General features: G+C 60.0%; 50 protein-coding genes (2 of these 50 cut by a window edge). 17 read left to right on the top strand and 33 right to left on the bottom strand.

From position 1 onward, the window contains the following. Both cmoA and cmoB read left to right on the top strand, forming a co-directional pair. Positions 1–136: the final stretch of a carboxy-S-adenosyl-L-methionine synthase CmoA gene (cmoA, locus tag ABTV22_RS05205; protein ID WP_433738869.1), read on the top strand. The gene continues 608 nt to the left of window position 1, outside the view; only the last 136 of its 744 coding nucleotides appear in the window; the start codon falls outside the window, past its left edge; it ends in the stop codon at positions 134–136. Then, a complete protein-coding gene (gene cmoB / locus ABTV22_RS05200; protein ID WP_433738868.1) occupies positions 133–1089 on the top strand; it encodes a tRNA 5-methoxyuridine(34)/uridine 5-oxyacetic acid(34) synthase CmoB in 957 nt (318 codons plus the stop codon). Before cmoA ends, cmoB begins: the two co-directional genes overlap by 4 nt. Positions 1090–1199: 110 nt before the next feature. Here cmoB and tadA read toward each other — a convergent pair whose 3' ends face one another. Next, entirely contained in the window at positions 1200–1697 is a 498-nt protein-coding gene (gene tadA, locus ABTV22_RS05195; protein WP_433738867.1) for a tRNA adenosine(34) deaminase TadA, read from the bottom strand. Continuing rightward, positions 1697–3073: a multicopper oxidase family protein gene (locus tag ABTV22_RS05190; RefSeq protein WP_433738866.1), complete on the bottom strand. Its 1377-nt coding sequence runs from the start codon at positions 3071–3073 to the stop codon at positions 1697–1699. Before ABTV22_RS05190 ends, tadA begins: the two co-directional genes overlap by 1 nt. A 218-nt stretch (positions 3074–3291) precedes the next feature. Between ABTV22_RS05190 and ABTV22_RS05185 the strand changes: the two genes are divergently transcribed. Then, positions 3292–6375, top strand: a complete 3084-nt coding sequence (locus ABTV22_RS05185) for a membrane-targeted effector domain-containing toxin (protein WP_433738865.1) — start codon at positions 3292–3294, stop codon at positions 6373–6375. A 100-nt stretch (positions 6376–6475) separates the two neighbouring features. Here the strand turns inward: ABTV22_RS05185 and guaA are convergent, their stop codons facing one another. From guaA to ABTV22_RS05145, 8 genes are all read right to left on the bottom strand, one after another. After that, positions 6476–8053: a glutamine-hydrolyzing GMP synthase gene (gene guaA / locus ABTV22_RS05180; RefSeq protein WP_433738864.1), complete on the bottom strand. Its 1578-nt coding sequence runs from the start codon at positions 8051–8053 to the stop codon at positions 6476–6478. 98 nt (positions 8054–8151) lie between these two features. After that, positions 8152–9621 (bottom strand): IMP dehydrogenase, encoded by a 1470-nt coding sequence (gene guaB, locus ABTV22_RS05175; protein WP_433738863.1) that lies wholly within the window; start codon positions 9619–9621, stop codon positions 8152–8154. Between the two features lie 169 nt (positions 9622–9790). Next, positions 9791–10339 (bottom strand): sugar ABC transporter ATPase, encoded by a 549-nt coding sequence (locus ABTV22_RS05170; protein ID WP_433738862.1) that lies wholly within the window; start codon positions 10337–10339, stop codon positions 9791–9793. 201 nt (positions 10340–10540) lie between these two features. Continuing rightward, entirely contained in the window at positions 10541–11722 is a 1182-nt protein-coding gene (gene purT, locus ABTV22_RS05165) for a formate-dependent phosphoribosylglycinamide formyltransferase (protein ID WP_433738861.1), read from the bottom strand. A gap of 100 nt (positions 11723–11822) precedes the next feature. Beyond that, a complete protein-coding gene (locus ABTV22_RS05160; RefSeq protein ID WP_433738860.1) occupies positions 11823–12290 on the bottom strand; it encodes a preQ0 transporter in 468 nt (155 codons plus the stop codon). A gap of 129 nt (positions 12291–12419) precedes the next feature. Next, positions 12420–12635, bottom strand: coding sequence for a DUF1289 domain-containing protein (locus ABTV22_RS05155; RefSeq protein ID WP_433738859.1), 216 nt, complete (start codon positions 12633–12635; stop codon positions 12420–12422). Next, the gene (locus ABTV22_RS05150; protein ID WP_323626767.1) at positions 12632–13156 is read right to left on the bottom strand and encodes a gamma carbonic anhydrase family protein; all 525 of its coding nucleotides are present in this window, start codon (positions 13154–13156) and stop codon (positions 12632–12634) included. The genes ABTV22_RS05155 and ABTV22_RS05150 overlap by 4 nt, the downstream gene beginning before the upstream one ends. Positions 13157–13203: 47 nt before the next feature. Continuing rightward, positions 13204–13803, bottom strand: coding sequence for a CoA pyrophosphatase (locus ABTV22_RS05145; RefSeq protein ID WP_433738858.1), 600 nt, complete (start codon positions 13801–13803; stop codon positions 13204–13206). A 147-nt stretch (positions 13804–13950) separates the two neighbouring features. On the opposite strand from ABTV22_RS05145, the gene ABTV22_RS05140 reads away from it, so the two are divergent. From ABTV22_RS05140 to nagE, 7 genes are all read left to right on the top strand, one after another. Beyond that, positions 13951–14502 (top strand): NUDIX hydrolase, encoded by a 552-nt coding sequence (locus tag ABTV22_RS05140; RefSeq protein ID WP_433738857.1) that lies wholly within the window; start codon positions 13951–13953, stop codon positions 14500–14502. Positions 14503–14608: 106 nt separating this feature from the next. Next, positions 14609–15112, top strand: a complete 504-nt coding sequence (locus tag ABTV22_RS05135) for a L,D-transpeptidase family protein (protein ID WP_433738856.1) — start codon at positions 14609–14611, stop codon at positions 15110–15112. Positions 15113–15597: 485 nt separating this feature from the next. Continuing rightward, positions 15598–16329 carry a GntR family transcriptional regulator gene (locus ABTV22_RS05130; protein ID WP_433738855.1) on the top strand — a complete coding sequence of 244 codons (732 nt, stop codon included), beginning with the start codon at positions 15598–15600 and terminating at the stop codon, positions 16327–16329. 47 nt (positions 16330–16376) lie between these two features. Beyond that, positions 16377–17483: an N-acetylglucosamine-6-phosphate deacetylase gene (nagA, locus tag ABTV22_RS05125; RefSeq protein WP_433738854.1), complete on the top strand. Its 1107-nt coding sequence runs from the start codon at positions 16377–16379 to the stop codon at positions 17481–17483. Further along, positions 17464–18486: an SIS domain-containing protein gene (locus tag ABTV22_RS05120; RefSeq protein ID WP_433738853.1), complete on the top strand. Its 1023-nt coding sequence runs from the start codon at positions 17464–17466 to the stop codon at positions 18484–18486. Before nagA ends, ABTV22_RS05120 begins: the two co-directional genes overlap by 20 nt. Before the next feature lie 143 nt (positions 18487–18629). Then, positions 18630–21146, top strand: a complete 2517-nt coding sequence (gene ptsP, locus ABTV22_RS05115) for a phosphoenolpyruvate--protein phosphotransferase (RefSeq protein WP_433738852.1) — start codon at positions 18630–18632, stop codon at positions 21144–21146. A 30-nt stretch (positions 21147–21176) separates the two neighbouring features. Next, positions 21177–22892, top strand: coding sequence for an N-acetylglucosamine-specific PTS transporter subunit IIBC (gene nagE / locus ABTV22_RS05110; RefSeq protein ID WP_433738851.1), 1716 nt, complete (start codon positions 21177–21179; stop codon positions 22890–22892). A gap of 176 nt (positions 22893–23068) precedes the next feature. Here nagE and ABTV22_RS05105 read toward each other — a convergent pair whose 3' ends face one another. After that, entirely contained in the window at positions 23069–23380 is a 312-nt protein-coding gene (locus ABTV22_RS05105) for an NGG1p interacting factor NIF3 (protein ID WP_433738850.1), read from the bottom strand. Between the two features lie 6 nt (positions 23381–23386). Beyond that, positions 23387–27283, bottom strand: a complete 3897-nt coding sequence (purL, locus tag ABTV22_RS05100) for a phosphoribosylformylglycinamidine synthase (RefSeq protein WP_433738849.1) — start codon at positions 27281–27283, stop codon at positions 23387–23389. A gap of 285 nt (positions 27284–27568) precedes the next feature. On the opposite strand from purL, the gene mltF reads away from it, so the two are divergent. Beyond that, positions 27569–29029 (top strand): membrane-bound lytic murein transglycosylase MltF, encoded by a 1461-nt coding sequence (mltF, locus tag ABTV22_RS05095; protein WP_433738848.1) that lies wholly within the window; start codon positions 27569–27571, stop codon positions 29027–29029. A gap of 70 nt (positions 29030–29099) precedes the next feature. Here mltF and pdxJ read toward each other — a convergent pair whose 3' ends face one another. The 8 genes from pdxJ to lptF all read right to left on the bottom strand — a co-directional run bounded on the left by pdxJ (position 29100) and on the right by lptF (position 37472). Then, a complete protein-coding gene (gene pdxJ / locus ABTV22_RS05090) occupies positions 29100–29846 on the bottom strand; it encodes a pyridoxine 5'-phosphate synthase (RefSeq protein WP_433738847.1) in 747 nt (248 codons plus the stop codon). Between the two features lie 49 nt (positions 29847–29895). Further along, positions 29896–30585, bottom strand: coding sequence for a DNA repair protein RecO (gene recO, locus ABTV22_RS05085; protein WP_433738846.1), 690 nt, complete (start codon positions 30583–30585; stop codon positions 29896–29898). A 116-nt stretch (positions 30586–30701) separates the two neighbouring features. Then, positions 30702–31604, bottom strand: a complete 903-nt coding sequence (gene era, locus ABTV22_RS05080) for a GTPase Era (protein WP_007973959.1) — start codon at positions 31602–31604, stop codon at positions 30702–30704. Further along, positions 31597–32286 (bottom strand): ribonuclease III, encoded by a 690-nt coding sequence (gene rnc / locus ABTV22_RS05075; RefSeq protein ID WP_095193756.1) that lies wholly within the window; start codon positions 32284–32286, stop codon positions 31597–31599. The genes era and rnc overlap by 8 nt, the downstream gene beginning before the upstream one ends. A 184-nt stretch (positions 32287–32470) precedes the next feature. Continuing rightward, the gene (gene lepB, locus ABTV22_RS05070) at positions 32471–33325 is read right to left on the bottom strand and encodes a signal peptidase I (RefSeq protein WP_433738845.1); all 855 of its coding nucleotides are present in this window, start codon (positions 33323–33325) and stop codon (positions 32471–32473) included. A 5-nt stretch (positions 33326–33330) separates the two neighbouring features. Then, on the bottom strand, positions 33331–35130 hold the full coding sequence (gene lepA / locus ABTV22_RS05065; protein WP_433738844.1) for a translation elongation factor 4: 1800 nt from the start codon (positions 35128–35130) through the stop codon (positions 33331–33333). A 169-nt stretch (positions 35131–35299) separates the two neighbouring features. Further along, complete coding sequence (gene lptG / locus ABTV22_RS05060; RefSeq protein ID WP_433738843.1) at positions 35300–36361, bottom strand: LPS export ABC transporter permease LptG; 1062 nt, start codon at positions 36359–36361, stop codon at positions 35300–35302. Further along, a complete protein-coding gene (gene lptF / locus ABTV22_RS05055) occupies positions 36354–37472 on the bottom strand; it encodes an LPS export ABC transporter permease LptF (RefSeq protein ID WP_433738842.1) in 1119 nt (372 codons plus the stop codon). The genes lptG and lptF overlap by 8 nt, the downstream gene beginning before the upstream one ends. A gap of 394 nt (positions 37473–37866) precedes the next feature. Between lptF and ABTV22_RS05050 the strand changes: the two genes are divergently transcribed. From ABTV22_RS05050 to ABTV22_RS05040, 3 genes are read left to right on the top strand one after another with little or no spacing between them, the layout of a single operon-like run. Further along, positions 37867–39357, top strand: a complete 1491-nt coding sequence (locus ABTV22_RS05050; protein ID WP_433738841.1) for a leucyl aminopeptidase — start codon at positions 37867–37869, stop codon at positions 39355–39357. Positions 39358–39417: 60 nt separating this feature from the next. Then, a complete protein-coding gene (locus ABTV22_RS05045) occupies positions 39418–39846 on the top strand; it encodes a DNA polymerase III subunit chi (protein WP_433738840.1) in 429 nt (142 codons plus the stop codon). Positions 39847–39854: 8 nt separating this feature from the next. After that, complete coding sequence (locus ABTV22_RS05040) at positions 39855–40244, top strand: DNA polymerase III subunit chi (RefSeq protein ID WP_433738839.1); 390 nt, start codon at positions 39855–39857, stop codon at positions 40242–40244. Positions 40245–40369: 125 nt separating this feature from the next. Here ABTV22_RS05040 and ABTV22_RS05035 read toward each other — a convergent pair whose 3' ends face one another. Further along, positions 40370–41137, bottom strand: a complete 768-nt coding sequence (locus ABTV22_RS05035) for a sulfite exporter TauE/SafE family protein (RefSeq protein ID WP_433738838.1) — start codon at positions 41135–41137, stop codon at positions 40370–40372. 154 nt (positions 41138–41291) lie between these two features. Between ABTV22_RS05035 and xseA the strand changes: the two genes are divergently transcribed. Both xseA and ABTV22_RS05025 read left to right on the top strand, forming a co-directional pair. Beyond that, positions 41292–42671: an exodeoxyribonuclease VII large subunit gene (xseA, locus tag ABTV22_RS05030; protein WP_433741302.1), complete on the top strand. Its 1380-nt coding sequence runs from the start codon at positions 41292–41294 to the stop codon at positions 42669–42671. A 3-nt stretch (positions 42672–42674) separates the two neighbouring features. After that, positions 42675–43496, top strand: coding sequence for a peptidoglycan DD-metalloendopeptidase family protein (locus ABTV22_RS05025; protein ID WP_433738837.1), 822 nt, complete (start codon positions 42675–42677; stop codon positions 43494–43496). Positions 43497–43596: 100 nt separating this feature from the next. Here the strand turns inward: ABTV22_RS05025 and ABTV22_RS05020 are convergent, their stop codons facing one another. Then, entirely contained in the window at positions 43597–43953 is a 357-nt protein-coding gene (locus ABTV22_RS05020) for a hypothetical protein (protein ID WP_433738836.1), read from the bottom strand. Between the two features lie 392 nt (positions 43954–44345). Between ABTV22_RS05020 and leuA the strand changes: the two genes are divergently transcribed. Further along, on the top strand, positions 44346–46025 hold the full coding sequence (gene leuA, locus ABTV22_RS05015; RefSeq protein ID WP_433738835.1) for a 2-isopropylmalate synthase: 1680 nt from the start codon (positions 44346–44348) through the stop codon (positions 46023–46025). A gap of 158 nt (positions 46026–46183) precedes the next feature. Here leuA and ABTV22_RS05010 read toward each other — a convergent pair whose 3' ends face one another. From ABTV22_RS05010 to ndk, 11 genes are all read right to left on the bottom strand, one after another. Continuing rightward, positions 46184–46975, bottom strand: a complete 792-nt coding sequence (locus ABTV22_RS05010; protein WP_433738834.1) for an amidohydrolase — start codon at positions 46973–46975, stop codon at positions 46184–46186. Continuing rightward, positions 46963–48111 (bottom strand): pyridoxal phosphate-dependent aminotransferase, encoded by a 1149-nt coding sequence (locus ABTV22_RS05005; RefSeq protein ID WP_433738833.1) that lies wholly within the window; start codon positions 48109–48111, stop codon positions 46963–46965. Before ABTV22_RS05005 ends, ABTV22_RS05010 begins: the two co-directional genes overlap by 13 nt. A 225-nt stretch (positions 48112–48336) precedes the next feature. Continuing rightward, positions 48337–49809: a ribosome biogenesis GTPase Der gene (gene der, locus ABTV22_RS05000; protein ID WP_433738832.1), complete on the bottom strand. Its 1473-nt coding sequence runs from the start codon at positions 49807–49809 to the stop codon at positions 48337–48339. A 217-nt stretch (positions 49810–50026) separates the two neighbouring features. Further along, positions 50027–51178 (bottom strand): outer membrane protein assembly factor BamB, encoded by a 1152-nt coding sequence (gene bamB, locus ABTV22_RS04995; RefSeq protein ID WP_433738831.1) that lies wholly within the window; start codon positions 51176–51178, stop codon positions 50027–50029. Beyond that, entirely contained in the window at positions 51171–51812 is a 642-nt protein-coding gene (locus ABTV22_RS04990) for a YfgM family protein (RefSeq protein WP_433738830.1), read from the bottom strand. The genes bamB and ABTV22_RS04990 overlap by 8 nt, the downstream gene beginning before the upstream one ends. A 42-nt stretch (positions 51813–51854) precedes the next feature. Next, positions 51855–53144, bottom strand: a complete 1290-nt coding sequence (gene hisS, locus ABTV22_RS04985; protein ID WP_433738829.1) for a histidine--tRNA ligase — start codon at positions 53142–53144, stop codon at positions 51855–51857. Between the two features lie 22 nt (positions 53145–53166). Next, the gene (gene ispG / locus ABTV22_RS04980) at positions 53167–54276 is read right to left on the bottom strand and encodes a flavodoxin-dependent (E)-4-hydroxy-3-methylbut-2-enyl-diphosphate synthase (protein ID WP_020795607.1); all 1110 of its coding nucleotides are present in this window, start codon (positions 54274–54276) and stop codon (positions 53167–53169) included. Between the two features lie 3 nt (positions 54277–54279). Next, on the bottom strand, positions 54280–55329 hold the full coding sequence (locus ABTV22_RS04975; RefSeq protein WP_433738828.1) for a RodZ domain-containing protein: 1050 nt from the start codon (positions 55327–55329) through the stop codon (positions 54280–54282). Beyond that, positions 55329–56087, bottom strand: a complete 759-nt coding sequence (gene pilW, locus ABTV22_RS04970) for a type IV pilus biogenesis/stability protein PilW (protein WP_433738827.1) — start codon at positions 56085–56087, stop codon at positions 55329–55331. Before pilW ends, ABTV22_RS04975 begins: the two co-directional genes overlap by 1 nt. Positions 56088–56103: 16 nt before the next feature. Then, the gene (gene rlmN, locus ABTV22_RS04965) at positions 56104–57249 is read right to left on the bottom strand and encodes a 23S rRNA (adenine(2503)-C(2))-methyltransferase RlmN (RefSeq protein ID WP_433738826.1); all 1146 of its coding nucleotides are present in this window, start codon (positions 57247–57249) and stop codon (positions 56104–56106) included. Between the two features lie 29 nt (positions 57250–57278). After that, positions 57279–57671, bottom strand: partial view of a nucleoside-diphosphate kinase gene (ndk, locus tag ABTV22_RS04960; protein ID WP_217833938.1) — the 3' portion only. It continues 33 nt past the right edge of the window; only the last 393 of its 426 coding nucleotides appear in the window; its start codon lies beyond the right edge, outside the window; it ends in the stop codon at positions 57279–57281.

The following is a 57671-nucleotide window of genomic DNA, read 5'->3' as shown; positions in this document are numbered from 1 at the left end:
GCGCAGTGCCATCGAAAACGTCATGAAGCCCGACAGCCTCGAAGAACACCGCGAACGCCTGCTGGCCGCCGGGTTCTCGAAAGTCGTGCCATGGTTCCAGTGTCTTAACTTTGCCTCGTTGATTGCCTTGCCATGATTGATCTGTCCCCCCTCGCCCGCCGTCTGGCCGGCACACCGCTGGCCGATTGGGCCAACACCCTGCAAGCGCAACTCGACAAGAAAATGGAAAAGGGTCACGGCGACCTGGAGCGCTGGCAAAGCGCGCTGGATGCCTTGCCGAAGATCCAGCCGAGCGAAGTCGATCTGCTCAACGGACTGAAACTGGACACCGATTGCGACGATGAAACCCGCGCGCAAATGCGCACGGCGTTGATGGGCTTGTCGCCATGGCGCAAGGGTCCGTTCGACCTGTTCGGCGTGCACGTCGATACCGAATGGCGTTCGGACTGGAAGTGGTCGCGGGTCGCGCCGCATCTGGATTTGAAGGGCAAGCGCATCCTCGATGTCGGCTGCGGCAACGGCTACTACATGTGGCGCATGCTCGGTGCCGGTGCCGACAGCGTGATCGGTGTCGATCCGAACTGGCTGTTTTTCTGTCAATTCCAGGCCGTACAGCGCTACCTGTCAGAGCCTAATGCCTGGCACTTGCCGTTTCCGTTCGAAGACCTGCCGCCGAACCTCGAAGGCTTCGACACTGTGTTTTCCATGGGTGTTTTCTATCACCGTCGCTCACCGATCGAGCACTTGCTGGCGCTGAAGGATTGCCTGGTCAAGGGCGGTGAACTGGTGCTCGAAACCCTGGTGGTCGAAGGTGACAAACATCAGGTGCTGGTGCCGGAAGACCGTTATGCACAGATGCGCAACGTGTGGTTCCTGCCTTCGGTGCCGGCGCTGGAATTGTGGCTGCGCCGTGCCGGGTTTACTGACGTGAAATGCGTGGATGTGAGCGTGACCACGGTCGAAGAACAGCGCGGGACGGAGTGGATGAAGTATCAGTCGCTCAGCGACTTCCTCGATCCAGAAGATCACAGCAAGACCATCGAAGGCCTGCCAGCGCCGATGCGCGCTGTCATCGTCGCCCGCAAATAACCACAAAACTGTAGGAGCTGAGCTTGCTCGCGATAGCGGTCTGACATTCAACATCGTCGTTGACTGAAAGGCCGTCATCGCCAGCAAGCCGGCTCCTACAGGGGTGGTGTTCAGTCGGTGGGCTTGGCGCGGCGGGCCTTGAAGAACTCGCTTAAAACAGCCCCGCATTCCTCCGCCAACACCCCACCCTCATACAACACCCGGTGATTCAAAAAGCCCTGGGTAAAAAACTGTCCCTGGCTCTGCACAATCCCGGCCTTGGGCTCCAGCGCGCCGTACACCACCCGTGCAATCCGCGAGTGCACAATCAGCCCGGCGCACATGCTGCACGGCTCCAGCGTCACATACAGCGTGCTACCCGGCAGACGATAGTTGCTCACGGCCTGGGCCGCGGCGCGGATCGCAACCATCTCGGCATGGGCGCTGGGGTCGCTGCCACTGATCGGGCAATTGAATCCTCGGCCGATGATCTCACCGCCCTGCACCAGCACCGCGCCCACGGGCACTTCGCCAAGCGCGGCACCTTGGGCAGCCAGGGCCAGGGCTTCGCGCATGAAGTCACGGTCGCGGCTGCGGTCGATGATGGCAGCGGGTCGAATCTGACGCATCACGCCACCTCGATGGCGGCCATCAGGCCGGTTTCCATATGGTCAATCACGTGGCAATGGAACATCCACACCCCAGGGTTATCCGCCACCAACGCCACTTGCGCGCGCTCGTTCTTGCCCAGCAGATAGGTGTCGGTGAAATACGGAATGACCTTGTGCCGGTTGGAGGCGATGACCTTGAAAGTCATACCGTGCAGGTGGACAGGATGCTGGTACTGGGTCATGTTTTTCAATTCGAAAATGTAGCTCTTGCCCTTTTCGAGCTTGGCAATCGGTCGGTCGGCGCAGGTCTTGTCGGTGATGTCCCAGGCCTTGCCGTTGATCTGCCACAGGCTGGGTGGCTTACCGTTGTCGACGTTGACCGACACCGAACCGACCCATTCGAAATTGAAGTTGAGTTTCTCGGCATTGGCCAGGTCCGGCTCAGCCACCGGGTTAGCGGGCAGCGCCGGTGGCCACTCGGTCGGCGCGTCATTGTTGGCCACCGAACGAAAGGTGCCCAGGCGCACCGGGCCGTTGCGCAGGGATAACTCTTCACCGGCCGGCGGTGCCTTGATCGCCAGGCAAATACGCATGCCGGGCCCGAGCCAGTACTCCTTGCCGAGCGGGCGCGGCTCGATGGGGTTGCCGTCCAGTGCATAGATTTGCGCTTCGACGCCGGGAATGTTCAGGCGATAGGTCAAGGTGTTATCGAGGTTGAGCAGACGTACTCGAGTGATCTGCCCAGCGGGCAAGTCGATGACCGCTTGCGACACGCCGTTGATCGTCGCCAGGCGCCCTGCCGTACCGCCACGGGCCGCTTCCCGGGGAATGCTGAACTCGACGAAATTGCCCACTTCATCGACATGCCAACTCTTGAGGCTCAAGGTCTTTTCATACTTGAAACCGGTCGGCTCGCGCTCTTCGACAATCAACGGTCCCACCAAGCCACGGCCAAGCTCTTCGCTGCTGTTCACGTGCGGGTGATACCAGTAACTGCCGGCATCGGGCACGCGGAACTTGTAGTCGAAGTATTCACCCGGAAGCACCGGCAATTGCGAAACGTAAGGCACACCGTCCATTTCCAGCGGCAGGCGAATACCGTGCCAGTGAATGGTCGTCGCCACTGGCAAGTGGTTGATGAAACGCACCCGCAGCCATTCACCCTGACGCACGCGCAACTCGGTACCCGGCGCCGACGGGCCGAACGCCCAGGCCTGGGTCTTGTGCCCTGCCACCAGTTCGACGTCCAGCGGCGCGGCAATCAACTCGTAATCGTGCCCCGCCTCGGCGTCGGCTCTCTTGCCCAGCCAGTAACGCGACGCGCCGCCCGCTCCCACGCCAACGACAACAAGACCGGCCAGGCCACCGAGGATTTGGCGACGGGTAAAGGACATGAACTCAACTACCTCACGTATCAGCGACAGGCATCGCGCCTGCAAAAGGCGAATACGATACACCTGCGGTTGCGAAACAGTAAGAGTAGCGCGGCGGATGGTCACAGTCTGGGCCGGCATTACACCGCAACGGATGGTGCCTGGCGGTACATGGACAGCGCACCTTGCCCGAGTGAATGGGTCATTTTCATTGCCCATTTCTCAAGGATAGAGCGCCCATGAAACTGACCGATATTCACCCACTGCCCAACGCTGCGGACAAAGCGGCCCTCAAAGTGATCGCCGCCCATGTCGTCAAAGCCTGCCCGAGCTTGCACGATACGGCCCACGAGGTAGCCTGCGACCTGCTCGTCAAACACGGTGTCATTGATCTTGACCCCGATCAGATCTGGTTCCACCGGTTCAAATCAGCACAAAGTCAGGCGGCATCGTTCACGGGTTGGCAGCACTACAACGAAAAACCTTATGAGTCCCTGACCCTGACCCAACTGGTCATCCATCGTTTCCGCGCCACCGATCAGGACAATGCCGATCTGCTCGACTTGTACGGCGGTTTCTACAGCGCAGGACCGGACGAAAAGAACTTCGATGCCAGCAACGAGGTGCGATTGCATGGCAACGAGGTCTTGAAAGATTTCTGGAGCATCAATTTCAGCGAGCGTTACCGCACCAAACTACAGAAGTTCTGGGAGGATTATTCCGACGAATTCCGCACGCTGGCCAAGTGCAACTTTTTCAGTAAAGCGGTTAAAGCGCGCGACAGCGGTCAACTGACTGACAGGGATTTTCAGACCGTGGTGAGCGCAGTCATCGGCCCGTTGACGTGGCCGATCAGCCTGAAGAGCCTGCAAAGTGAAACACCTGTTGGCGCCGGACTGCGGGTGTGCGCGCTGGATATTGCCGGGTACGTGACCACCGACATCCTGCGCATCATTGACATGCAGGGTCGACAGATCCTTTACGTGCCGGGTGAGGCAGAGTCGTTTCATGTGCTCGAAACACCCTTGGACATGCATTGGTGGGCGTTGACCAAAATGAACCATGAAGCGCCCCATGGTGCATTCATGAACCATTTTCCGCTGGCCGAGCGCCAGGCCATCACCGAGAACATCACCGATCTGATGAATCACCTGGTGGGTAGTTGGGGACGCGCCGACCATCACCTGATCAACCAGAAAGACCTGCCCGTGACCGGGGATGCCTTCAGTTGGTTGCGCGACTCGACCCGCTCGGCCATGTTCGCCGAAGCGGGCCTGTCACTGACCTCCAATGGCGATCTGCGGAAAAAACTGTGGATCGGCTACCTGAGCGCAGGCCTGAAGATGTTCGGCCCCATGGCGGCCGTTGGCTGGCCAGTGGCGTTGCCGGTGATCGGTGCCAGCCTGGCCAACATGGGGCTCAACATCGATCAGGCCGTCAATGCAAAGACCGCGAGCGAGCGCAAGGAAGGCGTGATCGGGGCGATATTCAGCGCCATCGATGCGCTGTTCAATCTCCCCTACCTCAAAGGCGCCGGGGCGATAGAGGACGTGGGTGCAGAGGTCGAAGCCGCAGAAACGGCTGAGTTGCCGCACACTCCACTCAATGAGCAGGAACCATCAATCCTCCCCGAGGAATCCGAGACAGCCCTGCTGCCCACTGTAGAAATCCCGCCCCTGCCGCCAGAAGCTATTCAGCCCCCCGAAATACCACAAAGGTATCAAGCCAATGAGCTGCTGGAAGGACAGACGCCGGCCTCCGAGCCCGGAAAATTCCAGGGTATCTACCGACTCGACTCCGACCCGCCCTACGCCGTCTTGATGAATGACACCGCTTATTACGTGCAGTACTTCCCCGACTCGCGGGGCGGTGGTTACTGGGCGATTGTCGATCCGGCCAGACCGAATCAGTTCAGCCACGCTCTGCCGATACGATTGAATGCTGAAGGCCGGTGGGAACGCATGGCGAAACTGGGATTGCAGGCTGGAGGCCAATGTCTGGGTAAAGAGTGCCCCGTCGAACTGGAAATGGAGGTGCGCGGTGGGGATGGCCGGCCTTCACCCGACATTGACGAAGGCGTTTTACAAGCGAGCGAGCCACAACCCGCGACATCGGCGCCACCGCGACTGGTCACCACGTCCTATGACGTAGAACCTCATGCCGGGGCAGGTCTTAAAAAATGGGCGTTGGGACTTCGGGAAATCCATGTCCAACTTGAACTCGGTCCGCAAGGTGGTTTGGTTATCCCGGATCGCTACGCATCTAACTTCGCAGAGAAATCCAGAGTGCTCCAGTTATCTGCCAGGCGCTTCTATCAAAATCTTCCCTGGACCAATCTGCCCCCACGCCCGCCCTTGCCTGCGGTGGACGCCACCACGACCTTCAGCACACTCATTGAACGCCTTTTCAAAGTAGCGCCCGGATTGGTGGTTGGCGAAACACTGGACCGCATCACCAGCATGCGCCTGATGATCGAAAACATGCCGTCGTTCGCCGCAGAAGGCGTGAAAACCATTTACGTGCGCCGATTGCTCAGCGACTTTGCGCAGATTGATCTGAACGACTATTTCCAAACGGGGGCGATGCCTGAAGATTTGCAGGCCTATCTGACCCGACTCGGCACCGACCCTGCGGAACAATTTAACGAGCTGGAGCTGGTAAAAACCGCCAGACAAAATGGTATCCGTGTCCAGGCGACCGAGTGCGCCGCCAACTACAGGAAACCGACAGCCTTGCTGCCGTTGGACGAGCAAATGATCACCAATCACCTGACAAGCGACATCATGTTTGCAGACCGGACACTCAATCCACCCGGCAAATGGGTGGTGTTGACCGGCCCCGAAAGCACCAACACCTTCCGGGGACTCGCCGGGATCAGCGAACTGGAAGGCGGCATCGGTTTGCGGATAGACGAGGTCAACCCGGGAGAAGGACAAGACGTCGCCATTGATACCGGTATCGACATGGCAAGCCCCATTCAGGACAACGGTGCCATTCGCGGGGCTGTCGAAACGCTTCACGCCGACTTGCACTTGCAGATCGAGGCTCCCGCGGTCATCAGGACTGCGCAACAAACAGCCCGACTGCTTTATCGCCGGGGGATGTACTTGTTCGAAAAGTCCGAGGGTGTTTATACCTTGGTACACCGAAACCAGCAGGATACGATCGTTCGGACCGTCGTAGAGTCGATGGCCGACGGTCATTATCGGATCGATCGCCCTTCGTGGACGTCGGTGAGCGGTATTCCATTCTCCAGCGTCGAGCAGTTATCCGCCGGGTTGAACAAGATGGGGTTGAGCTTGCAGAGCCGAATTCCTGCCTGAATCGGACATTTTTAAGCCACAGAAATACAAAAGCCGTGTGAAACACTGTTTCACACGGCTTTTGTTTACCTGCAATCAAGCCATCAAGGCTTGTGCCGGATCATTCCCACTCAATGGTCGCCGGCGGCTTGCTCGACACGTCGTAGGTGACGCGGGAGATGCCTTCGATTTCATTGATGATGCGGCCGGAAACGGTTTCCAGCAGTTCGTACGGCAGGTGTGCCCAACGCGCGGTCATGAAGTCGATGGTTTCCACGGCGCGCAGGGCCACGACCCAGGCGTAACGACGGCCGTCGCCGACCACGCCCACCGATTTCACTGGTTGGAACACCACGAACGCCTGACTGACCTTGTGGTACCAGTCGGCCTTGCGCAGTTCTTCGATGAAGATGTGGTCGGCGCGACGCAGCAGGTCGGCGTATTCCTTCTTCACTTCGCCGAGGATGCGCACGCCCAGGCCCGGGCCCGGGAACGGGTGACGGTAGACCATGTCGTACGGCAGACCCAGTTCCAGGCCCAGACGACGGACTTCGTCCTTGAACAGTTCGCGCAGCGGCTCGACCAGTTTCAGGTTCATTTCTTCCGGCAGGCCGCCCACGTTGTGGTGCGACTTGATCACGTGGGCCTTGCCGCTTTTCGCGCCAGCCGACTCGATCACGTCCGGGTAGATGGTGCCCTGGGCCAGGTACTTGATGTTGTCCAGCTTGCAGGATTCGGCATCGAACACGTCGATGAAGGTGCGGCCGATGATCTTACGCTTCTTCTCAGGGTCGGACTCGCCGGCCAGGTTGTTGAGGAACTGCTCCTCAGCGTTGGCGCGGATCACCTTGACACCCATGTTCTCGGCGAACATGGCCATCACTTGCTCGCCTTCGTGCAGGCGCAGCAAGCCGTTGTCGACGAATACGCAAGTCAGCTGGTCGCCGATCGCTTTGTGCAACAGCGCGGCAACCACGGAGGAGTCCACACCGCCGGACAGGCCCAGCAGCACGTTGTCGGTGCCGACCTGTGCGCGGATGTTGGCAATGGCGTCTTCGGCGATCTTCGACGGCGTCCACAGCGCTTCGCAGCCGCAGATATCGAGGACGAAGCGCGACAGGATGCGGCCGCCCTGCTTGGTGTGGGTCACTTCCGGGTGGAACTGCACGCCGTAGTAAGCGCGTTCGTCGTTGAACATGCCGGCGATCGGGCAGCTCGGGGTGCTGGCCAGGATGTGGAAGTCGCCTGGCATTTTGGTGACCTTGTCACCGTGGCTCATCCACACGTCGAGGCCGAACAGGCCGTCGGCGTCGATGTGGTCTTCGATGCCGTCCAGCAGGCGGCTCTTGCCGACCACGTCGACACGGGCGTAACCGAACTCACGCAGTTCGGAACCTTCGACCTTGCCGCCCAGTTGCTCGGCCATGGTCTGCATGCCGTAGCAGATACCGAAGACCGGTACGCCCAGGTCCCAGACCGCCTGTGGTGCACGCGGGCTGTCTGCCACGTGTACCGACTCCGGGCCGCCGGCGAGGATGATCCCCTTTGGCGCGAATTCGCGGATCGCTTCGTCATCCATGTCGAACGGGTGCAGTTCGCAGTACACACCGATTTCACGCACGCGGCGGGCGATCAGTTGGGTGTATTGGGAACCGAAGTCGAGGATCAGGATGCGGTGAGCGTGAATATCGAGGGCCATGATTCAGTCTCGTCTAAGTCATTCAGAAACAGTCGTGATTCAGAAACAACTCGGGGCTGAATCAAACAGCCCCGGTCGTTAACTTTTTACTTGAAGGCTCAACCTACGCGGTAGTTTGGCGCTTCCTTGGTGATCTGTACGTCATGCACGTGGGACTCGGCCATGCCAGCGCCGGTGATCCGCACGAATTCAGGGATGGTGCGCATTTGTTCGATGTTGGCGCTACCGGTGTAGCCCATCGAGGAACGCAGGCCGCCCATCAACTGGTGGATGATCGCGCTCAGGGTGCCCTTGTACGGAACACGCCCTTCGATGCCTTCCGGAACCAACTTCTCGGCGCCTGCCGAGGAGTCCTGGAAGTAACGGTCGGAGGAACCTTGAGCCTGGGACATGGCGCCCAGCGAACCCATGCCACGGTAAGCCTTGTACGAACGGCCCTGGAACAGTTCGATTTCGCCCGGCGCCTCTTCGGTACCGGCGAACATCGAGCCCATCATCACGCAGGAAGCACCGGCAACGATGGCCTTGGACAGGTCACCGGAGAAGCGGATGCCGCCGTCGGCGATCAACGGAACACCGGTGCCTTCAAGGGCAGCGGCGACGTTGGCGATGGCACTGATTTGCGGGACGCCGACACCGGCGACGATACGAGTGGTGCAGATCGAGCCAGGGCCGATACCGACCTTGACTGCGTCAGCGCCAGCTTCGGCCAGGGCCTTGGCGGCAGCGCCGGTGGCGATGTTGCCGCCGATGACCTGCACTTGCGGGTAGTTTTCCTTGACCCAGCGAACGCGGTCGATCACGCCTTTGGAGTGACCGTGGGCGGTGTCGACCACCACCACGTCAACGCCGGCATTGACCAGGGCGGCAACACGGTCACCGGTGTCTTTACCGGTGCCGACGGCAGCGCCGACGCGCAGACGACCTTGATCGTCCTTGCTGGCCAGCGGGTAAGCCTTGGCTTTTTCGATGTCGTTGACGGTCATCATGCCCTTGAGGGCGAACTTGTCGTCGACGATCAGCACGCGTTCGATGCGGTGCTTGTGCAGCAATTCGCGAACGTCGTTCTTGTCGGCGCCTTCCTTGACCGTGACCAGACGCTCTTTAGGCGTCATCACTTCACGGACACTGGCGTCCAGACGGTTTTCGAAACGCACGTCACGGGAAGTGACGATGCCAACCAGGTCGCCATCGTGCAGTACCGGAACGCCGGAGATGTTGTGCAGGCGGGTCAGTTCGAACAGGTCACGGACCGTGGCGTCAGCCTCGATGGTGATCGGGTCTTTGACGACGCCAGCTTCGAACTTCTTGACCTTGCGGACTTCGGCAGCTTGCTGCTCGATGGTCATGTTCTTGTGGATGATGCCGATGCCACCTTCCTGAGCCATGGCAATTGCCAGACGGGCTTCAGTAACGGTGTCCATGGCGGCAGAAACCAGAGGAATGTTCAGCTCGATGCCACGGGTAAGGCGGGTTTTCAGACTGACTTCGTTAGGAAGCACCTCGGAATAACCGGGCACTAGGAGAATGTCGTCGAATGTCAGAGCTTCTTGGCTGATACGCAGCATCGCGGGGGCTCCCGAGCGGGAAAATGGAAGCGCGCCATTATAGTCAGACACCCCTTCGGGTTCAATGTAAAACTCTGTCTATTATCGATGCGGTGATCGACGGGGTTTCTCGCGCCAAAATCCGCTTGGTTCCTGATGCAACCCGTCAAACCGCCAAACGGCCTCGCTCCTACAGTTCTACCTTAATCCAACTCACTGGCTGATCCAGCCAATCGGCAAACTCGTCGAGAAAACTCTGCTTGAACCCGGCTTCGGCCCAGTTGTTGAAAATGAAGCCCAGGTTAGAGAAGCCGCATTCTTGCAGGAACAGAAAGCCGTTGATGTCGTCTTCATGCCCGCATTCCGGGCAGGTGAAGTTGTCGGTACGTCCCGGCATCCAGTCTTCCAGGCTTTCAAACAGGGCTTCACCCACTTCCTGGCGGCATTCGGCGCAACCCGCCTCGCCTAGAAACCCCTTGGCCGGCGTGTAGATGCAGCGTTTGGTGATGATCTCCAGGCCATTGATCGGCTCGCCAAACGGCAAAACCTCCGGGTGCAGCACCACCTCGCGCGCGCCTTCGCCAATGGCGTGAGCCATGCGATTGCCCGTGCGGCCGCATGTGGTCAGCTCTTCCTTGATGATGTTCTTGCGCACCAGCCACCGCACAATCGCCCGAGCCCGGGGCTCGTGCACCGGCAGTGTGGAGATTTTCGGGACGATGATGCTTTGCGAATTCATGGAGTACAGGCCTGGAGCAATGGTGAAGGGTCTTGAGCACCACAAATTATAGGTCGCCCCGAAAACCGGGGTGGATCGCTTAACCTGTGGGAGCGGGCTTGCCCGCGATTGCGGTGGAACAGTCGACATCAATGTTGGATGTGCTGACGCTATCGCGGGCAAGCCCGCTCCCACAGGGTTACGGGCCGCCCGCAGCGATTTTTACAGCTCGACGACAACCGCTTGGGAAGCACGGGTCGCCTTGGCGCGGGCCGCTTCGATCGACTCGTCGCGCGCCAGTGCCACACCCATGCGGCGCTGACCGTTGACCTCAGGCTTGCCGAACAGGCGCAGCGCGGTATCCGGCTCGCTCAAGGCGGCGCCCAGATTGGCGAACGCGGTCTGGGTCGACTGCCCTTCCACCAGAATCACCGCCGAGGCCGAAGGCCCGAACTGACGCACCACCGGGATCGGCAGGCCGAGGATCGCCCGTGCATGCAGGGCGAACTGCGACAGGTCCTGGGAAATCATCGTGACCATGCCGGTGTCGTGCGGACGTGGCGAGACTTCGCTGAACCACACTTGGTCGCCCTTGATGAACAGTTCGACGCCGAACAGACCACGACCGCCCAAGGCTTCGGTAACGGCCTTGGCCACGCGCTCGGATTCGGCCAGGGCAATCGGGCTCATGGCTTGGGGCTGCCAGGATTCCTGGTAGTCGCCTTTCTCCTGACGGTGGCCGACCGGCGCCAGGAACGTCGTGCCACCGACGTGGCGCACGGTCAGCAGGGTGATTTCGTAGTCGAAATCGATGAAGCCTTCGATGATCACCCGGCCTTTGCCGGCACGGCCGCCTTCCTGTGCGTAGTCCCAGGCTTTCTTCACGTCATCGGTGCTGCGCAGCAGGCTCTGGCCCTTGCCCGACGAACTCATGACCGGCTTGACCACGCACGGAAAACCGAGGTCTTCAACGGCCTTGCTGTAGTCCTCGAAGGTGTCGGCAAAGTGGTACGGCGAAGTTGGCAGGTCCAGCTCTTCGGCGGCCAGACGACGGATACCTTCGCGGTTCATGGTCAACTGCGTGGCGCGTGCCGTCGGGATCACGGTGAAGCCTTCGGCTTCCAGTTCCACCAGGGTCGCGGTGGCGATGGCTTCGATTTCCGGCACGATGAAGTGCGGCTTCTCGGCTTCGATGACCGCACGCAGGGCCGCGCCGTCGAGCATATTGATCACGTGGCTGCGGTGTGCGACTTGCATGGCCGGCGCATTGGCGTAACGGTCCACGGCAATCACTTCAACGCCCAGGCGTTGCAGCTCGATCACCACTTCCTTGCCCAGCTCGCCACAGCCACACATCAATACGCGGGTCGCCGTGGGCGACAATGGAGTTCCGATACGGGTCATCTGAAGGTCCTCAAGGGAGCGGATCATCGAGGATACGGCGCAATACGCGCGATCCATGGGGAGAAAGCGCGGCATTTTACATGAACTGCAAGGTTTGGCTTCAGCTGGCGAGGGCCTGTTTGCGCAGGCGCCAGGCCATGATCAGCCACACCACCGTCACACCGGCGAATTTCGAGCCCAGGGCGGTGAAGATGACCGGTGGAGTCAGGGCATCGATCATGCCGAAGAAGATAAAGGTATCCAAGGGAATGCTCAGGGCCGAACTTATCCACAAGCGATCATGCAATGGGCGCTTGGTAATGCTGAACACCAGCCAGTCGATGCACTCGGAGACTGCAAACGCCGTGGCGCTGGCCAGGGCGATGGACGGATCGGAGGTGATATAGGACAGCACCAATGCCGCGAGCATCGCCGCAATGGCACCGTGGCCGAAGCGGGTTTGCACCATGTCGCGCAGGATGAACACCAGCCCACCCCAAGCCGACCAGATGATGTCCAGGTGCGGGGCGGTGGAAAAGGCGAAGTTGATCAGCACGACGCTGCTGATGTAGGCGATGAGGAAGAGCATGGAAGTACCTGTCAAATTGGTGCACAGGATACTGCCGCCAAAAACAAAATCAAAAGATCGCAGCCTTCGGCAGCTCCTACAGGGAATCGTGTAGGAGCTGCCGAAGGCTGCGATCGTTTGATCTTCGGGTTACTGACCGGGTGTTTTACCCATCATCCACACCAACCCACTGGACTTGGCCCGCTCATGGCACAACTCCAGCACCTTGCGGCGTTCTGCGTTGTCCATCCGGCTCCACCGGGTGATTTCTTCCACTGTGCGCTGGCAACCGGTGCAAATGTCATCGTCATCCAGGGCGCAAATGTTCACGCAGGGCGATAACACCGGGCGTTCTGGCGTGTTCATTCTTCCTGCTCGGCCAGGTCGCGGGCGTAACGCTGCGAGTTATGTACATAGTGGGCGGCGCTGGCTTCCAGCATCTTTTTCTGCGCTTCGGTCAGTTCGCGCACCACCTTGCCCGGTGAACCCATGACCAGCGAACCGTCCGGAATCTCCTTGCCTTCGCCGATCAGCGAATTGGCGCCGATGATGCAGTTCTTACCGATTTTCGCGCCATTGAGGATGACGGCATTGATGCCGATCAGACTGTAGTCACCCACGGTGCAGCCATGCAGCATGGCGTTGTGGCCAATGGTCACGCCGGTGCCGATGGTCAGCGGGTAACCCATGTCGGTGTGCATCACGGTGCCGTCCTGGACATTGCTGTTCTTGCCGATCAGGATCAACTCGTTGTCGCCACGCAGCACGGCGTTGAACCAGACGTTGGCGCCCTCTTCCAGTTTGACCTTGCCCACCAGCACCGCATTGGGTGCGACCCAGCTCTGTGGGTGGGTTTCGACACGGGCGTCGCCCAGGCGGTATTTCATCGTGTTGTCCTCAGGCTTCGCGTGTTCAGGCCATTCGAATGATGGCTTCAGGTGTTGATAAAACTTTTCGGTGGTTGGTGCAGGCTGATCTTCGCGTCATAGAGCAGATTGATCAACTCGACAACCATGATCGCCGTCAGCCCCCAGATCTTGAACTCGCCATAGCGATAACTCGGCACATACCAACTGCGCCCCTGGTAATCGATGCGATGGGTGTGTTCCCGCGGGTCTTCACGGAAGAATTCGAGAGGGACGCTGAACACCGCGGCGATTTCGGCATCGTTGGCCTGGTATTCGACGAAATCCGGAATCACCCCCACATAAGGGGTGACCTTGATGCCGTGCAGGGAGATCAACGGGCTCAACGGGCCGATCACTTCGACCAGCCCAGGCGGCAGGCCTATCTCTTCTTCGGCTTCGCGCAGGGCGGTGAACACCAGGTCTGGGTCTTCGGGGTCGCGCCGACCACCGGGGAAAGCGACTTCGCCGCCGTGGGTCGAGAGCCCGCTGGCTCGCAGGGTCAGAACCAGTTCCGGCTCGTCACTGCGAGTAATGGGCACCAACACGGCGGCCTCGGGGAAACGACGGTCAGTCTCCAGCGTACGCGGGGTGTGTTGACTTACCCGATGCAGTAGCTCATCCAGCATGAGTGTTCTCGATCTGTGCCTTACTCCGCATCATGCACCAATCGCTTGAGTCGCCCAAGCCCCCGGATAGCGGCGTGTCGCTAAACGACAACTTGCCGACAGACACCGGCGCACGCCAAGATAGGCGCAGCATTCAGGAACCCAAGCATGAAATTTTGCAGCCAGTGCGGCAACCCGGTCACCCAACGCATTCCCGAAGGCGATTCGCGCCTGCGTTATGTCTGCGACAGTTGCCAGGCCATTCACTACCAGAACCCCAATATCGTCGCCGGCTGCCTGGCGACCTGGGGCACCAAGGTCTTGCTGTGCCGCCGTGCCATCGAGCCGCGCTTGGGCTTTTGGACCCTCCCCGCCGGTTTCATGGAAAACGGCGAAACCATCGAACAGGCGGCTGTTCGCGAAACCGCCGAGGAAGCCTGTGCCCGGGTACGCAACCTGAGTATCTATACGCTGATCGATGTGCCGCATATCAGCCAGGTGCACGTGTTCTTCCGCGCCGAACTGGCCGATCTGGACTTTTCTGCCGGCCCCGAAAGCCTCGAAGTGCAATTATTCGACGAAGCGGACATCCCTTGGGACGAGCTGGCTTTCCGCACGGTGGGCCGTACCTTAGAATGCTTCTTCGCTGACCGGCGGGCCGAGGTCTATCCCGTACGGTCTGAATCGATCCCCCCGCTCGCTCAGTCAGTCATCACTTGATTCAATTTGGGCACCATTGCAGGCGCTGAAAGATCGCAGCCTGCGGCAGCTCCTACAAAAACATCTATAAATACATAGTCGCGACACCTGCTGGGGAATCGTTTCAATGCGCTGGTTGCTTGCCCTGTTCTGCTTGTCGTTCGTTGCGGTATCCCAGGCGTCTGCCGTGGGGTCGCTGGACGGCAAGGTCATCGAAAAAATCCTGGTTCTCAAGTCTGCCCACCAATTGCAATTGATCAATGACGGCAAGCCACTCAAGACCTATCGCATTTCCCTGGGCCGCAATCCCAGGGGACAGAAGCTGATGGAAGGCGACCGCCGCACCCCTGAAGGCTTCTATTGGATCGACTGGCGCAAGGTCAGTGACAAATTCAACCTGGCGATGCACATCTCCTACCCGAACATCAGCGACTCCGCCCGATCACGGCGTGAAGGCGTCGATCCGGGCGGCATGATCATGATCCACGGCACCCCCGACACCGAAGACAACCCTGAAGCCTTGTTTCACACCCTCGACTGGACCGACGGCTGTGTCGCCATGCGCAACGTGGACATGCGTGAAATCTGGAACCTGGTGCCCGATGGCACGATGATCGAAATTCGTCCGTAGTCTCCTCTTTTCTGGCATGTGAGATTTTTTGTGGCGAGGGGATTTATCCCCGTCCGGCTGCGAAGCAGTCGTAAATCAGCGAACGCGGTGTGCCGGCAAGACTGTAATGACCGGTTTTGGCACTGCTTCGCAGCACAACGGGGATAAATCCCCTCACCACAGTTGACCGAGCCAGCTGGAATTTCTGCGTTTGACCTCTACCTTCGGTCGCCTTCAAAAAATAAATTCAAAAGATCGCAGCCTTCGGCAGCGCCTACAGGGCAGATACCACTTGCACCTGTAGGCGCTGCCGCAGGCTGCGATCTTTGCTTCTGAATCCCCCACCACTAATACCACTTAAAACCAAGCAACCTCTTGGTCGCCAAAAGCGGCCAGCTTTACTGCGCCAGCGCCCACCACCCGCGTTGACATGGTATTCAAGTGGTATTAGCTTTTGTCCCACAACCGTGCGACAACAATCCTATAACCGCATCGGAAACCCCAACATGAACGACCTCCACGCCCTGCGCCCCGACGACTCCCAGCCCACGCCGTTGTACCTGCAACTGGCGCGCAATCTGGAAACTGCGATCCATGCCGGCCAATGGAAAGCCGAGCAAGCGATGCCCTCGGAACGCAATTTGAGCGAAATGCTGGGAATTTCCCGAGTCACGGCGCGCAAGGCACTGGAAGTGCTGCTCGAACAAGGCCTGATCCGCCGTAATCAGGGTTCCGGCACCTTCATCACGCCACGCCTGGAACAACCGCTGTCGCGCCTGTCGGGTTTCAGCGAAATGCTGCGCCTCAAGGGGTTTGTCCCTGGCTCCCAATGGCTGGAGCGGGAAATCACCCTGCCGACCCACGAAGAGCTGATCCGTCTCGGCCTGTCACCCAACGACAAGGTGGCGCGCCTCAAGCGCTTGCGCAAAGCCGACGACACGGTGATGGCCATCGAGATGAGCACCCTGCCCGCTTCGATCATTCCTAAGCCGCAGGCGGTGGGCGACTCCCTTTACGAATACCTCGATGGCATCGGCAAACCCGTTGTCCGCGCCTTGCAACACATCCAGGCCATCAACGCCTCGGACGAGTTCGCCGCGCTGGTCGGCATCGCCCCTGGCACTGCCATGTTGCTGATGACCCGGGTGGGCTACCTGGAAGACAACACGCCGATCGAAGTCACCGACACCTATTGCCGCAACGATTACTACGACTTTGTCGCAGAGCTTCGCAGGTAAAGAGCTTCGTAGATAAAGAACTTCGTCGCTAACTCCGAGACCCCGTCATGTCCGAAGACAACATCCTCACCGCCCAGGGCTGGGTTCGCGGCCGGCTGCATCACGAACACGGCAAGGTCGTGTCGATCGAAGGCGTGCCCTGCGATCCGGCAGATAATGACTTGCCCTACCTGTTGCCGGGCTTCATCGACCTGCACGTTCACGGCGGCGGTGGCAAAGACATCATGGAAGGCGCACCCGCCTTCGAAACCATCACCCGGACCCATGTGCGCTTCGGCACCACCTCGCTGCTGGCCACCACCATGACCGCGCCAAGCGAAGAGATTTCCCGGGTGCTCAAGGCCATCGGCGAGTTCTGTGCGGATCGACCCAAGGGCAGCGCCCGGGTGCTCGGTGTGCACCTCGAAGGCCCCTACATCAATCCCGGCAAACTCGGTGCGCAACCGAATTTCGCCCACACGGCAATGATGGCCGAAGTCGAGCAATACCTGGCCCTGGCGCCGATTCGCGTCATCACCATCGCCCCGGAAATCGCCGGCCACGAGGCGCTGATCCGTACACTCAGCGCGCGCGGTGTGCGCATGCAGATCGGCCATACCCTGGGCAGCTACGAAGAAGGCGTGGCCGCGCTGGAGGCCGGCGTCACCAGCTTCACTCACCTTTATAACGCCATGAGCCCGCTGCATCACCGCGAACCAGGCATCGTTGGCGCGGCGCTGGCCCACGCAAAATATGCCGAACTGATCCCGGACTTGCTGCATGTGCACCCCGGTGCGATCCGCGTGGCCCTGCGCTCGATCCCGTGCCTGTATTGCGTCACCGATTCCACCGCCGCCGCGGGCATGCCTGACGGCGAATACAAGCTGGGCAGCCACACCGTGACCAAATGCCTGGGCGGTGTGCGCCTGCCCGACGGCACCCTGGCCGGCAGCACCCTGACCATGGACCAGGCTTTGCGCAATCTGGTGAAGATCGGCCTGCCCATCGCCGAAGCCTCGCAACGCCTGTCGCAATTCCCCGCCGATTACCTCGGCCTCAACGAACGCGGCCGCCTGCAACCCGGTGCCTGGGCCGACTGCGTGCGCCTGGATCGCTCACTGAAACTGACCGCCGTCATGGTCGAAGGAGAAGACATTGACTTCAAAAATGCTTGAAGAGGCGCTGTCCTCGTTCGAGGCAGTGCATGCTCAACTGCAGCAGCTCGACCCATCAATGATCGAGATCGCCGGGCGCTTGCGCCGTCAGCCACCGCAAGTGGTCATGACCGTGGCTCGCGGCAGTTCCGACCATGCCGCCAGTTACTTCGCCTACCTGACCATGCAATTGCTGGGTATCCCGGTGTCGTCGGTGCCCATGTCAGTGGTGACCATGCAACAGGCGCCGCTGAAGGTCAGTGGCCAGGTGGCGTTCGCCTTTTCGCAATCGGGACAGAGCCCGGACCTGGTCAACAGCCTGCGCCTGTTGCGCAAACGTGGGGCGCTGAGCATTTCGATGGTCAATGCCGCCGACTCGCCGCTGGAAGCCGCTTGCGAATTCAGCCTGCCGCTGCTGGCCGGCACTGAAAGCAGTGTCGCCGCCACCAAGAGTTTCATCGCCACCCTCAGCGCCAGCGCCCGTTTGATCGGCCACTGGAAAGAAGACGCTGAACTGCTCGAAGCCGGCCGCGCCTTGCCCGAAGGCTTGCGCGAGGCCGCCCGACAGGACTGGAGCCCGGCCATCGAAGCCCTGCGTGATTGCCAGCGTTTGATGGTGATCGGCCGCGGCGCCGGTTTTGCCATCGCTCAGGAAGCGGCGCTGAAATTCAAGGAAACCTCGGCGATTCAGGCCGAAGCCTTCAGCAGCGCTGAAGTCCGTCACGGCCCGATGGCGCTGATCGACGAACATTACCCATTGCTGATTTTCGCCCCACGCGGTGCCGAGCAGGCCGGCCTGCTGAGCCTGGCGGCAGACATGCGCCAACGCGGTGCCCGGGTGTTGCTGGCGGCGCCGGATGATGTGAGCGAACGCGACCTGACCCTGACCCGCGCCGAACACCCGGCCCTCGATCCGATCCTGGCGATCCAGAGTTTCTACGTAATGGCTGCCGGTTTGGCCGTTGCACGCGGCATGGACCCGGACCAGCCACGGCACCTGAGCAAAGTCACGCGCACCCACTAACACCACCGCCCTGTAGGAGCCGAGCTTGCTCGCGATGACGGCATTCCAGCCGCAGATGAACCATCGGATGTACCGACGTCATCGCGAGCAAGCTCGGCTCCTACAAGGGATGTGTTGATCCGAACTTTTTTTGAGACCGAGCCATGCACAACAACAATAAAGAGCTGACTTTAAGCGCCCCGCTCAGCGGCCCGGTGCTCACCCTCGCCAAAGTGCCGGATGCGGTGTTTGCCAGCGGCGCCATGGGCGACGGGATCGCCATCGACCCGTTGAACGACACCCTGCACGCGCCGTGCGCCGGCGTCGTGGTGCATGTCGCGCGCACCGGCCACGCCGTGACCCTGCGCGCCGACAACGGTGCAGAACTGCTGCTGCACCTGGGCCTGGACACCGTCGAACTGCAAGGCCAGGGCTTTTCGATGCTGGTCCAGGAAGGGGCGCGGGTCGCCAACGGCCAACCGCTGCTGCGCTACGATCAGGACAAAGTCGCGCAGCAGTGCAAAAGCCTGGTCAGCCTGTTGATCCTCACCAACAGCCAGGACTTTCAGGCTCGCCCCATCACACTTAAATCAGTGAAGGTCGGCGAGCCACTGCTGCACATCATTCGCCGCCATGGCGTGGGTGCCACGACGGAGGTAGAAGGCGTCGGCGAAGAACAGATCGGTCACATTCGCATTGCCCTGCGTGGCGGTTTGCATGCGCGGCCAGCGGCGCTGATTCGGCAGACGGCCCAAGGTTTCAAGAGCAAATCAAAGCTGCATTTCGCTGGCAAATCGGCAAACTGCGACAGCCTGATCGGACTGATGGGTTTGGCCATCGGCGAGCAGGACGACGTGCAAGTCAGTTGTCAGGGGCCGGACGCCGAAGCTGCGCTCCAAGCTTTGTTGACGGCCTTGTCCACGCCATTGCCCGAAGAACATCACGCCGCTGCGCCGCCCCCGATAGCCCAGCGTAACCGCCCAGCCGAAGCCGGTGTTTTGCACGGTGTCTGCGCCGCCCCCGGGCTGGTTGGCGGGCCACTGGTGCGCTTGAGCGCGATCAGTCTGCCGGTGGATGCCGGGGACAATGATCCGATCCAGCAACGTCAGGCCCTCGACACTGCGCTGACCCAGGTGCGCAGCGAAATCGCCGGCACCCTGACCCAGGCCAGAAAACACAAGAACACCGACGAAGAAGCCATCTTCGCTGCCCATCTCGCCCTGCTCGAAGACCCGGCCTTGCTAGACGCCGCCAATCTGTCCATCGACCAGGGCAGCGCCGCGACCCACGCCTGGAGCCAATCGATCGATGCCCAGTGCGAGGTGCTCCAGCAATTGGGCAGTTCGCTGCTGGCCGAACGCGCCAACGACCTGCGCGATCTCAAACAACGGGTGCTGCGCGCCCTGCTTGGTGAAGCCTGGCATTACGACATAGCGCCGGGTGCCATCGCTGCCGCTCACGAACTCACCCCCTCGGATCTGCTGCAGCTGAGTCAGCAAGGTGTAGCCGGGTTGTGCATGGTCGAAGGTGGCGCGACCTCCCATGTCGCGATCCTCGCGCGCGGCAAGGGATTGCCATGCATGGTTGCGCTCGGCTCGGCGCTGTTGGATCAGGAGCAAGGTCAGGCAGTGGTGCTGGACGCCGACAGTGGTCGCCTCGAACTGGTGCCCAGCGCCGAGCGTCTGGCTCAGGTACATCAGGCGCACATGCAGCGCGAGCAACGTCGTAAAGAGCAACAATCCCAAGCGCACACACCGGCGAGAACCGGCGATGGACTGCGCATCGAGGTCGCCGCGAACGTCGCTTCCAGCGCCGAAGCCGCGGATGCCCTGGCCAACGGCGCGGACGGCGTTGGCCTATTGCGTACCGAATTTCTGTTCGTCGACCGCCATACCGCACCAGACGAACAGGAACAACACCGCGCCTATCAAGCCGTGCTTGATGCCATGGGCGACAAGTCGGTGATCATCCGCACCATCGACGTCGGTGGCGACAAACAACTCGACTATCTACCTCTGCCCGCCGAAGCCAACCCGGTACTCGGCCTGCGCGGCATTCGCCTGGCCCAGGCCCGACCGGAATTGCTCGACCAACAACTACGCGCCCTGCTGCATGTCACTCCGCTGTCTCGTTGCAGAATCCTGCTGCCGATGGTCACCGAAGTCGATGAGTTGCTGCACATCCGCCAGCGTCTCGACGCCTTGTGCACCGAACTGGGCCTGTATCAGCGACCGGAGCTGGGCGTGATGATCGAAGTGCCAGCCGCCGCGCTGCTGGCCGAGCAACTGGCCGAACACGCGGACTTTCTGTCCATCGGCACCAACGATTTGTCGCAATACACCCTGGCCATGGACCGCGACCACGCCGGCCTCGCCTCGCGGGTCGATGCCCTGCACCCGGCGCTGCTGCGATTGATCGCTCAAACCTGCGCCGGTGCCGCGCAGCACGGACGCTGGGTTGGGGTTTGTGGCGCGCTGGCATCCGATCCGCTGGCCACGCCGGTGTTGATCGGCCTGGGGGTGAGCGAACTGTCGGTGAGCCCAGTGCAGGTCGGTGAAATCAAGGACCGCGTGCGCCACCTCGACGCCCGCGAATGCCGTCGCATCAGCCAGGACCTGCTCATGCTGAGCAGCGCCAGCGCAGTGCGTCATGCCTGTCACCAACATTGGCCTCTGAGCTAAAGAACAACAAAAAATCCAGGGAGAATCGCCATGTACCAATACTTCATCGAGGGTTTACAGCGGCTTGGCCGCGCGCTGATGCTGCCGATCGCGATCCTGCCGATTGCCGGCCTGCTGCTACGCCTGGGCGATACCGACCTTTTGAACATCGCGATCATTCACGACGCCGGCCAGGTGATTTTCTCCAACCTGGCGATGATCTTCGCCATCGGTATCGCGGTGGGCTTCGCCAAGGACAACAACGGCACTGCCGGCCTGGCCGGGGCCATTGGTTACCTGGTGATGGTGTCCACGCTCAAGGTGCTGGATACGAGCATCAACATGGGCATGCTCGCCGGGATCATCAGCGGTTTGTTGGCCGGTGCGCTGTACAACCGCTTCAAGGACATCAAGCTGCCGGAGTACCTGGCGTTCTTCGGTGGCCGACGCTTCGTGCCGATTGTCACCGGGTTCAGCGCGGTCGGCCTGGGCGTGGTGTTTGGCCTGATCTGGCCGCCGATCCAGCACGGCATCAACAACTTTGGCGCCTTGCTGATGGAAAGCGGCAGCTTCGGCGCGTTCGTCTTCGGCGTGTTCAATCGCCTGCTGATCGTCACCGGCCTGCACCACATCCTCAACAACATGGCGTGGTTCGTGTTCGGCAACTTTACTGACCCAACCACCGGCGCCCTCGTCACAGGCGACCTGTCGCGCTACTTCGCCGGTGATCCGAAGGGCGGCCAGTTCATGACCGGCATGTTCCCGGTGATGCTTTTCGGACTGCCCGCCGCCTGCCTGGCGATGTACCGCAACGCCCTGCCAGAGCGGCGCAAAATCATGGGCGGGATCTTCCTGTCGATGGCCCTGACCTCGTTTTTGACCGGCGTGACCGAGCCCATCGAATTCGCTTTCATGTTCCTCGCGCCGCTGCTCTTCCTGCTTCATGCATTGCTGACTGGTCTGTCCATGGCCGTCACCAACCTGCTGAACATTCACCTTGGGTTTACCTTCTCTGGCGGTTTCATCGATATGATTCTCGGCTGGGGCAAATCCACCAATGGCTGGCTGGTGGTCCCGGTCGGCCTGGCCTATGCGGTGGTTTACTACGCAGTGTTCGATTTCTGCATCCGTCGTTTCAACCTCAAGACGCCGGGGCGCGAAGACTCAGCGCCAATCGAAAAAACCACGGTGGCGGAAAGCGACCGTGCCGAGGCTTACATCAAGGCACTGGGTGGTGCCGAAAACCTGATCACCATCGGTGCCTGCACCACGCGCTTGCGCCTGGACATGGTCGATCGCAACAAGGCTTCGGATGCGGATTTGAAAGCACTGGGTGCAATGGCGGTGGTGCGACCGGGCAAGGGTGGCAGCTTGCAGGTGGTGGTCGGACCAATGGCGGACAGCATTGCCGATGAGATTTGCCTGGCGATGCCGGCATTGGGTCGCGCGATGACCGCCACCCCGGCTGGTGTTATCGACACCCCCCAAATCCTCACGGTGGCAGCACCCGAAGCCCAGCAATGGCTGAAGGCCCTCGGCGGTGGAGATAACGTGTTGCAACTGGACTGCGTGGCCATGACCCGCATTCGCCTGCAACTGGCCGATGGCAAGGCGTTGTCGGAGTGTGATTTGAAGGCGCTGGGCTGTCTGGGTGTCAGTCAGCTGGAGGGCGGGATCTGGCACCTGTTGGTTGGGGACAAGGCTGCTAGCTTGAGTGCTGCGCTGGAGGCGTTGGTCAATCGTAATGAGGTGAGTGCGAAGGTTTAAACCACGACACCGCCCCCTGTAGGAGCTGCCGAAGGCTGCGATCTTTTGATCTTGTTTTTAAGATCAAAAGATCGCAGCCTTCGGCAGCTCCTACGGGGACTGGGATCAAATTCGAGGCATTAAAAAACCCGCTGAAATCACTTTCAGCGGGTTTTTCATTTCAGCAGCCAGGAGAATCAAAAATCTTCCAGCCGCCACACCTCATACGCCGGTGTCTCGTAGGGATGGCTCTGTTTCAAAGCCGCCACCACTTGGCGAATCAACTCATCGGCCACCACCAGCTCAACCTTCCATTCCTCGACCCGTTCGACCTGCCCGGCTTCGCCAATGAACGGCTGACTGCCGTCCAGTGGTCGAAACTGGCCCTGGCCCAACACCTGCCAGGCGCAATGATCGTAAGCACCGATCCGCCCGCCACCGGCGGCGAATACGGCACTTTTGACCACCTCGACATGACTGTCGGGAACAAAAAAGCTCAGCTTGTACATGTCGCCTTAGTTCACCCACACACGAGCATTACGGAACATGCGCATCCATGGCGCGTCTTCGTTCCAGTCATCCGAACGCCACGAGTTCTGCACTGCACGGAACACACGCTCAGGGTGCGGCATCATGATGGTCACGCGACCGTCGCGGCTGGTCAGACCGGTGATCCCGCGCGGCGAGCCGTTCGGGTTGGCCGGGTATTTCTCGGTGACTTTGCCGTGGTTGTCGATGAAGCGCATCGCCACGCAACCGGACAGATCGGCTTCCAGCAGTGCTTCTTCGCTGGCGAATTCGGCATGGCCTTCACCGTGAGCGATGGCGATCGGCATGCGCGAACCGGCCATGCCTTGCAGGAAGATCGAGTTCGATTCCTGGATCTGCACCATGGCCACACGGGCTTCGAACTGCTCGGAACGGTTACGCACGAAGTGCGGCCAGACGTCGCTGCCCGGAATCAGCTCGTGCAGGTTGGACATCATCTGGCAACCGTTGCACACGCCGAGGGTGAAGCTGTCGTTACGCTCGAAGAAGCCCTGGAACGCATCGCGGGCACGGGTGTTGAACAAGGCCGACTTGGCCCAGCCTTCACCGGCACCCAATACGTCGCCGTAGGAGAAACCGCCGCAAGCGACCATGCCCTTGAAGTCGTTCAGGTCGACACGACCAGCCAGGATGTCGCTCATATGCACGTCGATCGCGTTGAAACCGGCGCGGTCGAAGGCGGCCGCCATTTCCACCTGACCGTTGACGCCCTGCTCACGCAGCACGGCAACCTGTGGGCGAATGCCTTTCTTGATGTAAGGCGCGGCGATGTCCTGGTTGACGTCGTAGCTCAGCTTGACACTCAGGCCCGGGTTGTCTTCTTCCAGCAGCACGTCGAATTCCTGATCGGCACAGTCGGCGTTGTCACGCAGACGCTGGATCTGGTAGCTGGTCTCGGCCCATTGGCGTTGCAGCAGACGACGCTGGCCTTCGAACACAGTGTCACCGTTGAAGGTAATGCTGATTTCGCCGTTGTTGATCGGCTGGCCGATCACCGAGACGCACTCGCCCAAGCCCGCTGCGCTGAACTGCGCAAGGACGTCCGCGGTGGAGTCCTGGCGAACCTGAATCACGGCGCCCAGTTCTTCGTTGAACAGAATCGCCGCGATGTCCTTGGAAGAATCCGCCAGGCTGTCGAGGTTCAGGCTCAGGCCGCAATGACCGGCGAAAGCCATTTCCACCACGGAGGTCAGCAGACCACCATCGGAACGGTCGTGGTAAGCCAGCAGGTGACCGTCGGCGTTGAGGCCCTGGATCACTGCGAAGAACGCTTTCAGGTCTTCGGCGTCATCGACGTCCGGTGCCTGCTTGCCGAGCTTGCCGTGAACCTGTGCCAGGATCGAGGCGCCCATGCGGTTCTGGCCACGGCCCAGGTCGATCAGGATCAGGTCGGTGGTGCCCTTGTCCATGCGCAGTTGCGGGGTCAGGGTCTGGCGGATGTCGGTAACCGGCGCGAAACCGGTCACGATCAGCGACATCGGCGAAGTCACCGTCTTGTTCACGCCCTCATCGTTCCAGCGAGTGGCCATGGACATCGAGTCCTTGCCCACTGGAATGGTAATGCCCAGCTCAGGGCACAGTTCCATGCCGACCGCTTTCACGGTGTCGTACAGACGCGCGTCTTCGCCCGGGTGACCGGCGGCGGACATCCAGTTCGCCGACAGTTTGATGTCGGAGAGCTTGCCGATGCGCGAGGCCGCGATGTTGGTCAGGGTTTCGCCGATGGCCATGCGGCCCGACGCCGGAGCGTCCAGCAGTGCCAGCGGAGTACGCTCGCCCATGGCCATGGCTTCACCGGTGTAGACGTCGAAGCTGGTGGCGGTGACGGCAACGTCAGCCACCGGAACCTGCCACGGGCCGACCATCTGGTCGCGGGCCACGAGGCCGGTGATGGTGCGGTCGCCGATGGTGATCAGGAAGCTTTTGCTGGCCACGGCCGGGTGATGCAGAACACGCTCGACGCAGTCGGCGATGTTCAGGGTCGACGGATCGAAATCGTCGCCCAGCTCAGCCTCACGCACCACCGAACGGTGCATGCGCGGCGCCTTGCCCAGCAGCACTTCCAGCGGCATGTCCACCGGGCTGTTGCCGAAGTGGCTGTCGGTGACCGTCAGTTGCGGTTCGGCAGTGGCTTCGCCGACCACGGCGAACGGGCAACGCTCGCGTTCGCAGATCGCCTTGAAGCGCTCGAAGTCAGCTGGGCCGACCGCCAGTACGTAACGTTCCTGGGATTCGTTGGACCAGATTTCGTGCGGGGCCATGCCCGGCTCGTCGTTTGGAATGTTGCGCAGCTCGAAACGGCCACCGCGGTCGCCGTCGTTGACCAGTTCCGGGAAAGCGTTGGACAGACCACCCGCGCCCACGTCGTGGATGAAGCTGATCGGGTTCTTGTCACCCAGTTGCCAGCAACGGTCGATGACTTCCTGGCAACGACGCTCCATTTCCGGGTTTTCGCGCTGTACCGAAGCGAAGTCCAGGTCCGCCGAGCTGGTGCCGGTGGCCATGGAGGAGGCCGCGCCGCCACCCAGGCCGATCAGCATCGCCGGGCCGCCGAGTACGATCAGCTTGGAGCCAACGACGATTTCGCCTTTCTTGACGTGTTCTTCACGGATGTTGCCCATACCGCCGGCCAACATGATCGGTTTGTGGTAACCGCGAACTTCATCACCATGTGGCGTCGTGATGGATTGTTCGAAAGTACGGAAGTAACCGGTCAGTGCCGGACGGCCGAATTCGTTGTTGAACGCAGCGCCGCCCAGCGGGCCTTCGATCATGATGTCCAGGGCAGTGACGATGCGCTCGGGTTTGCCGTACGGCACTTCCCAAGGCTGTTCGAAACCAGGGATCTGCAGGTTGGACACGGTGAAACCGGTCAGGCCCGCCTTTGGCTTGGCGCCACGGCCGGTTGCACCTTCGTCGCGGATCTCGCCACCGGAACCGGTGGACGCGCCCGGAAACGGGGCAATCGCGGTCGGGTGGTTGTGGGTCTCGACTTTCATCAGGATGTGCACCGGCTCCTGCACCGCACCGTACTGGCGGGTTTCAGGGTCCGGGAAGAAACGACCGGCCACGGAACCGACGATCACCGAAGCGTTGTCCTTATAAGCCGACAGCACGCCTTCGTTGTGCATCTGGTAGGTGTTCTTGATCATGCCGAACAGGCTTTTTTCCTGGCTCTCGCCATCGATATCCCAACTGGCGTTGAAAATCTTGTGACGGCAGTGCTCAGAGTTCGCCTGGGCGAACATCATCAGTTCGATGTCGTGAGGATTGCGCTTCAAGCCGACGAACGCGTTGACCAGATAGTCGATCTCGTCTTCGGCCAGGGCCAGGCCCAGCTCGGTGTTGGCTTTTTCCAGCGCGGCACGGCCGCCACCCAGCAGGTCGATAGCGGTCAGCGGCTTGGGTTCGGCGTGGCTGAACAGACCGGCGGCTTGTTCAAGGTTGCCCAGGACGATCTGGGTCATGCGGTCGTGCAGCGCATCGGCGATCAGCTGTGCTTGAGCGTCGCTGAACTGGCCGGCCACGTAGAAGGCAATACCGCGCTCCAGGCGCTGGATCTTGGTCAGGCCACAGTTGCGAGCGATGTCGCTGGCCTTGCTCGACCAAGGCGAGATGGTGCCGAAACGTGGCAGCACCAGGAACAGACGACCGGTCGGCTCCTGGACCGGAACGCTTGGACCGTACTTCAGAAGGCGCGCCAGCACCTGCTGTTCGTCGCCGGTCAGGACGCCGGTAACTTCGGCGAAGTGAGCGAATTCAGCATACAAGCCACTGACAGCCGGAACCTTCTGGCTCAGTTGCTCAAGGAGTTTGCTGTGGCGAAAGGCAGAAAGGGCAGGAGCGCCGCGCAGGATCAACATCTTCGGGACAGCCTCGGGAAGGGGTGTGCTTTGAGGCCGTGCATTCTAGCCTAAACAGCTCGCGACATCACCCGAAACGCTACGCACGGTTGCACTCGGGTGCCATTCTGTGTTTCTGCCTCGAAAGTCAGGTAAATCGGGCCCTTGATGACCGCTTATTTTTAAGGCGATAAATCGTTGTCAAGGCCCATTCCTGCTAGGTTTCGGCCGGTTTTGTGATCGCTAGCAGACTCGCCCGTTGCTGTCGAGATATGGCGCTCGTGGTCCTTTGCGTATACTGCGCAAATGTTTTCCCCAACGGCTTTGCGTCCGCGATATGCCAAATGGCTGATCGCAACCGGACTCTTCCTGATGCTTGGTGGCTGTGTTGATAAACCCAACACGCTCGAGCGCGTAAAGGAGGATGGTGTGCTGCGGGTGGTTACCCGTAACAGCCCCGCCACCTACTTTCAGGATCGCAACGGTGAAACCGGCTTCGAATACGAGCTGGTGAAGCGCTTCGCCGACGATCTGGGGGTGGAACTGAAGATCGAGACCGCCGACAACCTCGATGACCTGTTCAATCAGGTGGGCCAGCCAAACGGCCCGGTGCTGGCGGCTGCCGGCCTGGTCAGCAGCGAAGAACGCAAGAAGCAGGTGCGGTTTTCCCACTCTTATCTGGAAGTCACCCCGCAGGTCATCTACCGCAATGGCCAGTCCCGCCCTACTGAGGCGAAGGATCTGGTAGGCAAAAAAATCATGGTGCTCAAGGGCAGCACCCACGCCGAACAACTGGCACAGCTCAAACAGAAACTTCCCGGCATCGAGTACGAAGAGTCCGACGCGGTCGAGGTCGTCGATCTCCTGCGCATGGTGGACGAAGGCCAGATCGACCTGACCCTGGTCGATTCCAACGAAGTCGCGATGAACCAGGTGTATTTCACCAACATCCGGGTGGCCTTTGACCTGGGCGATGCCAGGGACCAGAGCTGGGCCGTGGCGCCTGGCGACGACAACAGCCTGCTCAACGAGATCAACGACTACCTCGACAAGGTCAAGAAAAACGGCACCCTGCAGCGCCTCAAAGACCGCTATTACGGGCACGTCGACGTTCTCGGCTACATGGGCGCCACGACTTTCGCCCAACACTTGCAGCAGCGCCTGCCCAAGTACGAACAGCACTTCAAGGCGTATGCCAAAAAAGAGAAGGTCGACTGGCGCCTGCTGGCGGCCATCGGCTATCAGGAGTCGCTGTGGCAACCGGCCGTGACCTCCAAGACCGGTGTGCGCGGCCTGATGATGCTGACCCAGAACACCGCGCAGGCCATGGGCGTGTCCAATCGCCTGGACCCCAAGCAAAGCATCATGGGCGGTGCCAAGTACCTGGCCTACATGAAAGATCAGCTGGACGAATCCATTCAGGAACCGGACCGCACCTGGTTTGCCCTGGCGGCCTACAACGTCGGCAGCGGCCACCTGGATGACGCGCGCAAACTGGCGGCCAAGGAAGGGCTGAATCCGGACAAGTGGCTGGACGTGAAAAAGATTCTGCCGCGCCTGTCCGAGAAGAAATGGTATAGCAAAACCCGTTACGGCTATGCCCGTGGTGGCGAGCCCGTGCATTTCGTGGCGAACATCCGTCGCTACTACGACATCCTGACCTGGGTCACGCAGCCGCAGCTTGAAGGCGATCAGGTGGCCGAGGGCAAACTGTTGGTACCGGGTATCGACAAGACCAAGCCGGCGCAGGAGCCTTCACCGCTTTAAATCAAAAGATCGCAGCCTGCGGCAGCTCCTACAGGGTGTAGGAGCTGCCGCAGGCTGCGATCTTTTGATCTTAGCCCTTCAAGGCAGCCGCCAGAATCAGCGCCTTCATCTCCGATACAGCCGACTTGAATCCAACAAACAGGGCATGAGCCACCAGCGCATGGCCAATGTTCAACTCGTTGATGCCCTTGATCGCCGCCACAGCCTCGACGTTGTGATAATGCAGGCCATGGCCGGCATTGACGATCAGACCCTGGGCCAAGCCAAAGGCGACGCCGTCGGCAACGCGCTTCAACTCCTCAGCCACCTCGGTCGGTGTCTCGGCATCGGCATAACGGCCGGTATGCAACTCGATGGCTGGCGCGCCAACACGACGGGACGCTTCGATCTGCCGCTCGTCGGCATCGATGAACAGCGACACTTCGCAACCGATCTTCGACAGGCGATCTACAGCGGCCTTGATCCGCGCTTCCTGCCCCGCCACATCCAGGCCGCCTTCGGTGGTCAGCTCCTGACGGGTTTCCGGCACCAGGCAAATGTGTGCCGGACGAATTCGCTCGGCAAACGCCATCATTTCTTCGGTGACGCCCATTTCGAAGTTCATGCGGGTTTGCAGCACGTCCTTGAGCAGCAGTACGTCGCGCTCCTGAATGTGTCGGCGGTCTTCACGCAAGTGCACGGTGATACCGTCAGCGCCCGCCTCTTCTGCATCCAGTGCTGCCTTGACCGGGTCCGGGTAGCGTGTCCCCCGGGCCTGACGCAGGGTGGCAACGTGGTCGATGTTCACGCCAAGAAGAATGCGGGTGCTGGTGGTCACGGAAGCGCTCCAGAAGAAGAGAAAGTTCGGTGCACAGCATACGGGGTGATCAGGGCTTGCGAAACAGCTCACGACTGACAAGTGGCCGACCGCCCAGGTGGACGGCCAATGCCTGACGCATCAATCGCTTGGCAGCCGAAAGCGCGCCGGGGGCAGACCAGTCGGCTTCGGCCATCGCGAGCAGCTCGGCGCCATTGAACAGCCCCGGTTGCAGTAGGTGGACCCGTTCCAGTCCGGCATCCACTTGCAGGCGATAGAGACCCTGCGCAGCGATGGGCTCGCCATGAATGTCGGTATTGAGCGCGAAGCCGTAACCAAGATCGTCGAGCAATCGCCACTCGAACGAGCGCAACAAGGGTTCCAGCGGCCGGCCCTCGGCCAGGGCCAGCAACGTCGCGGCGTAGTGATCGAACACGCCGGGATGCGGGTCTTCCGCAGGCAACAGGCGAATCAGCAGTTCATTGAGATAGAGACCACTGAACAGCGCCTCGCCGTGGAGCCAAGTGGACACGCCAGCGCTTTCCATGCGCCCTACGTTCTTCAACTCGCCGCGCCCGCGAAACTCGACCTCCAATGGCACGAACGGCCGCGCCAGCGTCCCGGCCTTGCCCCGCGCACTGCGCAACACTGCCCGTAGCCGACCTTGAGGCGTGAGGAAGTCCACCAGGGCGCTGCTTTCGCGGTAGGCTCGGGAGTGGAGGACGTAGGCGGGTTGGCCGATGGGTGCCGAGGTCGACATGGTTTCGTGTCCCATTCAGGGATTGCAAAAAAGATCGCAGCCTTCGGCAGCTCCTACAGTTGTACACAAACCCTTGTAGGAGCTGCCGAAGGCTGCGATCTTTTGATCTTGATTTTTTACAGGTCGCCGTAACCCAGCGAACGCAGTGCACGTTCATCATCGGACCAGCCACCCTTAACCTTCACCCAAAGGTTAAGCATGATCTTGGAGTCGAACAGCAGTTCCATGTCCTTGCGGGCTTCGGTGCCGATGCGCTTGATGCGCTCGCCCTTGTCGCCAATGATGATTTTCTTCTGGCCGTCACGCTCGACGAGGATCAACGCATGAATGTGCAGGGTTTTCCCCTGCTGCTTGAACTCTTCGATTTCGACGGTGATCTGGTACGGCAGCTCGGCGCCCATCTGGCGCATGATTTTTTCACGCACCAGCTCAGCGGCCAGGAAGCGGCTGCTACGGTCGGTGATCTGGTCTTCCGGGAAGAAGTGATCGTTTTCCGGCAGATGCTCGGCAATCACCCGCTCCAGCGCATCGAGGTTGTGCCCGTGCTGGGCAGAAATCGGGATGATCTGAGCGTTCGGCAGCTGCTCCTGCAACCAGGACAGGTGCGGCATCAGCTCGGCCTTGTCTTCGATGCGGTCGGTCTTGTTCAGCGCGACGATCAGCGGGCCAGTCACGTATTGCACGCGCTCCAGGACCATCTGGTCCTCTTCGGTCCACTTGGTGCGATCCACCACGAAGATCACCACGTCGACGTCTTTCAACGCCGCCGAGGCGGTCTTGTTCATGTAGCGGTTCAGGGCCTTCTCGCCACCCTTGTGCATGCCGGGCGTGTCGACGTAGATCGCCTGCACGTCACCCTCGGTCTTGATGCCGAGCATGTTGTGGCGAGTGGTTTGCGGTTTGCGCGAGGTGATCGCCAGCTTCTGACCCAGGATGTGGTTCAGCAACGTGGACTTGCCCACGTTCGGACGGCCGACGATGGCAACATAGCCACAGCGAGTTGCATTTGTATCAGTCATTGCCATTCTCCACACCCAGGGCAATCAGTGCTGCGGCGGCCGCTACCTGTTCGGCAATACGACGGCTCACACCCTGACCTCGGCTTTTTTCATTCAGTAGGATGATTTCGCATTCGACGAAGAACGTCCGGCAATGCGGTTCACCCTGGATATCCACCACTTCGTAACGCGGCAGTTCGCAACCACGGGACTGCAGAAACTCCTGCAGGCGGGTTTTCGGATCCTTGTTGGTATCGACCAGCGTCAAGCCCTCGAACTCACCGGCCAGCCAGGCCAGTACGCGCTCACGCGCCACTTCGATGCCGGCGTCCAGGTAGATCGCACCAATCAAGGCTTCCAGGGCATCGGCGAGAATCGACTCGCGACGAAAACCGCCGCTTTTCAGTTCGCCCGAGCCCAGGCGCAGGTATTCGCCCAGATCGAAACCACGGGCCAGCACGGCCAGGGTCTCACCTTTCACCAAGCGTGCGCGCAAACGCGACAACTGGCCTTCGCGGGCCAACGGAAAGCGATCGAACAGCGCTTCGCCGGCAACGAAGTTGAGGATGGCGTCACCGAGGAACTCCAGGCGTTCATTGTTACGCCCGGCAAAACTGCGGTGAGTCAGGGCCAGGACCATCAGTTCCTGGTCCTTGAAGGTGTAGCCGAGCTGACGCTCGAGACGGCTTAAGGAGACGCTCACGGTTTACCCACGCTGAGTTCGTGGTTGGATTCCACCGCCATCGCCGGAATTTGGCGCAGGCTTGGGACAATTAAAGCTGTGTTCAAAAATAACGTCCTGAATATCGTTGGCTTCATGCTTCTGTTGCCGATTGTGCCGGCTCCAGAAATGCATTCGGCGCTGTGTTCAACAGCGCCGTGTTTGATTACTGGATCAGGCCAACCCGCGAGAAATTCGGCAGGTGACTGAGTTTGGGTTCCGGCCAGCTCATCCAGACTGCAAAGGCCTTGCCGACGATATTCTTGTCGGGAACCATGCCCAGCAGATCCTTGGGAATGTTCGGATCATCCCAGTAGCGACTGTCGTTGGAGTTATCGCGGTTGTCGCCCATCATGAAGTAGTGCCCGGCAGGCACGGTCCAGGTACGGTCCGGCGTTGCACGGTAGCGACTCATTTCCTTGCGGATCAGGTGCTCGGCGGCGCCGAGTTTTTCCTTGTAGAGCTCGGCGCTGCCCAGAGTGCCGGGCTCGGAGCCGATCAGTTGCTCGGCAATCGACTGCCCATTGACGAACAGACGCTTGTCGGCGGTGTAGCGGACCTGATCACCCGGCAAACCGACGACACGCTTGATGTAGTTGACGTTCGGATCGCTCGGATAACGGAACACCATCACATCGCCGCGTTGTGGCTCACCGACTTCGATGACTTTCTTGTCGATCACCGGCAAGCGGATTCCGTAGGAAAACTTGCTCACCAGAATGAAGTCGCCAACGTCCAGGGTTGGCTTCATCGAGCCGGATGGAATCTGGAACGGTTCCACCAGGAACGAACGCAGCACCAGCACGATGAACAACACCGGGAAGAACGACTTGCCGTACTCGACAAGCAGTGGCTCTTTGTTCAGCTTCTCGACCACCACCACATCGGGCTGGCTGACGCTGCCCTCATAGGAGGCGATGGCGGCCCGCCGACGCGGCGCCAGGAACAGCACATCAAGCAACGCCAACAGGCCGCAGACGAACACGGCGATGACCAGCAACAGCGGGAAATTTAGTGACATAGGACCTAACTATCCAACCTGAGCACGGCAAGGAAGGCTTCTTGTGGAATTTCCACGTTGCCGACCTGTTTCATGCGTTTTTTACCGGCCTTTTGCTTTTCCAGCAGCTTCTTCTTACGACTGACGTCACCGCCGTAGCATTTGGCCAATACGTTCTTTCTGAGTGCCTTGACGGTTGTACGCGCCACAATCTGACCACCAATGGCGGCCTGGATTGCCACGTCGAACATCTGCCGCGGAATCAGGTCTTTCATCTTCTCGGTCAGCTGGCGACCTTTGTAGTGCGAGTTGTCACGGTGCACGATCAGCGCCAGGGCGTCGACCTTGTCGCCGTTGATCAGCACATCCAGTTTCACCAGGCTGGCCGATTGGTAACGATCGAAATGGTAGTCCAGAGAAGCATAGCCGCGACTGGTGGATTTCAGACGATCGAAGAAATCCAGCACCACTTCGTTCATCGGCAGGTCGTAGGTCACTTGCACCTGGGAGCCGAGGAACAGCATATCGACCTGTACGCCGCGTTTTTCGATGCACAGGGTAATGACGTTGCCCAGGTGCTCTTGCGGTACAAGAATGTTGGCCCGCACGATCGGTTCGCGCATGTCTTCGATCGACGACAGATCCGGCAGTTTCGACGGGTTATCGACGTAGATCGTTTCACCGGTCTTGAGCAGCAGCTCGAAGATTACCGTTGGCGCCGTGGTGATCAGATCCAGGTTGTATTCGCGCTCGAGGCGCTCCTGGATGATTTCCATGTGCAGCATGCCGAGGAAGCCGCAACGGAAGCCGAAGCCCAGGGCGTCGGAGCTTTCCGGGGTGTATTGCAGCGACGAATCGTTCAGGGTGAGCTTTTGCAGCGCTTCACGGAAATCTTCGAAGTCGTCGGAGCTGACCGGGAACAAACCGGCATAAACCTGCGGCTGGATGCGTTTGAACCCTGGCAGCACGTCGACGTCCGGGGTCGAGCTCAAGGTCAGGGTGTCGCCCACTGGCGCGCCATGAATGTCCTTGATGCTGGCAATGATGAAGCCCACTTCACCGGCCTTCAGGTCAGCAGTAGGTGTGTGTTTCGGGTTGAAGACACCAACGCTGTCCACCAGGTGAACCTTGCCGGTGGACTTGACCAGAATCTTGTCGCCTTTCTTCACGCGACCGTGGCGCACGCGCACCAGGGACACAACACCCAGGTAGTTGTCGAACCAGGAGTCGATGATCAACGCCTGCAGCGGATCTTCGATGTTGCCGGTCGGTGCCGGGATGGTGTTGACCAGGCGCTCCAGCACGTCATCGACGCCCAGGCCGGTCTTGGCACTGCAAGTGACCGCGTCGGTGGCATCGATGCCGATGATTTTTTCGATTTCTTCCTTGACGCGATCCGGATCAGCCTGAGGCAGGTCGATCTTGTTCAGCACCGGCATCACTTCCAGGCCTTGCTCGATGGCGGTGTAGCAGTTGGCAACCGACTGTGCTTCCACACCCTGACCGGCATCGACCACCAGCAGTGCGCCCTCACAGGCCGCCAACGAGCGGCTGACTTCGTAGGTGAAGTCAACGTGGCCTGGGGTGTCAATGAAGTTCAGCTGGTAGTTGATACCATCTTTGGCTTTGTAATAGAGGGTAACGCTGTGAGCCTTGATGGTGATCCCGCGCTCACGCTCAAGGTCCATGGAATCCAGTACCTGGGCTTCCATTTCACGCTCGGCCAGGCCGCCGCACATCTGGATGAAACGATCGGCCAGCGTCGACTTGCCATGGTCAATGTGGGCGATGATGGAGAAATTGCGGATATGACTCAAATCACTCACGGATCAACACTCAAAAAGGCTGCAGGCATAGCCCGCCGAAAAATAGCCGGGAATTGTACCTGATCCACGGCGCAAGCGTCACGTTCGCAGGTCAGACGGCGCATACAAAAACGCCCCGGTCTTGTGACAGGGGCGTTTTTTGACTCGTGAGGCCGGAAAAAAACCGTCCTTAACCGGCGCGGCGCAACAGCCAGAGCCCCGCCACGGCACAAATACCGGCAGGCACCAGCACCGCAAACAACGGCGAGAAACCGAACACCAGGCTCGAAGGCCCGAGCAAATCCTGCGCGATGCGGAAGGTGAACCCCACCAGCACACCGGTGAACACCCGCTGACCGAGGGTTACCGAGCGTAACGGACCAAAAATAAAGGAAATCGCCATCAGCACCAGCGCGGCGGTGACCAGCGGCTGCAACACCTTGACCCAAAATGCCAGCCAGTATTGGCCGTTGCTCAATCCTTGGTCCGCCAAGTAGTGGATATACCCCCACAGGCCGCTGATCGACAGCGACTCAGGCGCCATGACCACCGTACTCAGCAACTGTGGGCTCAACGCCACGTCCCAGCGCTCCTCCGGGGTATTGACCACTTCACTGCTTTTTCCATGGAACAGCGTGGTGGTGACATCCGTCAGCTGCCAGTGGTCTTTGTCGAACTCGGCACGTTTGGCAAAACTCGCCGACAACATATGGCGCTCTTTATCGAAGTGATAACGGGTAACGCCATACAGCAGACCATTGGGTTGCACGGAGTTCACGTGAATGAACTCTTCGCCCTGCCGGTGCCACAGACCGTGCTTGGCGCTTTGCGCATTACCGCTGCCCTGCGCCAGCGAACGGTTGGCTTGAGCGGTACTTTCAGTCGCTGGTGCGATGTACTCACCAATCAACACGCCCACCACCATCAGCACCAGCATCGGTTTCATCACCGCCCAGACGATCCGCCCGATCGAGACACCGGCTGCGCGCATGATGGTCAATTCGCTGTTGCTGGCCAGGCTGCCCAGACCGATCAGGCAACCAATCAGCGCGGCCATTGGCAGCATGTCGTACAGACGGCGCGGCGCGGTCAGCAAAACGTAATTCAGGGCATCGACCAGGGTGTAGGTATCGCTGACTTCGCTCATCTCGTCGATGAATGCGAACAAAGTCGCCAGGCCGAGAATGATCCCCAGTACTGCCAGGATCGACATGAACACACTGCTACCGATGTAGCGGTCGAGCTTAACCACGAGCCACCTCCAGCGCGGCGCGACGGCTCGCCAGCTTCAACTGCAAAGGCTCCCAGTAGAGCAGGCCCAGACCAATGACCAGGAATATTCCGTGCACCCACCACAAGCCCATGGCCGCCGGGATCTTGCCTTTATCCAGTGCGCCGCGAGCAGCAATCAGGAGGGTCAGGTAAGCCATATAAAGGAGAATCGCCGGCAGCAACTTGAGGAACCGGCCCTGGCGTGGGTTGACCCGCGACAGCGGCACGGCCATCAAGGTCACGACAAACACCAGCAACGGCAGCGATATGCGCCATTGCAATTCGGCACGCAGACGAATGTCTTCGCTGCCCATCAAGGACGCGGTGCTCATGGCGTCGCGATCGGTCACTTCGTCACTGACATCCGGTTTGGGCAACAGGACGCCGTACTCGTCATACTTGATCGCCCGGTAGTCGGCTTGCCCCGGATTACCGTCATAGCGGTAGCCATTGTCGAGAATCAGGTAGCGATTGCCGTCAGGACGAATCTCCTGGCGACCCTTTTCTGCCACCAGCACGGAGATCCCGCGATCTTTATTGTCGGTACTCATGTTCTTTTGCGAAATGAACACGCCACCCAGGTTGATGCGGTCATTAGATAACTGTTCGGTGTAGGTCACGCGAGTCCCATCACGCAGGGCCTGGAAGCGGCCTGGCTCCAGGGTATCGAACTCAGTCAGGGCATCTTGCTTGTTCAGCAGCAACTGGAACTGATTGGCCCCCTGTGGCGCCAAGCTTAGGCTCAACCATGCAACCACCAACGCCACCAAAGTGGCCGGGAACAGAGTCATGCGAAACAGGCGTTGCTGGCTCATGCCGGTGGCGGAAAGCACGGTCATTTCGCTCTCGAGGTACAAGCGGCCATACGCCAGCAAAATCCCGAGAAACAGGCCCAGCGGCAGGATCAGTTGCAGGAAGCCCGGCAGGCGAAAGCCCATGATCAGAAACAGCGAGCCCGGATCCAGCAGGCCCGAGGCCGCTTGTGCCAGGTATTTGATGAAGCGTCCGCTCATGATGATGACCAGCAGCACGGCACTGACGGCGCTCAAGGTCAACAGGACTTCGCGGGATAGATAACGGAAGACGATCAAACCAGACACTCCAGGGTTGTCAGGCTAAGGCGGCCGAACAAACAAACAGATCAGACAGCCCGCAAGGCAGGGCCGCCGAAAAAGATGGCGCATTATCCTGTGATTGGGTGCGCCTGTCACTGCGCAATGCATGGAAGCACCTGTAGGAGCGAGCCTGCTCGCGATGGTCGTCAACGATAACGCGGGGAGCCTGACACCCCCGCGCCGATCTCAGGTTCTTCGCGAGTGGGCTCGCTCCTACATTCATGCCGGCGAGGGTTGTCAGGCCCCGGTAGCGAGGTTCAAACTGCGGCCTTCGTCGTCGGCCATTGCTGGCGCCCGTCTATTTATAAGCAAGCGACGCACACACGCTGTAGAGCGCTTGCGAGTTGACCATCAATTCAGGGACCCGGACATGGAACTGGTTGTAAAAAGCGTTAACCCGGAAACGTTGAAGACTGCCACGCTGGTCGTCGCCGTCGGCGAGGGCCGCAAGCTCGGTGCCGCCGCCAAACAACTCGACGAACTCAGCGGTGGCGCAATCAGCGCCGTGCTCAAGCGCGGTGACCTGGCCGGTAAAGTCGGCCAGAGCCTGATGCTGCACAGCCTGCCGAACCTCAAGGCCGAACGTGTTCTGCTGGTCGGTGTTGGCAAGGATGAAGAACTGGGCGACCGCCCATTCCGCAAAATCGTCGCGGGCGTGCTCAACACCCTCAAAGGCCTGGGCGGCAGCGACGCGGTACTGGCCCTGGACGAAATCGTGGTGAAAGGCCGCGACAGCTACGGCAAGACCCGCCTGATGGCAGAAACCCTGGTGGACGGCGAGTACACCTTCGACCAGTTCAAGAGCCAGAAAGCCGAACCGCGCGCCTTGAAGAAAATCACCCTGCTGACCATCAAGGCTGCCCAGGCCGAAGTGCAACGCGCCGTGACCCACGCCACCGCCATCGCCAACGGTATGGCCTTCACCCGCAACCTTGGCAACCTGCCGCCGAACATCTGCCACCCGACCTTCCTCGGTGAACAAGCCAAAGACTTGGGTAAAGAGTTCAAAGACCTGAAAGTCGAAGTCCTCGACGAGAAGAAGATCAAAGCGCTGGGCATGGGTTCGTTCTACGCCGTGGGCCAGGGCAGCGCCCAGCCACCGCGCCTGATCGTCATGCAATACAACGGCGGCAAGAAATCCGAGAAGCCGTATGCACTGGTCGGCAAGGGCATCACCTTCGACACCGGCGGCATCAGCCTCAAGCCGGGTGCCGGCATGGATGAAATGAAGTACGACATGGGCGGCGCCGCCAGCGTGTTCGGCACCCTGCGGGCCGTGCTGGAACTGAAGTTGCCGATCAACCTGGTGTGCATCCTGGCCTGCGCCGAGAACATGCCGAGCGGTACCGCTTCGCGCCCAGGCGACATCGTCACCACCATGAGCGGCCAGACCGTGGAGATCCTCAACACCGACGCCGAAGGCCGTCTGGTGCTGTGCGATGCATTGACCTACTCCGAACGCTTCAAGCCACAAGCGGTGATCGACATCGCCACCCTGACCGGCGCCTGCGTCGTTGCACTGGGCTCCCACACCTCGGGCCTGCTGGGCAACAACGACGAGTTGATCGGCCAACTGTTGAGCGCCGGCAAGGCTGCCGACGACCGCGCCTGGCAACTGCCGCTGTTCGATGAGTATCAGGAGCAACTGGACAGCCCGTTCGCCGACATCGCCAACATCGGCGGCCCTAAAGCCGGCACTATCACCGCAGCCTGCTTCCTGTCGCGCTTCACCAAGAACCTGAACTGGGCCCACCTGGACATCGCCGGCACGGCCTGGACCAGCGGCGGCAAGGACAAGGGCGCCACTGGCCGTCCGGTCCCCCTGCTGACCCAATACCTGCTGGACCGCGCCAAAGCCTGAAACCGATGACTTCGGGCAGCGTCACTTTCGGGTGACGCCGCCTGAAGCTCAGGAACCGCAATGACCAAAGTCGACTTCTATATCCTGCCCAGCGCCGATCCTTCGGCACGCCTGGATTTTGCCTGCAAGCTCACCGAGAAAGCCTGGCGCATGGGCCACCGCGTCTACCTGCACTGCAGCGATGCCGCCCAGCGCGACGATCTCGATGCGCGCCTGTGGGCCTTCAAGGGCGAAAGCTTCGTGCCCCACGGCCCCGCCGAAAGCGAACCGGACAGCCTGATCGTACTGGGATGGGGCGATGATTGCGGTCAACATCAGGATTTGCTAATCAACCTCGACCTGAAGGTCCCGACCTTTGCCCAACGCTTCGCCCGTGTGGCGGAAGTGGTGGTCGAAGACCCGGTGATCCGCCAGGCCGCGCGGGAGAGTTTCCGTTTCTACCGCGAACAGGGCTATCCTCTGCAAGATCACCGTTTACAGCGACTCTGAGCACTCCGATGGACACTCCAAAACCGCTGCAAAAGCCCGTGGAATTGCTGGACGACCTTGAGTCGATCCGTCAATTGCTCGGCGATGACAACCTGCAACCGCCGCTGCTGACCGACACGGTCGAAGCCGGTGACCAGGAACAGATTCCCATGCTGTTCGACACTGTCAGCGAACCCGCGCCGACCGTCGAACCAACACCTGCCAAGCCCGCCGCCGAACCGGCACCGAGCACCAACCAGAACGCCGACGCGCAGCTATACCTCGACAGCGAACTGCGCGCCGCCGCGCAATTGATCATGCAAGACGTGATCGACGACTTCGCACCGCACATCGAAACCGAAATCAAGCGTCGCCTGAGTGCACGGCTGGAGCGGTTATTGAGTCAGTACAACGATTGAAACCGATTTGGCGTCATCACCACGAACCGCTTGTTTTTTTTGTAGGAGAGAGGCTTGCCCGCGAAGGCGTCCGTGAGATCGCCTTCGCGGGCAAGCCTCGCTCCTACGAAGAGCAGAAGTGCGGGTCAGGTGCTTAGATAACGCCCGATCAGCGCAATCCCGCTCGCCAGCACCAACCACGTCACCAGCCGCACAAAGGCCTCGCGAGACAAACGCATCGTCAAACGCCGGCCGAACCACAACCCCAGCGCCATGGCCGGCAACAAGCACAACGCCAGAACCAGCAACGGCAAATCGGCATACACCCCCGCAATAGCGAATAGACTCAGGCGCACCACCGTGCTGCAACTGATCAGCGCGCTTTGGGTCGCCCGCGCTTCCTCCTTCGGCAATCGGCTGTTCAAATAGATCGCATACAAAAAGCCGCCGCTGCCGAACAACGCACCGAACATCCCGCCCACCGTGCCCATCGGCAGCGCCCAAACGGCTGACAATTGCGCCGGACGGACTTTTACCCACAGGCTGTAAATCGCGTAGGCGCTGATGAACAGCCCCATCAACAGCAGCAAGAGATCGGATTTCAGGTTCAGCAGAAAAATCACCCCCAGGGTGCAGCCTACGGCCATGCACGGCAGCAACCGCAACAGCTCCGGCCTGGCCACGTCCCGTCGTGATGGCAACAGATTGCCGAACGCAGCGACGAAATCCAGCAGCACCAGCAACGGCACGATTTTCGACAACGGCATGAACAAGATCAGGATCGGCCCGGCCACTAATGCGGTACCGAACCCGGCAATGCCGAACACGATGTACGCCAGAGCGATACCCACCCCAATTACCAGCCAATTCACTGCGCCAAATGGCCATTGGTTCAACAACTCAAACACATTCATCAACCCATCTTCCTTGATTACCCATGATCACTGTAGGAGCTGCCGAAGGCTGCGATCTTTTGATCTTAAGAATCAAGGCCAAAAGATCGCAGCCTTCGGTAGCGCCTACAGGGTATCGTGCATTCCGTTGAGGATTGCCTTTATCATGCGCCCCATGATTAAAGATCCCTTTGCAAGACTCGGCCTGGACCGCGAAGTCCTGACCGTCAGCCAGCTCAACGGCCGCGCGCGGGTGTTGCTGGAAGACGTGTTCAGCAATATCTGGGTCGAAGGCGAAATCTCCAACCTCGCCCGCCCGGCATCCGGCCATGTGTATTTCACCCTCAAAGACAGCGGCGCCCAAGTGCGATGCGCACTCTTCCGGCAAAACGCTGCACGGGTGCGCCAGGCATTGAAGGACGGCCTGGCTGTCAAAGTGCGGGGTAAAGTCTCATTGTTCGAGGGACGCGGCGATTATCAGCTGATCCTCGACACCGTAGAGCCGGCCGGCGACGGCGCGTTGCGCCTGGCCTTCGATGCCTTGAAGGAAAAGCTCAGCGCCGAAGGCCTGTTCAGCGCCGACCGCAAAGTGCCATTACCGGCCCATCCGCAACGCATCGGTATCGTCAGTTCGCCCACCGGCGCCGTGATCCGCGACATCATCAGTGTGTTTCGCCGTCGCGCGCCTCAGGTGCAGCTGACGCTGATCCCCACCGCCGTCCAGGGTCGCGAAGCCACCGCACAAATTGTCCGTGCACTGAAGTTGGCAGACGCCCGTGGCTTCGATGCGTTGATCCTGGCCCGTGGCGGCGGCTCCCTGGAAGACCTCTGGTGCTTCAACGAGGAAGCGGTAGCCCGCGCAGTAGACGCCTGCGTAACTCCGATCGTCAGCGCCGTCGGCCATGAAACCGATGTATCGATCAGTGACTTCGTGGCCGACGTTCGCGCACCGACGCCTTCCGCCGCCGCCGAGCTGCTGGCACCGGATTCCAGCGACCTGCTGCGGCGGGTTGAAAGCCTGCACCGCCGATTGGTGATGCGCATGCGCGATCGCCTGATGCGGGATCGGCTGCGCCTGGAAGGCATCTCGCGCCGACTGCGTCATCCCGGCGAACGTCTGCGTCAGCAAGCCCAGCGCCTGGACGATCTGGACATGCGCCTGCGCCGCGCATTCGAGCGCAGTCTCAATACCCGTCGCGAACGCCTGATCCGTCTGGAAACGCGCCTCGCCGGGCAACATCCCGGCCGGCAGCTGGCAATGCTCCGCCAACGCCTCGACAGCCTTGCCGAGCGTTTGCCCCGTGCGATGCGCGAAGACTTGAAAAGCCGTCGCCTGCAACTGCAGAGCCAGATGCAGACACTGCATGTAGTCAGCCCCCTGGCGACCCTCGGCCGTGGCTACAGCATTTTGCTGGATGAGCGCGGCAACGCGATTCGCAACGCCGGGCAAACCCATACCGGCCAACGCCTGAAAGCCAAACTGGGCGAAGGCGAACTGCAAGTGCGGGTCGAAGACAATCACCTGACGCCCGTCACCCTTTCTCTACTGGATTGATCCATGCCGCGTTTTCTAGCTTCGCTTTTGTTGCTGTGCCTGACCTTCAATGCCCACGCCGACAGCTACATCACGCGGCTGCTGAATAAACCCGTGCCGGGTGGCGTGGCGGTGGTGGACCTGGGGGCTTCCCCTCAAGCACCAAAAGCCAGCTACCAAGGCAAGCCGGTGCTGGTGATCAAGGAACAAAACAACTGGCTGGCCATTGTTGGCGTGCCACTGACGGCCAAGCCAGGCACACAATCCATCATCAGCGGTGGTCGCAACCTGAGCTTCACCGTCGGCAACAAGAAATACCCGGAACAGCGCATCACCTTGAAAAACACACAACAGGTCAATCCCGACCCGGAGAACCTCAAGCGCATCGAGCGTGAGCTGGCCGAGCAGATCGCGGCCTACCGCACGTTCAGCCCGAACACCCCGAGCAACCTGCTGCTGGATAAACCGGTCAACGGTCCTCTGTCGAGCAAGTTTGGCGTGCGCCGTTTCTTCAACGGCGAAGAGCGCAATCCCCACTCAGGCCTGGATTTTGCCGTGCCTGCCGGTACGCCAATCAAGACCCCGGCGGCGGGCAAGGTGATTCTGATCGGCAACTACTTCTTTAACGGCAACACGGTATTCGTCGACCATGGCCAGGGCTTTATCAGCATGTTCTGTCACATGTCGAAGATTGATGTGAAGGTTGGCCAGCAATTGGCTCGCGGTGGCGTGGTCGGTAAGGTCGGCTCCACTGGTCGGGCAACCGGGCCGCATATGCACTGGAATGTCAGCCTCAATGATGCGCGGGTGGATCCAGCGATCTTTATCGGGGCATTTCAGCCGTAAGCAGGATCAAGAGATCGCAGCCTCATTGCACTCGACAGCTCCTACATATCTGGTCTGTAGGAGCTGTCGAGTGCAACGAGGCTGCGATCTTTTCAGAACCCTACTCAGCGTCCAGGTCCTCAATCCCATGGACTTCCCGATCCGCCAGACAGTGCCTGACCCACTCCTGAGTCTCCACCGAAAATCCGGTCAATTCCTGCGGCGTGATCAACTCCCGGGCGCACAAACCCAGCAGGTGCGAGCGCGCTTCATGGCGAGAAAACCTGAAGACGCCAAACGCCCAATACAGCTCTTTTTGCCCAGCCTTCAGCAGTTCCTCGCTGGCATCGATGCGCTCGTAAGGCGGGACACTCTTGTCCAGCACGATCTTTTCGACGTCGCTCATGATCCGGTTGCACATACGCTCATGGGCTGCCGGTCGTAACAGGCAATACAATTTCCAATCGGACTCGTTCATCGCCGACTCCCACTGACCCGTCGGGGCTCTAATGAAGGATAGCCTCGATGCGAGTGCCCGACGCTTAAACCATCGATTGCGCAGCGTTGAATCCTTGCGCAAAAAACCACAAGAACAGGGTTATTCAGAGCAATAAAATCTCGATCTGAAGGCCTCAGCGAGTATTCCTCTCAATTTTTTCCGACTGCTTGCCATCCTTACCTACGGCGGTTAGGGTTGAAGACATGAAAACCTCTCACACCCTCATTCAGCTCCGTCAGCATCGCAGTTTGTGCCTTGTCAGTGCACGACTGCCGGGCTGAATCGCGGCGCCTCGTCTCACGCTTTACCCCCAGAACATTTGATCCACCGGCAGGCCGCCTTTTTTCGGCCCACACAATAAGGATTTCCCGATGAGCATGCTCAAAGACCCGTCTTCGAAATACCGCGCGTTCCCCGTGATCAACCTGCCGGACCGCACTTGGCCGTCGAAGACCATCACCGCCGCCCCAATCTGGTGCAGCTCCGACCTGCGTGACGGTAACCAGTCGCTGATCGAACCGATGGACTCTGCCAAGAAGCTGCGCTTCTGGAAAACCCTGGTGCAGGTTGGCGTGAAGGAAATCGAAGCCTCCTTCCCATCCGCCTCGCAAACCGATTTCGATTTCGTCCGCACCCTGATTGAAGACGGCCATATCCCGGACGACACCACCATCCAGGTATTGACCCAGGCACGAGAAGATTTGATCGCGCGTACGTTCGAATCCCTGCGTGGCGCGAAAAAAGCCATCGTTCACCTGTACAACGCTACTTCTCCTTCGTTCCGCCGCATTGTCTTCAACCAGGACAAGGAAGGCGTCAAGGAAATCGCTGTGAACGCGGCCAAGCTGTTCGTCAAATATGCCGCCCAGCAACCTGAAACCGAGTGGACCTTCCAGTACTCCCCGGAAACCTTCAGCGCTACCGAGCTCGAGGTCGCCAAGGAAGTCTGTGATGCGGTGATCGAAGTCTGGAACCCGACGCCCGAGCGCAAGATGATCCTCAATCTGCCGGCCACGGTGGAATGCGCCACGCCGAACATCTATGCCGACCAGATCGAATGGTTCGGCCGTCACATCAACCGTCGTGACAGCGTGATCATCAGCCTGCACACCCACAACGACCGTGGCACCGGCGTAGCCGCCACCGAGCTGGGCCTGATGGCCGGCGCTGACCGTGTCGAAGGCTGCCTGTTCGGCAACGGCGAACGTACCGGTAACGTCGACTTGGTGACCGTGGCGCTCAACATGTACACCCAGGGCCTGAACCCTGAGCTGGACTTCTCTGACATCGACGGCGTGCGCAAGGTCGTCGAAGAGTGCAACCAGATCCAGGTTCACCCACGTCACCCGTACGTTGGCGACCTGGTGCACACCGCCTTCTCCGGCTCCCACCAGGACGCGATCCGCAAGGGCTTCGCCCAGCAGAAACCGGACGCCCTGTGGGAAGTGCCTTACCTGCCGATCGACCCGGCCGACATCGGCCGCAGCTACGAAGCGGTCATCCGCGTCAACAGCCAGTCGGGCAAGGGCGGTATCGCCTACCTGCTGGAACAGGAATACGGCATCAGCCTGCCACGTCGCATGCAGATCGAGTTCAGCCAGGTCGTGCAGCGTGAGACCGACCGCCTGGGCCTGGAAATGACTGCCCAACAGATCCACGAACTGCTGCGCAGCGAGTACTTGCAAGCCAACACCCCGTACGCATTGGTCAGCCATCGCCTGCAAGAAGAAAACGGCCACAGCGCCGTCGAAGTGGAAGTGGCGAGCAAAGGCCAGGGCGAGACCAACCTGCACTGGCGCGGCAAGGGCAATGGTGCCCTGGAAGCACTGGTGGCGGGCCTGCCGATTCCGGTGGAAATCATGGACTACAACGAACACGCCATCGGCGCGGGCACCAATGCCAAGGCTGCGGCCTACATTGAACTGCGAGTGAATGGCGAGCGTGCGGTGCACGGCGTCGGTATCGACGAAAACATCACCACCGCCAGCTTCAAGGCCCTGTTCAGCGCGCTGAACCGCTCGCTGAGCCAGCCGGAAGCGAAAGCGGCGTAAGCCTTCGCTGTAATGCAAAAGGCCCCGGGGTGCGAACCTCGGGGCCTTTTTTATTGCTTGAAGATCAAAAGATCGCAGCCTTCGGCAGCTCCTACATTGGAATGCGGTCCTCTGTAGGAGCTGCCGAAGGCTGCGATCTTTTCGTCACCAACAAAGTATCAGGTGAACTCGAAAGTATCGGCATCCAGATTTGCCGGAAACCTAGCGCGATACGCCGCCAGTTCCGCTGCATCCAGCACGACCTTGAACACCCCGTCCGCCTCCCCCGCACTGAGCAATGTCTCGCCCTGGAAGTCCAGGACCTGACTGTCACCGGTATAGGCAAAACCTTTGCCATCCGTACCGACACGGTTCACCGCCGCCACATAGCACAGGTTCTCGATCGCCCGCGCCGGCAGCAAACGATTCCAGTGCAAACGCCGTGCTCCCGGCCAGTTGGCGGTGTACAACAGAAGATCCGTGTCCTGGGCGTCGCGACTCCATACAGGGAAGCGCAGGTCGTAGCAAATCAGCGGTCGCACCCGCCAGCCCTTGAGCTCGAACTGCACCTGGCGGTCACCCGGGGTGTAGTGGTTGTGCTCACCGGCCATGCGGAACAGATGGCGCTTGTCGTAGTGCAGCACCTCGCCATCCGGCCGCGCCCACAGCAGGCGATTACGATGACTGCCATCAGCGACCTGTACGATGACGCTACCGGTGACCACCGCATCGAGCTTCGCCGCCTGGGCCCGCAGCCACTTACTGGTGGGGCCGTTTTCCGCCTCGGCGAGCGTCTCGGACTCCATGGAGAAACCGGTAGTGAACATCTCCGGCAGGATGATCAAATCAGCACCACGGGCCTGTTCGAGCAAGGGCTCGAAGTGCGCCAGATTTGCCTGGCGGTCGTGCCAGGCCAACGTTGTCTGAATCAGCGCAACAGTCAGTTTCGGCAAGGTACTCAGATCACGCATAGTTTTTCCGCCGCTTCACGCAACGTCTCCTCGCGCTTGGCAAAACACAGCCGAACCAGACGCTGGCCTTCAGGCGGAGTCTGGTAGAACACCGAGATCGGAATGCTCGCCACACCGTGTTCGCGGGTCATCCATAGCGCCATCTCGACGTCGTTGAGGTCCGGGCGGATTTGCGAGTAATCGACCAACTGGAAATACGTACCCGCGACCCGACTGAAACTGAAGCGCGATGGGGACAGCAGGTCGCAGAACAGATCGCGCTTGGCCTGATAAAAACCCGGTAGTTCTTCAACATGCTCCGGGTGCTCGGCCATGTAATCGGCCAGGGCAAATTGCAGCGGCGTCACACCGCAAAAACTGACGTACTGGTGCACCTTGCGCAGCTCGGACGTCAGGGCTAGCGGTGCGACCACGTAGCCGGTTTTCCATCCGGTGACGTGATAGGTCTTGCCAAAGGAACTGACCACGAATGCACGCTGATACAGCTCTTCATGGGCCAGCACGCTGACGTGGGGTACGCCGTCGTAAACCAGGTGCTCGTAGACTTCGTCGCTGATCACGTAGATATCGCGATCGCGGATCAACTCTGCCAACTGGTCCAACTCGGCACGACTGATCAAAGCACCGCTGGGGTTGTGAGGCGTATTGAGGATGATCATCCGTGTGCGCGGACTCAGCGCTTCGGTGAGTTTCTCGAAGTCGATGCTGAAATCCTTTACGCCCAGTTGCACATGCACGCAACGTCCGCCGGCCAGTTCAACCGAAGGTTCGTAACTGTCATAGGCGGGATCGAACACGATGACTTCGTCACCGCTGTGGATAACCGCCTGGATGGCGCAGAAGATCGCCTGGGTCGCACCTGGGGTGACGGTCACTTCGTGATCGGCATCGACGCTAGCGCCATAGCTACGGGCGATCTTGGCCGCAATCTGTTGACGCAAGGCCGGCAGGCCAGTCATTGGCGAATATTGGTTGTGGCCACTGGCGATATGCCGACCGACCGCGTCGCGCAGGGCTTGCGGGCCGTCGAAATCAGGAAAACCCTGGGATAGATTGAGCGCGCCGGTCTGAGCCGCGAGCTGAGACATCTGAGTGAAGATAGTGATGCCGACATTCGGCAGCTTACTGGTGATCATCGGTGATTCCCTGCTCTACACCCGGCTCTAACGTCGGCGCGGGAGAGCCCGAGGATAGCCCATCCGACAGCCATAAAAAAAGGGCGCCAGAAGCACCCTTTTTTTGAATCCGATCCTGTAGGAGCAAGGCTTGCCCGCGATGGCGACATCACGGCTGTACAGATACACCGCATTATCGTTCATCGCGGGCAAGCCATGCTCCTACAGAAAGCAGGCAGCCCTGAATCAACGCTTATCGCGGCGCTTCTTGTCGGCTTTCTTGTGGTGCGACATCAAACGGCGCTTCTTGTTGACCTGGCGGTCGGTGAGCGAGTTCTTGTTGCCTTCGTACGGGTTTTCGCCGCCCTTGAACTCGATGCGGATCGGCGTGCCGACCAGCTTCAGGACACGACGATAGGTGTTTTCCAGGTAACGAACGTAAGACTTCGGCACCTTCTCGATCTGGTTACCGTGAATCACGATGATCGGCGGGTTCGCGCCACCCAGGTGAGCGTAACGCAGCTTGATACGGCGGCTGTTGACCATCGGTGGCTGGTGCTCGCTGACTGCGTCTTCGAGAATTTGCGTCAGGCGGCTGGTCGGCCAACGGGTGACCGCCGATTTGAACGAGTTCTGCACCGAAGCGTAGAGGTTACCGACACCAGTACCGTGCAGCGCCGAGATGAAGTGGATGTCGGCAAAGTCAACGAAGAACAGCCGGCGCTCCAGCTCGGTCTTCACATAATCGCGCTCGCCCGGCGTCATGCCATCCCACTTGTTGAGTGCGATCACCAGCGCACGACCGGCTTCCAGCGCAAAGCCCAGCAGGTTGAGGTCGTGATCCACCACGCCTTCGCGGGCGTCCATCACGAAGATCACCACGTTGGCGTCTTTAATCGCTTGCAGGGTTTTGACCACGGAGAATTTTTCGACTTCTTCGTGGATCTTGCCGCGCTTGCGCACACCGGCGGTGTCGATCAGCGTGTACTTCTCTTCGTTACGCTCGAACGGGATGTAGATACTGTCGCGGGTGGTGCCGGGCTGGTCATAAACGATGACTCGTTCTTCACCGAGCATGCGGTTGACCAGGGTCGACTTGCCGACGTTCGGGCGACCGATGATGGCGATCTTGATCCCGTCCTTTTCGCTCGGACCAGGAATGCGCTTGGCTTCCTCGCCTTCGGCAACGATCTCTTCCTCTTCGCCTTCCTGCGGCTCGTCATCATCGCGCGGGAAATCGCCCAAGGCGGCTTCCAGCAACTGAGTGATGCCGCGACCGTGGGCACCGGCGATCGGGATCGCGTGGCCCATACCCAGCGGGGCGAATTCGGCGCGGGCCATTTCAGGATCGATGTTGTCGACCTTGTTGGCGACCACATACGAACGCTTGTTACGTTTGCGCAAATGCTCGCCGATCATCTGGTCGGCGGCGGTAAAACCGGCCTTGGCATCTACCAGGAACAGAACGACATCCGCTTCTTCAATGGCCAGCAGCGACTGCTCGGCCATTTTCTCGTCCATACCATGTTCGTCACCGGAGATACCGCCGGTGTCGATCAGAATGTAGGAACGCCCTTGCCACTTGGCCTCACCGTACTGGCGATCACGGGTCAGACCGGACAAGTCGCCGACGATGGCGTCGCGAGTCCTGGTCAGGCGGTTGAACAAGGTGGACTTGCCGACGTTCGGTCGGCCCACCAGGGCGATTACGGGAACCATGCGGCTCTCCACTTCGTTATTTCAGAAAATACAAAAGCCGCTGCGAGGCAGCGGCTGGTGCTCGGGGCAATCACTGTAGAAGCGAGCATGCTCGCGAAAAACGCAAAAACACCGCGTTCATTCAGATAGCCAACGCATTTGTTGGCGTCCATCGCGAGCAAGCTCGCTCCTACAAGTGAAGCAGCCTGGGGGATTAACCCCAAGCATAGTCAAACCTTTACTTGATGGTCAGGGCTTCCAGTTTGCCGCTGTTGCCATACACATAAATCGTGTCACCCACCACCAGCGGACGGGCACGGATGCCGTCGCTGTCGATGCGCTCACGGCCGACAAAACGACCGTCTACCTGACTGAGCAGGTGCAGGTAACCTTCCAGGTCACCCACTGCAACGTAACTGGAGAACACTTCCGGAGCCGACAATTGACGGCGGGCCAGCGAATCGTTGCTCCACAAGGCTGTGGTGGAACGCTCGTCGACGCCTTCAACGGTGCCCGAAGACAGGCTCACGTACACGCTGCCAAAACCCTGGGCCACACCGGCGTAGCTGGAAGCATCACGCTGCCACAGCTGACGACCGCTTTGCAGGTCCAGTGCCGCAACGCGCCCCTGGTAGCTGGCGACATAAATCGTCTCGCCGGACAACAGCAGGCCGCCGTCGATGTCGACAACGCGCTCCAGCTCCGAACGACCTTGTGGAATCGCTACACGCTGTTCCCACACCGGCACACCGTTGGAAATGTTGAGCGCGACCACTTTACCGGTCGACAAGCCAGCCACCGCGAGGCGGTTGGTAACGATCGGCGCACTGGTGCCACGCAGGGTCAGTACCGCAGGCGTGCTGTCGTACAACCAGCGCTGGTTGCCGGTGGCGGCATCCAGACCGATCAGACGGTCATCCTGGGTCTGAACCACGACCACATCGCCGTTGTTGGCGGGTGGAGCGAGCACTTCGCTGGACACGCGAGCGCGCCATTTCTCTTCGCCGTTGATGGCGTCCAGGGCAACGATTTCACCCTTGAGCGTACCGATCGTCAGCAGACCGTAACCGACGCCAACGGCACCGGAAACAGGCAGTTCGAGATCTTTCTTCCACTTGATGTCGCCATTGCTGCGATTCAGAGCCATCACCACGCCGGTCACGTCGGCCGCATAGATGGTGTCGCCATCGATCGCCGGAACCAGCATGTTGTAGGTTTCGCCCTGACCGTCACCGATCGAACGACTCCATTGTTTTTGCAGAACCACTTCTTCCTTGAAATCGGTCAACTCGGCTGGTGGCAGTTCTTTCTTGCTGTTGCTGCTGCAACCCGCGGCCAAAATGGCCAGAGCCAGCAATGCTGCATGTTTCCAACGGATCACGTCACGCATCCCCTTTGGCCAGGTCGTCCAGCTTGATTTGTAGGCCACCGACCGCCGCTTCATCAGACAGTGCCGCCTTGGCTTTTTGATACGCTGCGTGGGCTTCGTCGGTACGACCCAGCTGCACCAGCAGGTCGCCCTTGAGTTCTTCGCGAGTGGCCAGGAACGCCTTGTCGGCATCGCCTTCCAGCAGTTTCAGGGCTTCATCTGCCTTATTCTGCGCACCCAATACCTGCGCCAGGCGCTGACGGGCGATTTCGCCCAGTGCCGGGTTGGCCGGTTTGGCGACAATGGCTTTCAGCTCGCTGGCCGCGTCATCGAGCTTGCCGCTGTCGACGGCGACTTTCGCCACGAACAGGCTGCCGTACTGCGCATAGGCACTGCCAGCGAACTCACTGTTGAGCTTGGTTGCCAAGTCCGAAACACGGGCCGCATCCGGCTTGCCGTCAGGCGTGAGCGTGGTTTCCAGCAATTGCTGATAGAGCATCGAGGCGCCTTGCGACTGATTGCTCTGATACTTCTGGAACGCCTGCCAGCCGAACACGATGACCAGCGCCAACAGGCCGCCAGTGACCAGGGGCTTACCGTTGCGTGACCACCATTCCTTCAAATCCGCCAGCTGTTCGTCTTCGGTACTCGACACCCCAATACTCCTTAATCGCTAATTCGGCTGTTTAAGACAGCTTCAACCCTGCACGACGCAGGTGGCCAGGTGTGCAGCAAGCGCATCCCAGGCAATGCTTTGTTGTTCGCCCTGGCCACGCAGGGGTTTGAAACCTACCACTTGCTGGGCCATCTCGTCGTCACCCAGGATCAGTGCATACAGCGCACCGCTCTTGTCGGCTTTCTTGAACTGGCTTTTGAAACTGCCGGCACCGGCGTTTACTTGCAGGCGCAGGTTAGGCAACTGGTCACGCACACGCTCTGCCAGGGCCAGACCGGCCAACTCGGCTTCTTCACCGAAGGCGCAGAGATAGACGTCGACCTGACGGGAGATTTCTTCTGGGATCTGTTCCAGGGTTTCCAGCAGCAACACCAGGCGCTCGATGCCCATGGCGAAACCCACGCCCGCAGTCGGCTTGCCGCCCATCTGCTCGACCAGGCCGTCGTAGCGACCACCGGCACACACGGTGCCCTGGGCGCCCAGTTTGTCGGTGACCCATTCGAAAACGGTCTTGCTGTAGTAATCCAGCCCGCGAACCAGCTTCGGGTTGATGACATAAGGAATGCCGGCAGCATCCAGACGAGCCTTGAGGCCCTCAAAGTGCACGCGGGACTCTTCGTCGAGGTAGTCGGCCATTTTCGGCGCATCGACCAGGATCGCCTGGGTATCGGCATTCTTGGTGTCGAGCACGCGCAGCGGGTTGGTCTTCAGGCGGCGCTGGCTGTCTTCGTCCAGCTTGTCCAGATGCTTGGACAGGAACTCGACCAGTGCTTCGCGATAACGGCCACGGGACTCACTGGTACCCAGGCTGTTGAGTTCGAGCTTGACCGCATCACGGATGCCCAGCTCGCCCCACAGGCGCCAGGTGAGCACGATCAGTTCGGCATCGATGTCCGGACCGTCAAGGTTGAAGACCTCGACACCGATCTGGTGGAACTGGCGATAACGACCTTTCTGCGGGCGTTCGTGGCGGAACATCGGGCCGATGTACCACAGTTTCTGTACCTGGCCACCGCCGGTGATGCCGTGCTCGAGCACTGCGCGCACACAGGCCGCAGTGCCTTCAGGGCGCAGGGTCAGGGAGTCGCCGTTGCGGTCGTCGAAGGTGTACATCTCTTTTTCGACGATGTCGGTCACTTCACCGATGGAGCGTTTGAACAGCTCGGTGAACTCGACGATCGGCATACGGATCTGCTTGTAACCGTAGTTATCCAGCAGGCGCGAAACTTTGCCTTCGAAATGACGCCACAGCGGCGTCTGTTCGGGCAGGATGTCGTTCATGCCACGAATGGCTTGCAGAGACTTGCTCACAAAATTTCCTTAATTCGTTCGATCAGCCGCGCGCGATAACGGCAGCGTCAGCTTCGACCTTTTCGGCCGCTTTCTCGCGGATCAAGCGTTCAAGCTCATCCACCAGATTGTCATTCGTCAGCTTCTGCGACGGCTTGCCGTCGATGTAAATCAGGTTTGGCGTACCGCCGGTCAAGCCGATATGGGCTTCCTTGGCTTCACCGGGACCGTTGACCACGCAACCGATGACCGCAACATCCAGTGGAACCAGCAGGTCTTCGAGGCGCCCTTCCAGCTCGTTCATGGTCTTGACCACATCGAAGTTCTGCCGCGAGCAACTCGGGCAGGCGATGAAGTTGATGCCACGGGAACGCAGGTGCAGGGACTTGAGGATGTCGTAGCCGACTTTCACTTCCTCGACCGGGTCGGCCGCCAACGAGATGCGAATAGTATCGCCAATCCCTTCGGCGAGCAGCATACCGAGGCCCACGGCGGATTTCACTGTGCCTGAACGCAATCCACCGGCCTCGGTGATACCCAGGTGCAGTGGTTGGACGATTTCCTTGGCCAGCAGGCGATAGGCTTCGACGGCCATGAACACGTCGGAGGCTTTCACACTGACCTTGAAGTCCTGAAAGTTCAGGCGCTCAAGGTGCTCGACGTGACGCAGGGCCGACTCGACCAGCGCTGCCGGCGTCGGTTCGCCGTATTTCTTTTGCAGGTCTTTTTCCAGAGAGCCGGCGTTGACGCCGATGCGAATCGGAATCCCGCGATCGCGGGCGGCATCGACCACGGCGCGCACACGATCTTCGCGACCGATGTTACCCGGGTTGATCCGCAGGCAGTCGACACCCAGTTCAGCCACGCGCAATGCAATGCGGTAGTCGAAATGGATGTCGGCAACCAATGGCACTTTGACCAATTGCTTGATCTTGCCGAAGGCCTCGGCGGCGTCCATGTCCGGTACGGACACCCGCACGATATCGACGCCGGCCGCTTCCAGACGATTGATCTGCGCCACGGTGGCAGCGACATCATTGGTGTCACTGTTGGTCATGCTCTGTACAGCGATGGGAGCATCGCCGCCAACAGGTACATTACCGACCCAGATCTTGCGCGACTCGCGACGTTTGATTGGAGATTCGCCGTGCATGACTTATTGACCCAACTTCAGGCGAGCAGTCTCGCCACTGGTGAACGGAGCCACATCGACCGCCTGGCCGTTGTAGCTGACCTGCGCGCCGCGGGCGTAGCCCAGGCGGACGGCGAACGGTGGCTTGCCGCTGACGGAAAGACTATCGCCCTTGCGCTTGAGACCGCTGAACAGCACCTTGCCACCACCATCGGTGACTTGCGTCCAGCAATCGGCAGTGAATTGAACTTGAACCTGACCCTGACCCTGGCCGGCAACCGGAGCAGCCGTCGGAGCTGGTGCCGCAGCGGCTGGCGCTGGTGCGCTCGGGGCTACCGGAGCGGTCACGGTCGGTGCGGACACAGCTGGAGCAGCCGGGGCCGGTGCTGCGGGCGTTGCGACTACCGGAGCCGCACTGTGAGCCGGTACAGCAGGCGCGGGTGCGACCGGTGCTGTTGCAGATGCAGCCTCTTGAGTGTCAGCCGGCGCTTCAGCCGAGGTCTCGGCTTGTGGCAATGCCAATGCGGTTGTGGTTTCAGCCTGACCTTCCACGACAGCCTGGTCCTCCGGCTCGTCCAGCGGATGAATCTGGGTCGTGCCGTCGGCACCTTCCACTTCAACGTGTTCAGGGCTCAGACCGATCAGATCCTTGGTACGCAGCGATGTTTGGTCCTGCCACCAGACAAAGCCACCGCCGATCACTGCCACCAGCAACAGCAGGCTGACAATACGCAAGATGGTGTGGGAAACCCGGACCGGCTCTTCGATACGACCCAGGCTATGCACGCTGCTGCCCTTGGAGTCGGTACCGGTGGATTGGTCGAACTGCTGAACCAGAACGGCCTGGTCCATGCCGAGCAATTTGGCATAGGCGCGAATATAACCGCGAGCAAAAGTGTGCCCAGGCAGCTTGTCGAACTCGCCGGCTTCCAGATTGCTCAGGGAATTGACGGTCAGGTTCAGTTTGAGAGCCACTTCAGCCAGCGACCAGCCATTGCTTTCGCGGGCCTGGCGCAAGGTCTCACCGGGATTAACGCGATTCGCTACTACAACTTCGGGATGCGCCGCTTTCATCATTGCTCCGACAGGTATTGCTGATATTCCGGTGTACCGGGATAGAGTCGTTTTAATTGCAGGCCAAAACTGGCGGCCTTGTCGCGATCTTCAAACACTTTTGCCAGCCGAACGCCGAGCAATAGACTACGTGCATTTTGCTCAGTGAGCAGGCTAAAACGATCGTAGTAGTCACGCGCGGGCACATAATGCCTGTCTTCGTAAGACAACTCAGCCATTTCCAGCAATGCGCGTGGTTGTTGGCGATTCAAACGCAGGGCTTTTTCCAGTTGGTGCTGGGCTAACTCGCGCTGGCCGAGCATCGAAGCGGTCATGCCCAGGTTCTCGAACACTCGCGAACGCTCAGGATACAGGGTATCGGCGGCGGCCTGCTCAAAGCGCTCGTAGGCTTCCTTGTAACGTTTTTGCTCGAAAAGAAAACTGCCGTAGTTGTTGAGGATCCGTGGGTCGGCGGGACGGGAAGACAGCGCCTTGCGAAAAAACTGATCCGCCAGTTCCGGCTCCATCTCGGATTGGAACACCAGCCCCAGCGCGGCGTTGGCGTCCGGGTCGGCATTATCCAGTTCCAGTGCTTTTTTCAAGGGCACTTTTGCCCGCTCGGTCATGCCCTGCTGCAGATAACCGATGCCCAGCTGTACATACGCCTCACGCGCTTCGTCTCGGCCCTTGCTGGTCTTCATCGGGTTGTAATCACCCGAAAGAACACAGCCAGCACAGAGGCTGGCCAATAACAAAAGCAGCGCAAAGCGCAGGGACATAGAGATCCTCTCTTGGTTACTTATTCGCAGCGCTCGAAGCAATATCGTTGTCGGCGCTCAGTTCGCGCACGGCGATATAACGTTCGCTGCGACGGGTGCGATCCAGCACCTGCCCTACCAATTGACCACAGGCGGCGTCGATGTCTTCACCACGGGTGGTGCGAACAGTGACGTTGAAACCGGCATGATGCAGCTGATCCTGGAACCGACGAATGGCATTGTTGCTCGGCCGCTCGTACCCGGAATGCGGGAACGGATTGAAAGGAATCAGGTTGATCTTGCACGGGATGTTCTTAAGCAACTCGATCATCTCGACCGCGTGCTCGACCTTGTCGTTCACATCCTTTAGCAGGGTGTATTCGATGGTCAATACGCGCTTTTCGCCCAGGGACGACATGTAGCGCTGGCACGACTCGAGCAGCATCTTAAGCGGATACTTCTTGTTGATCGGCACCAATTGGTTACGTAATGCGTCATTCGGTGCGTGCAGGGACAACGCCAAGGAGACGTCGATGTGCTTGGCCAGCTCATCGATCATCGGCACCACGCCCGAAGTGGACAGGGTCACGCGGCGCTTGGAAATGCCGTAGCCCAAGTCATCCATCATCAGATGCATGGCGGCAATTACGTTGTCGAAGTTCAGCAGCGGCTCACCCATGCCCATCATCACCACGTTGGTGATGGCACGGTCGACGGTCGCCGGGACGCTGCCAAAGGATTTGTTGGCAATCCACACCTGACCGATGACTTCGGCGGCGGTGAGGTTGCTATTGAAGCCTTGCTTGCCGGTGGAGCAGAAACTGCAATCCAGGGCACAGCCTGCCTGGGACGAAACGCACAAGGTGCCGCGTTTGCCCTGGGGAATGTACACGGTCTCGACGCAGCTGCCGGACGCCACGCGCACCACCCATTTACGGGTGCCGTCGCTGGAGATGTCCTCGCTGACCACTTCCGGACCACGGACCTCAGCAACAGCCTTGAGCTTTTCGCGCAAGGCCTTGCTGACGTTCGTCATGGCGTCGAAATCATCGACGCCAAAGTGGTGAATCCATTTCATTACCTGACCGGCACGGAAACGCTTCTCCCCGATTGAGTCGAAGAATTTTTCCATTTCCGACTGGGTCAGACCCAGCAGGTTGGTTTTAACAGTCGATGTCGTCATGGATTCACCTTCACTCTTTAAGCCAATGCTTAGCGAGTGGTTACTTCAGTAGCTGCGAAGAAGTATGCGATTTCGCGAGCAGCAGCGGCTTCGGAGTCCGAACCGTGTACAGCGTTGGCGTCGATGGATTCAGCGAAGTCAGCACGGATGGTGCCTGGAGCGGCTTCTTTAGGGTTGGTAGCGCCCATCAGCTCACGGTTACGAGCGATAGCGTTTTCGCCTTCCAGGACCTGAACGACAACCGGACCGGAAGTCATGAAGGCAACCAGGTCGCCGAAGAAACCACGAGCGCTGTGCTCAGCGTAGAAGCCTTCGGCTTCGGCTTTGGACAGTTGCTTCAGTTTCGAAGCTACAACGCGCAGGCCAGCTTCTTCGAAGCGAGTGGTGATCTTGCCGATCACATTTTTGGCAACGGCGTCAGG

It is taken from the genome of Pseudomonas putida, from assembly GCF_050990305.1.
GTDB classification, from domain to species: Bacteria; Pseudomonadota; Gammaproteobacteria; order Pseudomonadales; family Pseudomonadaceae; genus Aquipseudomonas; species Aquipseudomonas putida_AH.
Note: the sequence above shows the minus strand (reverse complement) of the source record. Positions and strands in the feature narration are given on the sequence as shown.

Excerpts from the sequence above, each read along its gene's own strand:
- cmoB (WP_433738868.1), top strand. The coding sequence starts at position 133 with ATGATTGATCTGTCCCCCCTCGCCCGCCGTCTGGCCGGCACACCGCTG.
- tadA (WP_433738867.1), bottom strand. The coding sequence starts at position 1,697 with ATGCGTCAGATTCGACCCGCTGCCATCATCGACCGCAGCCGCGACCGT.
- ABTV22_RS05190 (WP_433738866.1), bottom strand. The coding sequence starts at position 3,073 with ATGTCCTTTACCCGTCGCCAAATCCTCGGTGGCCTGGCCGGTCTTGTT.
- ABTV22_RS05185 (WP_433738865.1), top strand. The coding sequence starts at position 3,292 with ATGAAACTGACCGATATTCACCCACTGCCCAACGCTGCGGACAAAGCG.
- guaA (WP_433738864.1), bottom strand. The coding sequence starts at position 8,053 with ATGGCCCTCGATATTCACGCTCACCGCATCCTGATCCTCGACTTCGGT.
- guaB (WP_433738863.1), bottom strand. The coding sequence starts at position 9,621 with ATGCTGCGTATCAGCCAAGAAGCTCTGACATTCGACGACATTCTCCTA.
- ABTV22_RS05170 (WP_433738862.1), bottom strand. The coding sequence starts at position 10,339 with ATGAATTCGCAAAGCATCATCGTCCCGAAAATCTCCACACTGCCGGTG.
- purT (WP_433738861.1), bottom strand. The coding sequence starts at position 11,722 with ATGACCCGTATCGGAACTCCATTGTCGCCCACGGCGACCCGCGTATTG.
- ABTV22_RS05160 (WP_433738860.1), bottom strand. The coding sequence starts at position 12,290 with ATGCTCTTCCTCATCGCCTACATCAGCAGCGTCGTGCTGATCAACTTC.
- ABTV22_RS05155 (WP_433738859.1), bottom strand. The coding sequence starts at position 12,635 with ATGAACACGCCAGAACGCCCGGTGTTATCGCCCTGCGTGAACATTTGC.
- ABTV22_RS05150 (WP_323626767.1), bottom strand. The coding sequence starts at position 13,156 with ATGAAATACCGCCTGGGCGACGCCCGTGTCGAAACCCACCCACAGAGC.
- ABTV22_RS05145 (WP_433738858.1), bottom strand. The coding sequence starts at position 13,803 with ATGCTGGATGAGCTACTGCATCGGGTAAGTCAACACACCCCGCGTACG.
- ABTV22_RS05140 (WP_433738857.1), top strand. The coding sequence starts at position 13,951 with ATGAAATTTTGCAGCCAGTGCGGCAACCCGGTCACCCAACGCATTCCC.
- ABTV22_RS05135 (WP_433738856.1), top strand. The coding sequence starts at position 14,609 with ATGCGCTGGTTGCTTGCCCTGTTCTGCTTGTCGTTCGTTGCGGTATCC.
- ABTV22_RS05130 (WP_433738855.1), top strand. The coding sequence starts at position 15,598 with ATGAACGACCTCCACGCCCTGCGCCCCGACGACTCCCAGCCCACGCCG.
- nagA (WP_433738854.1), top strand. The coding sequence starts at position 16,377 with ATGTCCGAAGACAACATCCTCACCGCCCAGGGCTGGGTTCGCGGCCGG.
- ptsP (WP_433738852.1), top strand. The coding sequence starts at position 18,630 with ATGCACAACAACAATAAAGAGCTGACTTTAAGCGCCCCGCTCAGCGGC.
- nagE (WP_433738851.1), top strand. The coding sequence starts at position 21,177 with ATGTACCAATACTTCATCGAGGGTTTACAGCGGCTTGGCCGCGCGCTG.
- ABTV22_RS05105 (WP_433738850.1), bottom strand. The coding sequence starts at position 23,380 with ATGTACAAGCTGAGCTTTTTTGTTCCCGACAGTCATGTCGAGGTGGTC.
- purL (WP_433738849.1), bottom strand. The coding sequence starts at position 27,283 with ATGTTGATCCTGCGCGGCGCTCCTGCCCTTTCTGCCTTTCGCCACAGC.
- mltF (WP_433738848.1), top strand. The coding sequence starts at position 27,569 with ATGTTTTCCCCAACGGCTTTGCGTCCGCGATATGCCAAATGGCTGATC.
- recO (WP_433738846.1), bottom strand. The coding sequence starts at position 30,585 with ATGTCGACCTCGGCACCCATCGGCCAACCCGCCTACGTCCTCCACTCC.
- era (WP_007973959.1), bottom strand. The coding sequence starts at position 31,604 with ATGACTGATACAAATGCAACTCGCTGTGGCTATGTTGCCATCGTCGGC.
- lepB (WP_433738845.1), bottom strand. The coding sequence starts at position 33,325 with ATGTCACTAAATTTCCCGCTGTTGCTGGTCATCGCCGTGTTCGTCTGC.
- ABTV22_RS05050 (WP_433738841.1), top strand. The coding sequence starts at position 37,867 with ATGGAACTGGTTGTAAAAAGCGTTAACCCGGAAACGTTGAAGACTGCC.
- ABTV22_RS05045 (WP_433738840.1), top strand. The coding sequence starts at position 39,418 with ATGACCAAAGTCGACTTCTATATCCTGCCCAGCGCCGATCCTTCGGCA.
- ABTV22_RS05040 (WP_433738839.1), top strand. The coding sequence starts at position 39,855 with ATGGACACTCCAAAACCGCTGCAAAAGCCCGTGGAATTGCTGGACGAC.
- ABTV22_RS05035 (WP_433738838.1), bottom strand. The coding sequence starts at position 41,137 with ATGAATGTGTTTGAGTTGTTGAACCAATGGCCATTTGGCGCAGTGAAT.
- xseA (WP_433741302.1), top strand. The coding sequence starts at position 41,292 with ATGATTAAAGATCCCTTTGCAAGACTCGGCCTGGACCGCGAAGTCCTG.
- ABTV22_RS05025 (WP_433738837.1), top strand. The coding sequence starts at position 42,675 with ATGCCGCGTTTTCTAGCTTCGCTTTTGTTGCTGTGCCTGACCTTCAAT.
- ABTV22_RS05020 (WP_433738836.1), bottom strand. The coding sequence starts at position 43,953 with ATGAACGAGTCCGATTGGAAATTGTATTGCCTGTTACGACCGGCAGCC.
- leuA (WP_433738835.1), top strand. The coding sequence starts at position 44,346 with ATGAGCATGCTCAAAGACCCGTCTTCGAAATACCGCGCGTTCCCCGTG.
- ABTV22_RS05010 (WP_433738834.1), bottom strand. The coding sequence starts at position 46,975 with ATGCGTGATCTGAGTACCTTGCCGAAACTGACTGTTGCGCTGATTCAG.
- ABTV22_RS05005 (WP_433738833.1), bottom strand. The coding sequence starts at position 48,111 with ATGATCACCAGTAAGCTGCCGAATGTCGGCATCACTATCTTCACTCAG.
- der (WP_433738832.1), bottom strand. The coding sequence starts at position 49,809 with ATGGTTCCCGTAATCGCCCTGGTGGGCCGACCGAACGTCGGCAAGTCC.
- bamB (WP_433738831.1), bottom strand. The coding sequence starts at position 51,178 with ATGCGTGACGTGATCCGTTGGAAACATGCAGCATTGCTGGCTCTGGCC.
- ispG (WP_020795607.1), bottom strand. The coding sequence starts at position 54,276 with ATGCACGGCGAATCTCCAATCAAACGTCGCGAGTCGCGCAAGATCTGG.
- ABTV22_RS04975 (WP_433738828.1), bottom strand. The coding sequence starts at position 55,329 with ATGAAAGCGGCGCATCCCGAAGTTGTAGTAGCGAATCGCGTTAATCCC.
- pilW (WP_433738827.1), bottom strand. The coding sequence starts at position 56,087 with ATGTCCCTGCGCTTTGCGCTGCTTTTGTTATTGGCCAGCCTCTGTGCT.
- rlmN (WP_433738826.1), bottom strand. The coding sequence starts at position 57,249 with ATGACGACATCGACTGTTAAAACCAACCTGCTGGGTCTGACCCAGTCG.